Below are 55949 nucleotides of genomic sequence, written 5' to 3' on the forward strand. Positions count from 1 at the left end.
CCAATGAATATAAGACGTCGCAAAGCAGTATCAATACCTATCTTGTTTTGGTTGATATGCCTGACGGTCTGATAACCAACTATGGTGATAAACTGGATTTCAAATATGAAATCGGCGGTCAGGCTGATATTATCGTTAAAGACCGCAGGCTAATTGAAAGACTGTTTGACAATCTAAAGTTTAATATAAAATGATTATCTTTTATTGGATGGAGCATGTGATGTACGCCAAAATGTATTTTTAACTTCTCGGGCTACATTTTTCCAATTGGGCATACGTTTTAAAGAACGGCGTATCGGAAAGTCGTAGAGTAATAACAGCAGAAAGAGGAAAATACATGCATAGGCCACCCAGCCGTAAATTTGCTTGATACTTACTTCCATCATTTGACTAATAAACTCTTCCATATAATGACTAAGATGGAATGGATTGCTGCTGAAAGATACATGATCGATTGCCGATCCGTAACGTCCCAGATTGTCGGGTACGTAGTAAGCCAATCCTTGTGAATAGATTGCACAGCCCAGTACTCCGCCGACTACCATATGGAGCATATTGAATACACTTAATCCCTGAAAGAAATGTTGGAAGGTCATAATCTCTTCCAGACATACCATGAAAGTGGCACTTAATACTGCATAAGCAAAGCCCCGACAAATCGTTGGCAGATAGAGTTGGGAGATATGAATGTCAGTCGAAAGAGTCAGGTAATATCCGATTAAGTAACCTATTAGTCCAACAAATCCGACAATGATAAGACGTACATAATTATATTGTTTGACGTGCATCCACCAGTAAGAAAACAGGCAACCACCAATAATACCGATGATAGCAAACCAATCTAATTGTACACTGACCATTTCTTCATATTTCATCACCTCTTCATAAAAGACTTCTTCTAATACGTGTTCTGTTGCCAGAAATGCTTCTACTATCGTAATCAGTCCTAGTAACGGCCAATAAAACCGGTAAGTCCACATCTTAGGTTCAAGAAACGGATGACGGATGGTCATCATACGCCAAATGCAAAATACTAGGGTGATGATGATTGCTACCGATAATTGCCGGATAACAGGACTGTTCCACCAATCGTACCAATCACCATAATTAAATAGGAAAGTGATTTCGGCTAATAAAGCTGCCCATAAAGCTGCGCCTAGCCAATCAATGCCGAATAGTGGGAACTTACGCATGAAACGGAGATGTTTAACGCAAGTAAACTGTATAAATAAGACTATTAACATTAATCCTACAATAAAGAGGTGCATATAGGTCCAGTTGTAGTGGTACATTAAATAGGTCGTTATCAAGTCTGACAACTGAATGCTGCCTAAAATAACAATATGAAGCCATGGAAAGAATACGGTGAAATCTCGTGTCGGCGTCATCCACAACTGGATATTGGACATGCACTCAAAAGTTCCCTGAATTTTACACATACCTTCAATGAAACATACCAACCACAAAAGTGGAAGAAAGCTGATGGATGGCGCTACTAGATTGCAAAGCAAAACTCCCAATGCTGCCGATGTAAGCAAAGTTTTATTGGTAAAGCGGAACTTCATTCGGAATAATAGCGGAAAGTAGATTGCCATTCCCGCCAGATTGGCATACATACACATGAGAATATCTTCACGCATCAGTACTTTGCCACCGATCATCTGATTTAATGCTCCCAAATAAACTCCCCCCGATAATTGGAAGGTAACAGCAATGAATAGATAAATCCATGGCTGTATTTTTCGTGGCACAAAGCTACGGAACATCGGCATCGTGAAAGGACCGTTTAAAACAGGTGCTCCCATATGTTAATATTTTACTTCACATTCTACATTGAACCCTGCTCGTAAACGCTTTAAGTCTTCGGGCTTGTTTCCTTTCAGACGGATGCGGACGGGGATACGTTGCTCTACTTTTACGAAATTTCCCGTGGCATTATCTTGTGGAATCATAGAGAAAGCTGCTCCTGTTGCATCCGAAATGGATTCTACAGTTCCTTTGAAAATTATATTCGGCACTGCGTCTGCAGTCATTTCTACTTCGGCTCCTTCTTTAATATTAGGTAATTGGGTTTCGCGATAGTTGGCTATGATCCACAGGTCACTATTATCTACAATATCAACCATTGTTTGTCCCGGTTGTACCAGTTGTCCTTCCTGTATTTCTTTTCGCCCCGTAGTTCCATCGCATGGAGCAATGATAACTGTATAAGAAAGGTTCAAGCGTGTAAGTTCAAGTGCAGCTTCTGCCAGGCGGACTCCTGCTTCATTTTGTCCTAAACGGTGGGTCTGTTCACTTTTAACTAACGATGTAGACTGCTTGGCACGTGATACTTGTTCGTAGCGTGCTTTTGCTGCTTCGTATGCTGTATGTACATTATCATATTGTTGTTTGGTAACTGCATCGTCTTTCAATAGTTTTTCAAAACGATCCAATTCACGTTTGGCATTTTCCATTTGTACGCGAACTTCCTCTATACTTGCATCGTTTACACTCAAATTGTTTTGAGTGGTGGCAATACCGATGGTGGTAGCTTGCCTTCCTGCCATAGCGTTTGCCAAATCTGCTTCTGCCTGAGCAACGCGAAGTCGAAATTCCGCATCTTCGATGATAAGCAACGTATCGCCTTTGTGTACCGGCTGATATTCTTCGAAACAGATTCTTTTTATAAATCCCGGTACGCGGGTATTGATCGGAGTAATGTGTTGTTTTACTTGTGCGTTATCAGTATATTCTATACTTCCCAAATGAAGAAAACGGGAACAAACATAGGCTACACCGCCGATGAGGAAACAAAGAATCAGAATATTATATATAATCTTTTGAGTTTTTCTGGCAATCATAATCTATTGTATTTTAAAGGGTATGTGTGATATATTTCATTTTGTAGTAACTGTAGATCACGTTGATACGTGCATTAACCAGAGCAAGATCAGCGCTTAGCTTCATGTAACTGGCGTCAAGCATATCGGTAAGTAATGCCAGATCGTTTTTGTAACGGTTACTGGTTACACTGTAGTTTTGATTAGCCAGTTCCACACTTTTCTCTTGTGTGCGTAAGTCGGTGAAAAAGGTAAGGAAATTGGCATAATTGGCTTGAACACTATTCTCAACTTGTTCTTGTGCAAGAACATATTCTTCCTGTGTTTTTCGTATGTTCAATTTTGCCTGACGGACTTTTTTATTGTTTTTGAACAATGAGGAAAGATTGTATTTGACTCCTACTCCTATATACCAATAATTAAAATTGTTGTTCAATACCGGAACTTCAATGGTGATGGGACCATCCAAATGTTCTCCTGCAACAAGAGCTATTTGGGGGAGGAGTTCCGAACGTTCCAGTTTGGCTTTCTGTTCGTTCATTTGTACAGCCAAATGTGCTTGTTGCAAACCTACATTGCTTTGAGTAGCCAATTGCTGCCAGTCATTTTCTGCCAGTGCTTTCACTTCTTTTTCTAGTAAGGTTGAATCAGGAATGATTTCTGTTCCGGCAGGTAGGTGAAGAGTAGTCACTAATTGATGGTTCATGATTTTGCAAGCATCTTGAACCTTGGCAAGCTGTAACTTCAAAGTCTCTTTTTGTAATTCATAGCGGATGATATCATTTTTCAAAGCCGTTCCTTGTGTGCGTCGTACTTTCATGTTACGTATTACTTGTTCTGTCAAATCTAGATTTTTCTGTAACACTTGCATCTGATTGCTCAGTTTATACAGATCCAAATAATAACCGGTCAGAAGAAAGCGTATTTCCTGACGATTCTTCTGCCAATCTAATTCACTCATCTTTTGTCCGAGTTCAGCTAGAGCGATTCCGCTATTGATTGCTCCACCTGCATAGATTACTTGCTGTGCTTCCAAAGCGAAATTATTGCTGAAATGAGGCATCGGAATGTTTTGGCCATTTTTGAAATCACGATCCAATAAGTATCCATCACCAAGATAACTGAACGATAGTGAAGCGCCTATATTTGGCAACCGTTCTGATTTAGCGGCTTTTAAAGCTTCATTAGCTACTTCTTTTCCGGTATTGTACGTTCGAATACTCTGACTATTCTCGTCTGCCAGACGAAAGATTTCATTAATGCCCAACACCTGTTTTGATGACGTCTGGGCAAATAAACCCTGACTGCATAGTGCCACACATAGCGGTACTATGAGCCTTCTTTTTTTGCTCATAAAGTAAAATAAATAATTAATGTGATTAAAATATACGCTTTTATATCACGCTTTCTTTAAGGTTAGCGTTTTGCGTCGTGATGAGTCGTTAAAATGAGAATTATCAAATTTGTGCAGCTACTCCCCAACTGTGGAAATCGTGCATTTTGTTTTTATAGCGAATGGAAATTTGATAATACTTAAGTTTCATATTGATACTTGTTTTCTATTTTGATTTGCAAAATTATAAAAAATAATAGGTAAGTTGTGACTTTATATATCTACAAATATAATGTTTTTTAACGAATACTCTTTCTCTTTTTTATTCTTGGATGATGCTTAACCAAGTTATTTAATTTGTGGTTTTATTAAGTAAGTAGTAATGTTACGGTATCTGTCATTAGCTTCGTTCAAAACATCTTTTAGCTTTTATATTACGGTATATTCATACTACCGTAGGGAGAAAGAATCTCTTCTTTGTATATGCCGAAGAGGAGATTCTTCACTTCCTTATGAATGAAAGAGATACTATCGAGAATCATTCTTATATTGCAGAAAAAAATGAAAGAATACTTATAATACTAAAACGAATTAAATTAAGAATTGGCTGAGCTATCTGTAACAAAGTGATTCTTCACTCTAAAATTGTTCTGAAAAGTACTAATTTTGTTCTTGTTTTGACGTTCTCATATAGATAGAAAGCCCATACCTTTACACTCAAATTTAAAAGATAGATTATGAATGCAATAAAAGAAGAAAATTCAAAGGTCTTTCTGTTGTTATTGTTAGGAATGTTGACAGCATTCGGACCTTTTGTTACGGATATGTATTTACCCAGCCTGCCCTCGATGATAGACTATTTTTCCACAAGTTCTTCTATGGTACAGTTAGGACTTACTACAAGTATGATAGGCTTGGCGTTGGGACAAATCTTTTTTGGACCTCTTAGTGATAAATATGGCAGACGTCCGCTATTATTGGTGTCGATAGTGTTATTTATGATTTCTACTATGTTATGTTTGTTTGTGCCGGATATTTATTCGTTTGTTACATTAAGATTAATACAAGGTATAGCTGGAGCAGGAGGAATAGTAATTTCCCGTTCGATATCAACAGATAAGTTTTCGGGAAAAGAATTAGCTAAAATGCTGGCAATGATTGGTGCAATAAATGGAGTTGCTCCCGTTGCGGCTCCGGTTATCGGAGGATTGCTGACAGGCACAGTGGGTTGGAAAGGTATTTTCGTGATCCTGTTGCTTTTGGGAATATTGTTGTGGATTGGCTGTATTCGTTTTAAAGAATCACTGCCTATAGAAAAACGTTCGAAGACAGGAGTTGTTGCTACATTTCGTAGTTTCGGTACAATTGTCCGTAACGGTCGTTTTATGCTTTATGTCTTGCAATTAGCATTTGCACAAGGCATTTTATTTGCCTATATTGCTTCTTCTCCTTTTATAATCCAACAGCATTACGGATTTTCTCCTTTAGCTTTCAGTATTTGTTTTGCTGTCAATGCAATAGCTATTGGGACAGCTGCCGCTATTTCGGTAAAATTCCGTAAGACTGAGTACGGAACACTGACTGGGTGTGTTGGTATGTTGGTTTTGTCTATTCTTATGATGGTTGCTTTATACAGTCAATGCAACTTTTGGACCTATGAATTGCTGATGTTTACGTTATTATTTATGATGGGATTGACTTTTACAACTTCCACTACTTTGGCGATGGACTGTGAACGTCAGTATTCCGGTGCCGCCTCCGCTTTGCTGGGTGCACTGTGTTTTGCGGCCGGTGGAATAGTTTCTCCATTAGTCGGTTTAGGCGATATACTTATATCTACTGGGATAACATTCATAATTTGTGCTATTTGTTCATTACTATGTGCGTTAGGAGCAGTCAGACGAACCATAGTCAAGGTAGTAAAAGTAAGCCGGATTTAGTCCGGCTTACATCGAATATTTACTTTGATATTCTCTGGGTGACATTCCTTCGTGCCGTTTGAAATATCTTCCTAGATACGATTGGTCCGGGAAACCGAGTCGGTGGGCTATCTCTTGTATGGTCAGTCCGGTGGATTGGAGTAACACTTTTATCTCCAGAATAGCAAAGTCGTCAATAATCTTTTTAGCAGAATCACCGGTTACACTTCTACAGATACCCGTTAGATATTTGGTAGAGATACAGAGTTTACTGGCATAAAAATTTACTTCCCGTTGAGAAATACAGTTTTCGTGAACTAAAGCGACGAAATGCTTAAAGATTTCATCCTGTCGGCTTCCACCTTCAATTTCACGTCGGTCGAAATAACGGTAACACTTATCATAAATGTTCAGCATGAAGGATTGAAGATGATTTTTGGCTATTTGGTTTCGAAAACGATTTTCACGATCTTTATAGATTGCTGTTGTCGCACGTATTAATCCATTAATGGTTTCGGTATTTTCTTCGGAAAGGGTGTAACAAGGATTCTCTTTAAGGAACTGGAAGAAAAATGGTTCGAATCGGAGACAAGCCTCCCGGAACATATCTTGTGGAAATCCGAAAAAAGAAGCGGTAAAATCGCTACTGCTGCCATTGATGCGTATGATAGTTCCCGGTAACAATACTATTTGGGTATTTTCAATAACTTCATAATCTTTCAGGTCGATCGTTACATGTGCCCACCCACTTTGGCAGAAATAGATGGCACCACCTTCCAGTTTCCACAGGTGGTGCATGATTGGTGACAAATTTTCATCTGTGCCAGCCACAAAGGGTTCACGAAGTACAGCAAGTATAGATTTTCTTTCTTTCATATACAGTTCTTTTTTAGGAAGGCAAAAATAAGATTTTTTTGCTAAATATTAGCTTTTATGTTCCGAAAATGAACAAAACTGAAAACACTATGAATAGTTTTCTATCATAGAATCCATTTACCTTTGCCGCAGTAATTTTTTTAACTAGGTAACAACAAAATGAGTAAAAAGGTATGTAAAATGAAGCAGGCATTAATGTTGCTTTGCTCTTTAGCTGCTGTAGGATGTAAACAAGCACCACCGGCACAAATAGAAACAGGATACGAAGTGATGACCCTTTCTCCGGCAGACCGGATGATATCAAGCACCTATTCGGCGACTATTCGCGGACGTCAGGATATTGATATTTATCCTCAGGTAAGTGGTACACTGACTAAAGTAAGTGTGACTGAAGGTCAGCGTGTGAAGAAGGGACAAACATTGTTCATCATCGATCAAGTACCTTATGAGGCTGCGTTACAGACTGCATTGGCTAATGTGGAATCTGCTAAAGCGTCTCAGGCTACGGCAAAACTGACTTACGAAAGCAAAGAGGAACTACATAAAGAGAATGTAGTTTCCGATTTTGACTTGAGCACAGCAAGAAACTCTCTTTTGGCAGCCAATGCGCAACTGGCACAGGCAAAAGCTCAGGAAGTAAGTGCTCGTAATAACCTTTCTTATACGGTGGTGAAAAGTCCGGCAGATGGAGTGATCGGTACATTGCCTTATCGTGTAGGTGCTTTGGTTAGTTCTAATCTTGCCGAACCTTTGACTACAGTTTCTGATAACTCGGATATGTATGTTTACTTTTCGATGACAGAAAAGCAACTGTTAAACTTGATTCGTCAATATGGTTCTAAGGAAGAAGCATTGAAGAATATGCCGGCGATTGATTTGCTGTTGAATGATAAGTCTGCTTATCCACAACAGGGACAGATCGAGACTATCAGCGGAGTGATCGACCGTTCGACGGGAACCGTTAGCTTGCGTGCTGTATTTCCTAATAAGGATGGTCTGTTGCATAGTGGTGGTACAGGTAATGTGGTTATTCCGGTGCATAGAACAGAAGCACTGGTTATTCCGCAAGCAGCTACATTTGAAATTCAGGATAAGAGATATGCATATAAGGTAGTAGACGGCAAAGCGCAATCAAGCCAGATACAGGTAACCCGGGTGAATGGAGGTAAGGAATTTATCGTGGATGAAGGCCTGGCTTCGGGAGACGTAATCGTGAAGGAAGGTGTAGGATTACTTCGTGAAGGTACTCCTATTAAGGCGAAGACGGCACAACCTACAATGACAACTACTGAAAATCAAACAACAAAGGAGGATTAATCCATGAATTTAAGAACCTTTATTGAACGCCCTGTATTATCGGCAGTCATTTCTATTACGATTGTCGTTGTGGGTATCATCGGGTTGTTCAGTCTACCCGTAGAGCAGTATCCGGATATTGCTCCCCCTACTATTATGGTGAGTACCACCTATTATGGTGCCAGTGCAGAAACTTTGCAGAAAAGTGTAGTTGCTCCTTTGGAAGAAGCGATCAATGGTGTGGAGGATATGACATACATGACTTCTTCGGCTACTAATTCCGGTTCAGTGAGTATTACCGTTTACTTTAAACAGGGAACAGATCCGGATATGGCGGCTGTCAATGTGCAGAATCGTGTATCAAGAGCTACGGGACAGCTTCCGGCAGAAGTAACCCAGGTGGGTGTAACTACTTCCAAACGTCAAACTAGTATTTTGCAGATGTTCTCATTATACAGCCCGGACGATAGCTATGACGAAAACTTCCTTTCCAACTATATTAGTATTAACCTGAAACCGCAGATACTGCGTATTTCCGGTGTAGGTGACTTGATGATTATGGGAGGTGAGTATAGTATGCGTGTGTGGATGAAGCCTGATATAATGGCACAGTATAAACTGATCCCATCGGATATCACTGCAGTACTTTCCGAACAGAATATTGAATCTGCAACTGGTTCGTTTGGTGAGAATTCTAACGAAACCTATCAGTATACAATGAAGTATAAAGGACGTCTGATTACTCCGGAAGAATTTGGAGAGATTGTCATTCGTTCTACAGACAATGGCGAGGTTTTGAAACTGAAAGACATTGCCGAAATACAGCTTGGTCAGGATAGTTATGCGTATCATGGTGGTATGGACGGTCATCCGGGTATTTCGTGTATGGTTTTCCAGACGGCAGGTTCTAATGCTACCCAAGTAAACCAGCAGATTGATGACTTACTTGAAGAAGTAAGTAAAGATCTTCCGCGTGGTGTGGAACTGACACAGATGATGAGTTCGAATGACTTCCTGTTCGCTTCCATCCATGAAGTAGTGAAGACGTTGATTGAAGCTATCATTCTGGTGATTCTTGTGGTATATGTCTTCTTGCAAGATTTCCGTTCTACGTTAATTCCTTTGGTGGGAATTGTTGTTTCATTGGTCGGTACATTCGCATTTATGGCTTTGGCAGGATTCAGTATCAATTTGCTTACTTTGTTTGCGTTGGTGCTTGTGATTGGTACGGTGGTGGATGATGCCATTATTGTCGTCGAGGCGGTGCAGGCGAGGTTTGATGTGGGATATAGATCATCGTATATGGCAAGTATCGATGCGATGAAAGGAATCAGTAATGCTGTCATTACTTCTTCACTTGTGTTTATGGCAGTATTTATTCCGGTATCATTTATGGGAGGTACTTCCGGTACGTTCTATACTCAGTTTGGTCTGACAATGGCGGTGGCTGTCGGTATATCAGCTGTCAATGCATTAACATTAAGTCCGGCATTGTGTGCTTTGTTACTGAAGCCTTATATTAATGAAGACGGGACACAGAAGAATAATTTTGCGGCGCGATTCCGTAAGGCATTCAATTCGGCTTTTGATATAATGGTTGAAAAATATAAGAATATCGTATTGTTCTTTATCAAGCGTAAGTGGCTGACTTGGTCGTTGCTGGCATGTTCTATAGTACTATTGGTTTTTCTGATGAACACTACTAAGACCAGTCTGGTTCCTGACGAAGATCAGGGTGTGATATTCGTCAATGTAAGTACAGCGTCAGGCAGTTCATTGACGACGACTGACGAAGTGATGGAACGTGTTGAAAAGCGTATGATGGAAATTCCTCAGATTGCTCACGTACAGAAAGTTTCCGGTTACGGATTATTGGCAGGACAGGGAAGTTCGTTTGGTATGTTGATTCTGAAGTTGAAACCCTGGGGTGAACGTCCGAATGATGAAGATAATGTACAGGCTGTAATTGGTCAGGTGTACGTTCGTACGGCTGATATTAAAGATGCTAGTGTCTTTGCTATATCTCCAGGTATGATTCCGGGTTATGGTATGGGTAATGCATTGGAACTTCATATGCAGGATAAGATGGGTGGTGATATCAATGAATTCTTTACGACTACCCAGCAATATTTGGGAGCATTGAATCAGCGTCCTGAGATTTCGATGGCATATTCTACGTTTGACGTTCGTTATCCACAATGGACCGTAGATGTGGACGCTGCTAAATGTAAACGTGCCGGTATTACTCCTGATGCAGTGTTGAGTACCCTTTCCGGTTATTATGGAGGTCAGTATGTATCCAACTTCAATCGTTTCTCTAAAGTGTATAGAGTAATGATTCAGGCAGATCCGTTATTCCGCTTGGATGAGACCTCTCTTGATAATGCTTTTGTACGTATGTCGAATGGTGAGATGGCTCCGTTAAGCCAGTTTGTTACATTAACACGTAGCTATGGTGCAGAATCATTGAGTCGTTTTAATATGTATAACTCTATTGCGGTAAATGCAATGCCGGCAGATGGTTACAGTACCGGAGATGCAATCAAAGCAGTGCAGGAAACTGCGGAACAAGCTCTTCCCAAAGGATATGGTTATGATTACGGAGGTATTACTCGTGAGGAAAATCAGCAAAGTGGTACGACGATTATCATTTTCGGTATATGCTTCCTGATGATTTACTTGATTCTGAGTGCATTATACGAGAGTTTTCTCATTCCGTTTGCTGTTCTTTTGAGCGTACCTAGCGGATTGATGGGAAGTTTCCTTTTTGCCAGGATGTTCGGATTAGAGAACAATATCTATCTGCAAACGGGATTGATCATGTTGATTGGTTTGCTGGCGAAGACGGCTATCTTGCTGACAGAGTATGCTGCCGAACGTCGTAAGGCAGGAATGGGACTGGTTGCTTCTGCGGTAAGTGCTGCTAAAGCTCGTCTTCGTCCGATTCTGATGACAGCATTGACGATGATCTTCGGTCTGTTCCCTTTGATGTTGTCTAGTGGGGTAGGTGCGAATGGTAACCGTTCATTGGGTACAGGTGTAGTCGGTGGTATGACTATCGGTACGTTAGCTTTACTTTTCATTGTTCCGACTTTGTTCATTGCTTTCCAATGGTTGCAGGAGCGTTTGCGCCCTATGCAAAGTGTACCTACAGAGGACTGGCAGATCGAAGAAGAAATTAAGATAAGTAACGAAGAAAAGTCTGAGGCAGGAAAGAAATGATTCACTATAAGAGTGACACAGAGTTTTCAATTATAAAAAAGAAATATGAGAAAAATAATACTATTATCCGCAGTGACAGTCATGTTGAGTAGTTGCGGTATTTATAATAAATACAAGTCGGTTTCGGAAGTTCCCGAGGGACTTTATGGCAGCGAGTCAGTCGCTGCCACCGATACGACGAATTTTGGGAATCTTTCTTGGCGGGAAGTATTTACCGATCCACATCTACAGGTACTGATAGATTCGGTTCTGGTGAAGAATACGGATATGCAGACAGCTCATTTGCGTGTGAAAGAAGCGGAAGCTTCTTTGATGACGGCGAAGTTATCCTATTTGCCTTCTTTGTTTCTTTCACCGGAAGGAACAGCCAGTAGTTTTGATAAGGGAAAGGCTACACAAACCTATTCATTGCCTGTGACTGCTTCTTGGGAACTGGATATTTTTGGCCGTACCACGAATACGAAACGTAGTGCAAAAGCAGCTTACCAACAAAGTAAGGAATATGAGCAAGCTGTAAAAACGCAATTAGTATCTGCCGTAGCCAACAATTATTATACTTTGTTGATGCTCGATGCTCAATACGATATTGCCGTAGCTACGGAAAAAGCATGGCAGGAAACAGTAAGAGCTTCACGTGCCATGAAGAAAGCAGGTATGATGAATGAAGCCGGATTGGCTCAGACAGAGGCTAACTATTATACAATTCGTACGACAGTACTCGATTTGAAAGAGCAAATCAATCAGGTAGAAAACTCCATGAGTCTATTGCTGGCGGAAGTTCCTCATACTGTTCAGCGTGGTAAATTGAATAATCAACAGTTGCCGGAAAACTTCTCCATAGGAGTTCCTTTGCAAATGCTTTCCAATCGTCCGGATGTACGTAGTGCCGAATATTCTTTGGCACAGGCTTTCTATTCGACAAACTCTGCGCGTGCTTCTTTCTATCCTTCTATTACTTTGAGTGGTAGTGCCGGCTGGACGAATAATGCCGGAAGTATGATTCTAAATCCGGGTAAGTTTCTTGCTTCAGCAGTAGCTTCTCTGACGCAACCTCTATTTAATAAAGGTACAAATATCGCCCGATTGAAAATAGCGAAAGCTCAACAGGAAGAAGCCCGCCTCAATTTTGAACAGACATTATTGAATGCAGGTGTGGAGGTAAACGAAGCATTGGTACAGTATCAGACAGCTCGCGAGAAAGCTGCTTTCTATGAGAAACAGGTTGCTTCCTTGCAGACAGCTGTCAAGAGTACCAATCTTTTAATGAAACATAGCGATATAACTTATCTGGAAGTCCTGACCGCACAGCAAACGTTGCTGAATGCTCAGCTTTCTCAAGTGGCAAACCGCTTTACTGAAATCCAGGGAATGATTACTCTATATCAGTCGCTGGGTGGTGGTAGGATGTAGGAGGATAGTATGAATCCTGAAACGCTACGGAGTCAGATACTCGATTACACGAAACGGGAAATGTCTCTGCATGGAACTAACGGACTGACTATGGATGACATAGCTAAGGGGATGAAGATGTCGAAGCGTACGCTCTATAAACTTTTTCCCAGCAAGGTTTGTCTGTTTCGTGTTTGCCTTTCTGATTTTGCTAATAAGATCAGAGGCAGTGTACAGCAGAAGCAAATACGGATGGATAGTTCGTGCATGGGGCATCTTTTTATAACTGTAAACGGGTATCTCACTCTGTTACATTCGATGGGGAAGACTTTACTGTTGGATATTGCCGAAGATGATGAGTACCGTTCTTCTTTTGAACGGGAAAATACGTTCTGGCTACAACAGTTCATTGATATACTGACACATTGTAAAATTTGTGGCTTTCTACTTCCTGAAGTCGATACGGATCGTTTTGCAGCGGAATTGCGGGAAGCAATTTATCAGAGTTGTCTGCAAGGCACTCCGTATATAGTGCAACGGATGTTGAATTATATGCTTTTACGAGGACTTTTTAAGATGGATGGGATTCGTTATATTGATGAACATCTGGCATTCGATAAGTTAAATGTTTGTGTTTGAAGAGAGAAAGCGTATCTGAGTAAAAACGGATACGCTTTTTCATTTGTAATGAGCCTTCTATTTCAGGATTCAGGTATTCTTTTAGCAAGTAAAGATTGTCTGTTTCAGTTTATAATCTGTATATTTGCGGATAATAAAAATGAATTTTATATTATAAAATATGAAAAAGTTACTTCTAATTTTATTCGTTATTGGGGGATTAGTATCGGGATGTAGTAAAGATGATGATAAACCTGTTATTCCGCAGGAAGCAGAAGTCACCTTATTTGATAAGAATATAAAACCTATCGCTTATATAAATTATGTGGATGATGATTTGACTATTTATATGTGGGACGGCATTCCGGTGGCTTATTTGGAGGAATCTGGACTGATTTATCATTTCAACGGGCAATTTCTGGGGTGGTATATGAACGGTGTGATATATGATAAAGAAGGCTATGCAGTTGCCGCTAAAAAAGGTGTTGTAAGAGGAGAAATAAAAATGAATGAAACGTATGCGGAATCAGTGATAAAAGGAGTGAAGCACGTTAAACCTATTCCTCATGTTCACTCATTAAAACCGAAAACCCCGTCTTTTCGGGATAAATGGAGTGAAACTTCTTTGACTGACTTTTTTCTTCCCCAATAAAAAAAGGAAAAATCAGCATCTCAAATTGAGTGCTGATTAGAGGTGAGGTGATTGTTTATTAATGATTCTCTATGATAATTCTTTAAATTGAATGCTGAATAAAAGCTAGTTATAAACTGTTTTTTTACTTGTCTATCACTTTCAAGCTCATATTTCTTACACTGATGGCTGCATCAAATGTGCCGGGTACTTCCCATCCGAAATTCATCCCGCAGATTTCCATATCCTCCCAAGTCGTATCCTTAAAAAAGCCCTTTGATTTCATTTTCTCAATAGCTTCTTTAATCAGAGGCAGCACATCTACTTTAGCCTGATGCCATTGTTTATCGTGAAAAGTGATATTGCCCCATACGGGTAATTGGGGAACATTATAAATATAAGTGGAAGTATCTAAATCCCAAGAAATAGTTTCCTTGTCAGTCATCTGTTGATGCCGGTAATCATAAGAAGGAATACCCAGCCAAATGAAGGTGTTAAAGTCCGGAGCCTCACTATTGATATTTCTCAAAACGAAGTAAAAGGGAGTTTGAGCTGTATGTAATTTCGGATTATACTCACTGTCGGACATCTTCCTCTCACATTTCTCCAATTTTATCTCCATCGAAAAATTCAATTGTTTCACTTTGCCTATATTGGGCTGACTTTTGAAGTTCTGCTCAATCAAAAGATGAGGCCATGGCTCATTCTCTTCCCGTGGCTTATCATACTCTTGGCTTGTATTGATTTCCAACCATAAGCTGCCATCTTGATTCCAGATAACTTTTTTCCCTTGATTAGCATAAGTGATAGAGCCATCCTGATTCCTTATCGGTAGTGTATTTCCTAAATCGTGTTTACTGTTCCATTGAGCTATTTTCCAAATAGGCTTTTGGGCCTGTTTCTCAAAATAGAGCGTATCTACGCAGGCTTTTTCCCATCCACCTTTCTCTTCCACTATCTTAGTATTCAGAGGACTGAGTGCGAATCCATCTTCAAATGCAATGTCTCCGAAAGCTTCCCATTCGTCTACAGGCGAGGCAAAGCTGAAACAAATACATAGATTTAACAGTAGACTACTCCACACCGACAACTTTATAATACTTCTTTTTTTCATATCTTTGATACTTTTAAGAGTCTGTTTAAGATTAGTTGAAATTAAGATTCTAAGTAAGTTTCCGTTTCAGCTGAAGTATCAATTTATTGGGAGTGCATAGACTTTTCCTAAAAATGTATTAGACTGGTTTAACGAAAACCGATCTCCAAATATAAAGTAAAGCGCTCGGACTTGCAAGAAAGAAACTGAAAATATGATTTATATATGTTCGGTAATGCCGTTTTTATTCAATTAAACTTTGTTGCTAATTCTCGTCCTTAGTATTATTCATAAACATTAGAATATGAAAGAATGTATTAATGGCATAAATAAGAATTTATTTCATACCTTTGTAATGCGTAAATTACTTTTGATCGGAAGGAAATTTGTTCTTTCAAGAAATAAAGTATACTTTTGTAAGAAAGAAACTATAACCGCAAGTTCTGATTATGAAACCGGAACTTTTGATTATGTAATCAAAAGTTTCAGTTATATAACCGGAGCTTGCGGTTATAGTTTTATATTAAGGAAAAGAATGTTTTCTATTAATACAGAGCAAGTTATCTCTTAATCGAGAATAAGTTTTCTATTAATGGCCAACAGTATATCTAATAATGAAATAAAAACAAGAACTATGGCAAGGTACATCATGGAAGAAATGCCCGACATACAAGGAACGGGCGAACGGATACTTTATCCAAAACTGGCAAGGATCGAACAAGTTTCTACCGAAGATCTGATATACGAAATAACATCCTGTAGCGGATTTAATAGGGGAGTTGTAGAAGGAGTACTTGCGGAAGTAGCTATCGAAATGGCATATTTGATGGCAAATGGTAAATCTGTGAAGTTGGATGGTATCGGAACGTTTACACCATCTCTCACGTTATGCAGTGACAAGGAGCGCGAGAAACCGGGTGAAGGAGAAACTCACCGGAACGCGCGAAGCATTATGGTAGGGAATGTGAATTTTCGTGTGGAAAAGACGATGATAAGACGTATCAATGAACGGTGTGATTTGGAAAGGGCTCCCTGGAAACCACGACGTTCTTCGAAAAAATATTCATCTGAACAACGGCTGGCTTTGGCAGTGAAGTATCTGGAGCATCATCCTTATCTGACAGTTCGTGAATATCAGAAAATGACAGGATTATTGCGTACGACAGCTACCGAAGAGTTACGCCAATGGGCAAAACAACCCGATTCGGGTATCGGAATTGACGGGTGGGGAACACATCGGATTTATATAAAGAAAGTGGTTACTTCTCTCTAAAAACTGTTGTTTCTTATAAATATGTGAAGCGAGTCAGAGAGCTATATTTTTCCCGATAGAGGTAATCTATTTCTGTACATAATTGTGTATATTTGCGGATAATAGATACTTCTGCTATACTATTATATTATGAATTAATTGTGAATACATGCTTTAAGAAGAATTAATCTAAGTACCAGATATATGAAAACAAAAACTTTATTAGGCTTTTTATTTTTGCTTGCCACTGTGTTATCTCTTACTTCTTGCCAAGACAATACTGAAATTATTTTGTTTAGTGGTTCGGAACTGAACAATGAAACAGGAACTTGTACTAATACAGTTTCTAATGCTACGCTATACTTGAATGGAAGTTTGAGCATGGATATTGGAATTGCCAATGGAAAAGGAGGTTATTCGGCTCATAGTTCTGATGAAACGATAGTGACAGCAATTGTAAAAAATGATCGTCTATTACTGAATGCGCATGATAAAAAAGGAAAAACTAAGGTGACTATTAGTGATAAAGATGGGAATTCTGCAAAACTGCCCGTAGAAGTTTCTTATGGAGTTGCATCATTGTATGGTAGAACCGAACAGATTTCGGTGATTGTGGATAATGTATATTGGAAAGACGAAGAATTGCAAGAGGCAGTAAGAGAAGAACTGAGGTCTTACTCTTTTTTAAAACAAGGGAACGAATGTATTTTGCAGCCTGAAGATGTAAATACATATCTGAAAGAGAATTCTAAAGGTAAGTTTACTCTTGAAACAGGTAATGAAGAAGGAAAAAGAGAGGGGATTTATCAAATAAAAATAGATGATACCTTGACTGGAGATTTCGGGTATACCTTTGAGTTTACGTATAATGATAACAATGAAAAGCATACTTTCTTCTTAAATCCGAAGTTGAAAAGCGCTTCTGTGAAGAGCGTAGCACCTGCTCCTATTCTTTTTGTAGAAGATATAACTGATATTCAACCAGTGACATCAGTCCAATTACCCGAAAATAGTAGGGTGATTTATGTCTTTTATTCGAATCTTATGCAATTAAGACCGTTATAAATTCAATAAATCATAGTTTTGTTGAAGGTGGCAAGCAAGGCTTCAAATAAATATTTCGTTAAAATAGTTGGATCATATTTATTTTCCAACTATTTTTGTCTCCGTACTTTAAAAGCACTATATGTTCTAATGAAACATAACCGTTTACTAAAACAAATTTCAAAGAATTACAATGAAACGATGACTGCGAGGCTCATGGAGGAGTTTTGTATGCATTAACGTTGTGTTCTTTGACAGATTGGACACCCATCCGGCATTTTGTAGTTGATTAAAAATGAGAGGTCCGGAATATCTGCAAAATCGCTAGTTTCTTATTCTCTTTTATTATTTGTAGATGTTTTTAGCCTGTATGCGTCTTTCTCGATTCGTACAGATTACTCTCGTATTGCCCTTTGTCAAGGGTGATTTAGCTTACCGTTTTTTATTATTCCATTTTTATATTAAAACTTATAGTGCTATGACAAAAAAGAAAGATACAACTATTGATGAGAAATTAAATGATTTGGACGAACAAATCAAAGCTTTTTTAGATGATATAGAGGATTGGAAAACTAACTCTGATACTACTGCATGCGAAGAAACAGGTATATCGGGATTAGATGATAATTTCGGATATGTAAGAGAAAGCCGCTACGTGGATAAAGGAGTGACATATTTCATTCCGGTCAATCCCAAACCGGAGGGTGAATATAAATTGGAAGAATTAGTTGTCTTTGCCAATGAGGAAGATACTTATCATGAAAGGAGAAAAAATAAACTTTATTTTAAATCGGATACGAAGAAGGTACTTCGAATAACGATGTGGATACGGAAGGTTACAGGAAATGATCCATCGAATGGTGTTCTGTTTTCGCTGTATCGGGAGGGATGTCGAGTTCCGGTTTTTAAACGATTAGAGCAAATTGATCCGGATGGATTCGAATATTCTTTTACGTATGAAGATACAGGCAAACTATTGCCGGGACGTTACTTCTTATTGATTGGTAATATGGAAAATGATTTGGAAGCAAAGTCACCGTTGGAAATAATGGGGACGCAATTATGTTACCGATTTCGGATACTGACTGAGGGAACATATTTACCTAAGCCAAAAGTGAGAAGAGTGTCTGTGTCTCGTCCTGATGTGCAGGAAACTGTTTGCGGAACTTCCGGTAAATTGGATATAAAAGTTGCTTTGAAAGGATACATCGAAGATACATATGACTTTTGTGCTTATTGTTATAATACTGACCATCAGCTGATAGGAAAAGTGGAGACCGACGCGAAACTTATATCGAAAGGATCGAATACATGGTTAAAGTTTTCATTGGATTCATCGTACATTTGGGTAGCAGGAGATTATTCATTGGTATTTGTATATAATGAAGAGCCAGCTTACGTATTCTCTTTTCATCTTTCATCACAAGCTTTCGTACAATGTGAGGTCCGGGAACTTCAACCGGATTCTTTTCATTATTTAATGGTTAAGTATTGTGAGAAGAAAGTGGTATGGCAAGGGAGAATTTGTAAGCTACCGGGGATGCGAAATATTCGGGAACGGTTTGTTTCTTTGATAGAAGAGACTGTGTTTGATGAACTGTGTCGACGGAAAGGAGTGGAGATTACCAAGAGAAATAAACATTTTGTGATGATAGGAGCAGAATCTTCGATCCAACCAAAAGTGGCGACTTGTCTTTCTTCAATGTTCTCATTGGGTAATATTCAGATGGATGAAGTGGATGCCACATCGTTGATTACTTCCAAAAACTCATTGAATCCTTATGAGGAAGTAAATACATTGATGAGTAACCGTTTGGATAGTACAATTTTCCTGAAGCAGTTCTCTGCATTACTTTCTCCCAATGGGTTACCGGTGTTACGCAAAATCACGAATGCTTTAAATGATCAAGAACATTCTTGGTCGTTAGTACTTTGTGGAACAGAAAGTGAAGTTGAACAGCTTTTTGAAGCGGTTCCTGAATGGAGGGCTTACTTCCCTGAGGAATATTGGTTGGAATTTGGAAATTATTCGTTCTCTGATGTATTGTATAGGTTGATATATCAGTTAGAGAAACGTAAATATAAGCTTTCTCCGGATGCAGAGCTACGTTTGTATCATGCGACTAAACAGTCGTGGGATAATGGGAAATTGATGCATTGGGGTGAGAAAGAAATTGTCGATTTTGTTGAGAGTACCTTATTGCCCGTTGTTAGAAAACGCATGATGAAGAGGGTATTAAAATCTGCTTCACAGGATATACAAGCATTACAAACTTTGTATGCGGATGATCTGGAGCTATCGTTTGACGGTAACCGGATGAATAGTTTTGAAGAAAACATGAAACCTCTTCTTGCAATGGTCGGGCTAAAGGAAGTGAAAGAACGGCTGACTGAGCATTTCAACTTGTCCTGTTTACAAAAGATGCGGCAACAAGTCGGTCTTCCGGTGGGCGATATAGGTCCGTATCACATGATATTTACAGGCAATCCGGGTACAGGTAAAACGACGGTGGCAAAATTGATTGGCAAAATCTATCATTCTTTAGGAATACTTTCGAAGGGAGATGTAGTAGTGACAGATCGTTCGCATATCGTGGGACAATATCTCGGAGATACGGAAAAGAATATGCTCGATATTCTGGAAAAATCTCGTGGTAATGTGCTATTCATTGACGAAGCTTATACGCTGTATTGCAGAAAAGATGATCGGAGTGACTACGGATTACGTGCTATCGAGGTGTTACTTCCTGTATTGGCACAGAAAAATCCGGATATGCTTGTCATTATGGCCGGATATGAGAAAGAGATGGAATTGATGATGAGTGGGAATCAAGGGTTGGCAGGACGTTTCCCTCATAAACTTCATTTTAGCGATTATACAGTAGATGAACTATTCCAGATCGGGCAGAATTTATTAGATAAAGGCGAATATTGGTTACCGGAAGCAACAGAGGATATTTTCAGAAGACTTATTGCTGAAGCTGTAGCGAATAAAAATGCTTTATTCAGTAATGCACGTTGGGTGGAGCAAGTAATTACTACCGGAATTCTCCCTGCCATGGCAAAGAGATTAATGCGTAATTGTGATACGCTTTCTAAAGAAATGCTTCGGACAATAGAACCGAGTGATGTAGAGGAAGGAATGCCTCGTTTTATCAATGTATTGGCGGATAAACCTCAAAGAAACCCTATCGGATTCAGAGCGTAGATAAATGAAGAAGAATGAAGAACTTCCCTTGCGCTTACTACGCCGGAAGCTAATTCTTCATTCTTCATTTTTAGTTCTTCATTACCCAAGTGCTTGTTCTATGTCAGCGATGATGTCGTCAGCATTCTCAATACCTACTGACAGACGGATTAAGTCAGGGCGTACACCTGCTTCGAGCAATTGTTCGTCAGTTAGCTGACGGTGTGTATGACTTGCCGGATGAAGTACACAGCTACGTGCATCGGCAACGTGAGTGACGATAGCGATTACTTCCAGAGAATCCATGAATTTAATGGAAACATCACGCCCGCCTTTCAGACCGAAGGAGATAACACCGCATGAACCGTTCGGCATGTATTTCTGTGCAAGTGCATAATACTTGTTATCCGGAAGTCCACAGTAATTTACCCAGGCCACTTTATCATTTTTTGATAAGTATTCGGCAACCTTCTGTGCGTTGCGGCAATGTTGCGGCATACGGAGGTGCAGAGTCTCCAAGCCTAAGTTCAGCAAGAAAGAGTTTTGAGGGCTTTGGATACTTCCAAGATCACGCATCAGCTGAGCTGTTGCTTTGGTGATATAGGCTCCCTTACCAAAAGCTTTGGTATAAGTCAGTCCATGATAAGATTCGTCCGGAGTGCAAAGTCCGGGGAATTTGTCAGCGTAAGCATCCCAATCGAAGTTGCCACTGTCTACGATACATCCACCTACACTGGTAGCATGACCATCCATGTATTTAGTGGTAGAATGAACTACGATATCTGCTCCCCATTCAAACGGACGACAGTTGATCGGAGTTGGGAAAGTATTGTCTACAATCAAAGGAACGCCATGACTGTGAGCAACGCGGGCAAACTTTTCAATATCTAGCACTTCAAGAGAAGGATTGGAGATCGTTTCTCCAAACAATGCTTTAGTGTTCGGTTGGAAAACAGCGGAAATTTCTTCTTCGCTCGCATCCGGGCTGACAAAGGTAACGTCAATACCGAGTTTCTTCATTGTTACGCCGAACAGATTGAATGTTCCGCCGTAAATGGCTGAAGAGCAAACAAAATGATCTCCTGCCTGACAGATATTGAATATGGCATAGAAATTGGCTGCCTGACCGCTGGAAGTCAGCATAGCGGCAACTCCACCTTCAAGAGCAGCAATCTTGGCAGCTACTGCATCATTTGTCGGGTTTTGCAGACGGGTATAAAAATAGCCACTTTCTTCAAGATCAAAGAGACGTGCCATTTGTTCACTGGTCTCATACTTGAAAGTTGTACTTTGATAAATGGGCAGCACACGCGGCTCGCCCTTTTTAGGAGTCCATCCTGCTTGTACACACAGGGTTTCGGGCTTGAATTGTTTTGCCATAATGTTATCGGATTTATTGTTTTATTGCCAAAAAAAGTTTTTATGGCGCAAAAGTAAGGAAAATAATTGTATTTTTGTCCCCTTCATAAGTATTTAGTTTACTATTGAGAATAGGGAATTATCACGTTATTCTCAGTAGAATATGCCAGAGGAAATAATTGATTGTGATGACATACTAAGTCCGTATTGAAATGAAAAAGAGATTCTATATTCTTTTGTTATTTACTTGTTTTTTTTCAGTACCTACTCTTTGGGCGCAACAGAAGGCAACTCCGAAAGCAGGTGAAGGCATTTCTACTTTTTTGTTGCGTCATAACCGTTCTCCCAAAAAGTACTACGATGATTTTGTTGAGCTGAATCAGAAGAAGTTGGGAAAAAATAAAGTGTTGAAGATGGGAGTTAGTTATATTATTCCTCCGGTGAAGAAATCTACAGCTTCTTCTACGTCTGTGAAAGCGACATCCGAAAATAATACTTCCTCAAACAATACAAATAGCGATACTGCACTACAATCGGCTAAAGCCGCAAAAATAGGAGTTATTAAAAATGAACCCTTGTTTGGCAAAGCGCTAGCAAATGTAAAAGTTACTTCTAACAGGCTCGCAGGTGCATGTTTCTATGTAGTCAGTGGTCATGGAGGTCCCGATCCCGGAGCTATCGGAAGAGTTGGAAGACATGAACTCCACGAGGACGAATATGCGTATGATATTGCTCTTCGTTTAGCACGAAATTTGATGGAGGAAGGAGCAGAGGTGCGTATTATTATTCAAGACGCTAAAGATGGTATTCGGGATGATCCTTATCTTTCGAATAGTAAACGCGAAACTTGCATGGGGGCACCGATTCCGTTGAATCAAGTGCAACGTCTACAACAGCGTTGTAGTAAGATTAATACGCTCTATCAAAAAGACCGTAAGAACTATAAATACTGTCGTGCTATCTTTATCCATGTGGACAGCCGTAGCAAGGGTAAACAAACGGATGTCTTTTTCTATCATACTCTTCAAAAACCGGAAAGTAAACGTTTGGCAAATAATATGAAAGACATGTTTGAAGCTAAGTATGATAAGCACCAGCCTAACCGGGGATTTTCGGGGACAGTTGGTGGGCGTAATTTATATGTACTCTCGCATACGACTCCTGCTTCTGTTTTTGTAGAGTTAGGAAATATCCAGAACACTTTCGACCAACGTAGATTGGTGATGAGCTCTAATCGACAGGCACTCTCTAAGTGGCTGATGGAAGGCTTTTTAAAAGATTATAAAGCAAAAAAATAAACTTTTTACTCTTTTTCTTTGAACAAAAGAAAGAGCAAGGATGTTATATATGTGCAAATCGCCTGATACACTACTTGTAGGTATGTGAATATATATGAGTCAGCAATATGCCTCCCTGGCATAACAGGAAGATTGCATAGTAGTTTTGTCGTGTTTTATTTTGTGTTTGTGTTGTGACGGTGCTGCGATGTGAATCGGGGTACCGTTTTTTTATCATAATTTTTTTTCGATTACTTGTGAACAAAAAGAAAACAGTGTTGTTATATATAGTGCAAATCGCCTGGTATACTACTTGTAGGTATGCGAATATATATCAGTCAGTAATATGCCTCCCCGGCATAGCAGGAAGATTGCATAGTAGTTTTGTCGTGTTTTATTTTGTGTTTGTGTTGTGACGGTGCTGCGATGTGAATCGAGGTACCGTTTTTTTGTGATTACTTAATAGTTTAATCTTTGTATATTATTGATTAACGACTAAACCTTCTCTCTCTATCTATTGTTGGATTTATAATTATGAACTAAAATATCAATGAGTATGAAAGAGAAGAAGATTGCCCGAGAGGCGAGAAACAAAGAAAAGTTAGCTAATGACGATTGGGTAATGGCAGAATTTTACGCAACATGGTGTCCTCATTGCAGACGTATGCAACCTGTGGTTGAAGAATTTAAAAAATTGATGGAAGGTACACTTGAGGTAGTGCAAATTGATGTGGACCAAGAAGATGCTCTTGCTGATTTCTATACTATTGAAGGGACTCCTACATTTATTCTTTTTAGAAAAGGAGAACAGTTATGGAGACAGTCAGGTGAATTAAGTCTTGAAAGACTTGAGAGAGCCGTCAAAGAGTTTAAGTCTTGAAAAAATATTAATAAAAGAGTATGTTTTCTACTGTAAGTTTTAAATCGTGTTATAAAACATACTTTTTTATTTGGATAATTTGCAGATATGTCAAAAGTCCGTATCTTTGCAATGTGTTTTTCATAGTATTAGATTTAAGGTTAACAAAGGTTGGAGCAAGGCGTTGCTCCTTTTTTTATGTCCATACTTTTAATATTCGTAATTTATTGTGTTCAATTAGTCTTTTCTGATCTGTTTGTTTTTAATTTTCTCCCATATAAAAATGAGGTGGTTTCTTTTATATATTGATCATTTACTTAATCTTAGTTCGTACAGACAGGCTTTTACTTCCTCCGGATTACCTGAATGTTTTCCCTCGTCATCCGATAGTTTGATACATTCTCTCCATTCCTGATTGACATTCATCTTACATTGAGTTAGTTTCATCACAATATTGGAAGGCTCGAAACCTGTATCATTGGTGAGATTCGTACCAATTCCGAAAGAACAACGGATTTTATTCTGGCAATATTCCTGAATTTCTAATGCTTTGGTAAAGTCGAGGGCATTGCTGAAGACGATCACTTTAGTTGTTGCATCAATACCTAGCTCTTTGTAGCGGGCAATTAGTTTGTCGATGAATTTGAATTCATTGCCAGAATCACACCGTACTCCATCAAATAACTTTGCTTGCTTACGGCTTATGTTGCTGAGAAAAATATCGGAAGTGTATGTGTCGGACAGAGCGATTCCTAAATCTCCATCGTATACATTGACCCAATTTTCAAGTGCCATGTAATTTGCATGTTTATATCCGAATTGTGCACCATGAAACATAAACCATTCATGAGGATGGGTGCCCATCATTTTCATATCGTATTTCATTGCAAAATAACAGTTGGAAGTGCCTGTGCAATATCGGGCTGTTTCATTCAGTTTTTTGATAACGGCTTCTTGTACATCTGTCGAGAATCTCCTGCGTGTACCAAACTCAGAAAAACGAAGTTGATTACGATTGGATAATTCTACTTTTTCTGACAGTTTACAAAGGATATCACTCATATCCGCTATATTACCTGAGAACTTGTTTTTTATTTCGGATACAATTGCTAGTAAAGGAACTTCGTACAAAGTGACTTTATAAAGAAAATCACTTACTTCAATGTGTAGATGGTGTTCTTCGTCCAGATGAATTCTAATTTTGTCTGGATCGAAGCGGAAAGAGGATAACCATTCCCAATAGACTCTTGGAAGGAAGCGGCAATTGCGAGTCATATATTCCAGTTCTTCTTTCGTAAGTCTCAATTGGCTTAGATTATTGATTTCTTTTTTCAGTGTTTCCAGAAACTCTTCGGTATATTCAGTCTCGTTTCTGTCATTGAAACTGAAGGTTCCCATAGCAGATGGAAACAGTTTGATATAAGCGTACGAGGTGGTAAACTTATAAAGATCTGTATCTAGTAGCGTTTTGACAATCATTTTTTAGCTCTTTTATGATAGAAAACGCTGCAGAGTTAGTTTTTGTTGGCCAGACTTGGTGTCTAATTGCCAATAATTACTTCACTTACTTTTTTTCTAGGCGAATAAGGCATTGGTTGAGCATATCCTACTTGTAAAAGTAAGATGTGAATTTCTTCTATATTTTCTTTTAAAACTTTTTTGTATTTGTTCTGGAAGGGAAGCGATCTCGCAAGGTTGATTCATAAATGCAGTTGCTTTACCATGCTTCTTATGCTGATTTAGGGTATGCTTCATTCTTTGATCGCTACAGCATCGATACCTAACCCTTCAAAGCCGCTTTCCTCGATAATGTCATTAACGGCTTTGATCAAAGTTAGTTCTGTTGCCTGTCTGTTTTTGATAATCTCTTTTTCCATTGATTTATATATATTACTGATTGGTCACGAAAAAATGTTTCCTATTGGTAACATCAAAAGAAAAAGAGATTTATTTTATGATAATTCGACAGTAGGATTATGAATTGTCAATCCACCGTCTACAACAATCGTTTGTCCTGTGATGTAACGAGCATCGTTTGAAGCTAAAAAAGCAATAGTAGCTGCAATATCTTCGGGTTCTCCAAGATAAGGAGTGGCACATTGTCCCAGAAAGATATTTCTGACCTCTTCATTTAGATTGTTTAAAGCAGCAGGGGTGAGAATTAATCCTGGTGCCACAGCATTGCAACGAATATTTTTCTTTCCTATTTGAGTTGCGATATATTTGGTAAGGTTTATGACTCCGGCTTTGCTGGCACCATATAACGTTCCGTTAGTATCGGCTGTAATTCCACTGACAGAAGCAATATTTACAATGTTTCCTCCATTATGAGCAGTCATGATGGGGATAATTTGTTGAGAGAGATACATGGTACAACAAAGATTCAAGTGAAAAGCCTCGTCGAAGTAATCAATATCCAGTTTCTCGATATTTAGGTCTTGTTTAGGATTGGTTCCCCCTACATTATTAACTAAAATGTCTATTTGACCATATTCCTTCTTTGCAAACTCAATCAATTGCTTGCAACTATATAATTCTGTGGCAGAAAAATAGATAGAGCGTACATCGGCTCCTGACTGAGTAAGTTCGGTAGCAAGTTTATCTGCTTTTTCTATGGAATGGTCGGCAATAACTACTTTGCCACCTTCCGATACAAGCCGGCGTGTGGTTGCTTCGCCAATACCACTGGCCGCTCCGGTGATGATGGCTACTTTATTTTCAAATCTCTTCATTATGATGATTTTTAGATGGTTACCTTTCATCAATAACATATAGTCCTATAATTTGTTATCCCTAGTAAACCCTCTTTAATAAGATTCATTAGTTGGTTCGTAAACTTTAGCATCTCTTTTCGTCTGGAAGCTTTATATATTTAAGAAAACTACAAAATGTTAATGACAGCCCGATTATTTGTTAATGTGATTACGATTCTATTAAACCATGTTATAAAACATTGCGTTTTTCCGTAATAATTTGGAGATAAGTCAGAAACCCGTATTTTTGCAATGTGTTTTTCATAGTATTAGATTTAAGGTTAACAAAGATTGGCTGTCTGGGATAGATAGCCTTTTTTTATGCCCCTAAAAAAGTGAGAACTGATCATTTCGTAAACTAAGTATTTTCCTTTCTTTTATTATATCATTTTCTGATGGGTGTCCTATAAGTAGAGGCGAGTTTTTATCATGTTTCTGCATATTATATTCTATATGATTGTATTTACCTTTAATTGCGTAACAATAGATACATCCGTTTTGGCAACTTTCATAAGTCCCTATGTCGATACTCTCAATGCAATTACAGACTGACCTTTGATTCTTGTCTTTTTGTGCGAAAATGGGATAACCTGTTATTCGTTCGATAAGAATTTTATCGATACACAAGCCACTTGTAATACCTAGATGTCTTAAATCCACTTTGGTAGTACAGGTTTCTAATTGAATGGAAGGATAGTTATTAATCGTATTTTTGAATGAAATAGCCATATTTTCGATTTTATCTTTCCTTAAAGGTTGGATGTTGAATTGTCTCGTTGCATTAAGAATATGTGGATAATGGTCAATAAAGCCAAGCATGCATTTTTCTGTATGATCTTTAAGTTCGTCAGCGATCATTGCGAATCTTTCTTGATGAAAAGTTACATTAAATTCGCCGTTTGTTAATATGGGATCATATCGCCAGATTACTTTTTCTCTACCTACTTTATCCGAAAGTCGTTTAAAAGTATCTAGCCGTTTTTCAATCGATGGTAGGTTAATTTCTAGCTTATTTCCATATGGATTAAGGGTGAATTGAAAATAGTATTTATAATCCTGTAGTTGATTTAAGTTATTCAACATAGGTTCTGGATTTTTGGTCCAGAATACAATACAGTCTATTACAATCGGACTCAATGAGATTTTACTGAGCATTTTAGGATTAAAAGGATTAGGAACTAATACGTATCCTTCTTTTATCCGATTGAAAAACCACTCTGAGAAGAAAGCCGGAATGTCTGTCCGGCGGCTGGCACTAATTATCATAATTCAAAAGTACTAAAAATAACTAGTACAACAATGTTTTGGATTTTATTAATGATGAGCCGAAACAAAGTAATTTGTAGATGATCAATAGTAATGTGATAAATGAATGTAAGTAGAATTGTGAATGAATGTGTTAATTGTTAATTCAAAAAGTGTGAAATGTTAATGCTCTGTCGAGAACTTTAAACCATGTTATAATATGGCCGAATCAAACCTTGAAATTTGCTATTAATCTTGAAATAGGTATCTTTGTACAGTGTTTTTTTCATAAGTATTAGATTTAAGGTTAACAAAAGATTGGTTGCTCGTGATGAGTAGCCATTTTTTGTTTTTATACTACTGAGGTTGTTTATTCCTTAATCATCGTTAATAACATTTTAAATTTTTCGATAGCTGTTACAGCATGTGGAATGTTTGCCGGAAGTATAATACTTTCGCCTGCTTTTACCATGAAAGGTGTTCCATTGATAATGATGTTCGCTGATCCTTCCAGTATTTGTATGAATGCATCGAAGGGAGCCCGATGTTCGCTTAATTCTTCTCCTTTATCAAAAGAGAACAGAGTGATATTTCCCGAGGGACTTTTGGTTAATTGTTTGCTGATGATACCTCCATCTGAATATTCGATGAGAGATGTTAAGTGGAGTATTGTTCCTTTTTGAAATGATTGTTCCATATCGATTTTATTTTTAATTGAATATATGGACGATAACATTTGTGAAACCGGCATTGTTTACTAATCGTTCAAGAATAGATGATTGACATTTTTTTAAAGATAGAACTTTTATTTTGTGTTTTATAAATTATTAATCAGCAAAAATCAATTTCTATTGTTATAGTAAAAAGTAAGTTATTTCTATGGCTTGCTATAAACGAATCATTCTATCTACAATTTAGTAAAGAGAAAACATTATGAGAAAGAGTTTTTTATTTTTTGGAACACTATTAGGTGTTTTACTATTGGTTTCTTGTTCGGGAGGAAGCAAGAAGCAGGCTACTGTTGAAGTGAATACGGAAGAATTGGATAATGCAAGTAAAGTGATAAATTACTATCACACATCACTTAGCGTATTAAAACATGTAGCTAACCCGAAGGATATTAATGCTGTGCTTGGCTATATGGAGCAAACTGGTAAAGTTCCCGAGGTTTCTCCGATTGTCCCTCCGGAACTTTCTGCACAAGATACTGCGGAACTGATGCATCCGGGAAATTATTTTAGTGAAGAAATCCGTCAGCATTTGGAACAAACTTATAGTGGACTGTTTGGGGCACGAAATCAATTTTATGAGAATTTTAATAAGTTCTTGACTTACAAAAAAGCAAAGGATACAGCAAAAATCAGCCAACTTTTGGATGAGAATTATCGATTAAGTATAGAATTGTCTGAATATAAACAATTGATTTTTGATACATTGGCTCCTTTTGTGGAACAATCAGAGAAAGAATTGTTCGCTGACGAACCGTTGAAAGATCAGATAATGGCTATGCGAAAGATGTCTTCTACAGCACAAAGTATTCTAAACTTATATAGTCGTAAACACATAATGGATGGTGCTCGAATTGACTTAAAAATGGCAGAGTTGAGGAAACAGCTAGAAGCTGCTAAAAAACTTCCGAGTGTTGCTGGTTATGATAAAGAGATGAAAACTTATCAGGATTTTCTGTCTACTGTAGAATCTTTTATGAAGAATATGCAGAAAGCCAGAGATAAGGGAAAATATTCTGATGAGGAGTATAGTTCTATGATGGATGCCTATGAATATGGACTTTCTGTCATTTAAAAACGTAGTCTCCTGCTGTTTAATAATAAGTTTCATGAGGGAAGAAACTATTTGTTAATAATCTTTATATTAATAAAGTATTAGTTGTTTTCTTGAATTTGATCAAGGTTTTTGTATTGGCTTTCTTTTATTTTTGCCATCACAAAAAACTAAATGATCTATATAAAATAACTAATACCTTATGTAATTATGAAGAATCTAATTTTGACGGGATTAGGCATTCTGTTCTTTTCCATATTGATATATGGATGTTATGACAGTTTTGAATATGATGATTCGGGGGAAAAAGGTAGTTCTTATGAATCCGATCTTAATGTATTAAAAAAATTCGTGGATATTAATGAATCAACTCAGGAATATTACATTAATCCGAACAAGAAAAGTACAGTAATATCTTATATTACAAATTCAGATTTGGAGGAACTGAATGCTGTTAATCCCCAAAATGTATTGCAATACAAGGACAATTTGAGTATGCTTAATACAGAAATATTGCAGGCTATATCATCTCATACTGTAGATTATGTTGTAATGAGTACCAATCATCAGGTCATCATAAAGAAGGTTAATGAGGATGTTCCGGTGGAATTGAGTCATGTCGCTTTTTCTGCTTCGACAAATAATCAGGTGAGATCTTTGTTGGACATATCAGATCAAGGATTATCGAAGGATATCTATTCCAGAAATCTTGTAGAGACGGGAATAGAACTGAATCCATCTTTGTACACTAGGGATAATTGGTCTTTTAGGATACGTTGTGAGATTGGTGATTCCGGTAATAAACAAATTGTACGAGTGCTTTTTTGTGGAATGGGATATTTTAGTGTAGCTACTTTCAATTGGCTACTATTGAATGCCTATGATGGTAAAGTTCTATGGAATTTTACTTGTGAACAGGTAATGAATGAAGATTTGCCGTCCGTTGCACAGATGGTTTTCTTTAAATAAGTTATTGGAAATTGGGGATAATAAAATTGCGATGAGAATTGTTATTCATATAACAAATTCTCATCGCAATTTATTATAGTGTTGTCTTTGGGAAGATGACATTTTACGAGTTATTATGTGATTGTTTAGAGTACACTCGTTAAAATGACTTTGATGACAATGACGGACTCTTGCAATTTATTCTTTTATTCTACAGGAATATAAATTTCAGTCAGTAAGTCTTCAGGAGCAGTACAGCATGGGTTGTTCAAATATCGTTCTGCACTTGCTTCATCACGTATTGTGCACTCCATCTCCGGTAGATATTTTCCATAAATGGTATCGTATACAGCTTGTAGGTGCTCATAAGATCCTTTATAGATAAACGTTGCATAGCGACCGGCAGGAATTTGCTTAAATCCGATATCTCCTTTAGGAGCAACATTTTCAGGTATCACCATACATACATCGGTACGTAATTTATCTACTGGTGTCACTTTGGGGTCATCGTGGTAAATACAAAGAGGAGCTGCTTCTCCCATTGGTAGTTTTTGTTCAAAAATGAACTGACACAATCTTCCCCAAGTACCTCCATAGTCGTTAAGTTTGTAGTCTCCTGACAAACGGATATAAATAACATTTCGTTCAGGGATATTTCTGATTTCCTTTTTCAGTTCGAGATCAGGTCTGATAATCGCTGGTTTCATAATTACAAAATTTTTATTGTTTCTATATTCTAAAGGTGAAATACCATAAAACTGTTTAAACACTTTCGACAATGAAGAAGGTGATGAATATCCGATGCGATAGGCAATATCTGCAATCGGGATATCTGAGTATCGTAGTAGACGGGCTGCTGTTTCTGTTCGCGTCCGAACAATAAATGTGCCGATAGGCTCACCGAGGAAAGCTTTCATGATCCGGTGAAAGTAGAAAGGTGAAAAATTTGATATCTTGGCCAGCGATTTCAAATCAATCTCTTCTCCTAAATGTTGGTTAATGTATTCTACTACTACGTTTACACATTTCTGATACTCTTCTTTCGTTGTTTTCTTTGGTTGCATAGTTTTATTGTTATTTCCTGATGCAAAAATACAGGTAAAAAAAGGAAAGAACTTTTCCAATGTTGCTAAAATGTCTCTTTTTAGTTCTATTTTCTTCTGTTTTTCTCCGTACAGAAAGTAACAAAAGATGCTGGCAAAAGGAAAAAATAGCTTTTTATACCTTTGCCAGCATTCATATTTATTCTTGGGAAATTGCTTATAAGTTATACGATAATCCGTATTGTAAAATAACAAATTAAATCTCACACTATTTGTAACGCCAAACAGCATTGGGATTATTGAGAATAATCATTTGAATGATATGAATAGCCAAAAGGTTCATATAAAATAACATTCTCTTTGAACAAATTTTGTTTTATGCCCTCTCCAATACACATAATAAGCCTGTGACTATTGTACTTGATTATAGTGTTCGTGATAACGGATATACCTATAATGACTTTTGTGATTTCTATAAGTATAGTGAGGCGACATTGATGCGTATTTGGGATGGACATAAAAGAAATCAGCGAATCAGTGAACTGTTGGGTAAAGTATTACAAGAGAGTATTGGAACTGTTTCTATTATAGGTAAAAATGGTAAATGATGATCTGTCGTTTTGTTAGGCGTAGATTTGGATAAACTTTAAGAAATATCTTAAATTTAGAGGCAGGTGTTATAATAACCTGTCCCTAAATGTTTTTTGCTTAATTACTGGTTGTTATTCTTTTCAAAATGGTATATTTTTACCAAAACAGGAAATTTTATTAGGTATTGCTTATCTGTTTAAAATACTGTATATCTCTTAAAATTAATTTATTATAGTCATATTCTTTGATTTCTAAAAATGATCCTTATGATAAGTATGATGCCAAAACCATATCATTTTTGAGAAGAATATCTATTTTTGTACTTCCAATAATTGATGTTGTCTCAAAATGACTGAAGATATAAAGAATAAACTCCTGATGTGTGCGGATGTATACCACTGTGCTGAATTTATAGAAAATGATCCAGTACAGTTTCCCCGTCGTTACAAAGTGAAACAAGACATTGAGATCAGTGGTTTGCTGACGGCTATTATGAGTTTTGGTAACCGTAAACAGATATTGAAAAAAGCAAATAAGTTACATGATTTGCTGGGGGACTCACCGTATCAATATGTTATTTCTCGACAATGGGAAAAGGATTTTCCTGTGGAGGTGACTCATAGCTTTTACAGAATGCTGTCCTATGCTGACTTCTATGGATATTTTCAACGATTATATAAAGCATATTCGAGATATGAAAGTTTGGAGGATGCTTTGAGCAGACATGCTGGAATTCCTATGGAGAGGTTATGTTCATTTCTTGAAGTGTCTCCAAAAAGTCCGCAGAAGAAGTTGAACATGTTTTTGCGTTGGATGATTCGACGAGATTCAGAAGTTGATTTAGGCATTTGGGAGAGTTTTGACCAGAGAGATTTGATTGTACCTTTGGATACACATGTCTGTCGTGTTGCCTTTTTCTTCAAACTGACAGATACTGATACTTTTTCGTTAAAGAATGCACGCAATATCACTGCTGCATTGGCAGAGGTCTTCCCTAATGATCCATGTTTGGGAGATTTCGCTTTGTTTGGTTTAGGAGTCAATGGAGAAATATAAGATCTAAAGTCTAATGAAATAATTGTTCGGATGAAAAGATTCGATTTTAGGCGGAATTTGGATAATCTTTTATCTATTTGAATAATGATCTGGCTATAAAAAAAATGGATAGTGTATTTATACAATTCATATGAACATTTCTACATTTCAATAGATTAATAGTATAGCAGTATACTTAGAGTTTATACTTTTGCACTGGAATACCAAGATAGTTTGCTGGGACCATTATTTCTCACTATATGATTGACTGGAAAAAGAAATTTATTATAATATGGACAGGACAGTTGTTCTCTATATTAAGTAGTTCGATAGCACAATTCGCTGTTGTTCTATGGATTAGTTTGGAAACAGGTTCTGCGGAAGTATTATCTTATGCAACTATAGCGGCATTGTTGCCTCAGGCATTGTTGGGACCATTTGCAGGAGTCTTTGTTGATCGTTGGAGTCGTAAGTGGACAATGATAGGTGCAGATAGCTTTGTTGCCCTCTGTTCGGGAATCATTGCTTTACTGTTTTATCTTGATGTGGTAGAATTGTGGCAAATTTATATATTGCTTATGTTTCGTTCTATTGGAGGTGCTTTTCATGCTCCGGCTATGAAATCGTCCATACCTCTGTTAGCTCCCGAGAGCGAGTTGATGCGTATTGCTGCTGTGAATCAAGCTATTCAATCTGTTTGTAGTATAGGAGGACCTGCTTTGGGTGCAATATTATTATTATCCTTTGATATGAGTATGGTGATGTTGCTTGATGTTGCCGGGGCTTTTATTGCTTGTACATCTTTGCTATTTGTCTTTATCCCTAATCCTAAAAAAGAGCTTTTGTCAGCAAAAGGAGTGATGAACGATATGGCTGAAGGTTTTAAAGTCATACTGGAAAATAGAGGAATCAGTTGGGTAATGGCTACAGAAGTATTGATTACATTCTTTGTTCTGCCAATTGTTGCCTTAATGCCACTGATGACTTTACAAAACTTTTCAGGTACAGCCTATCAGGTAAGCCTTATCGAAGTTTTATTTGGAATAGGTATGTTGATTGGAGGAATATTATTGGGAATATGGAATCCTAAGATACGGAAAATATTTTTAATTGTTTCTTCTTATTTTTTTCTGGGATTTACATTAGCATTAAGTGGATTGCTTCCTTCTGATGGCTACATGATATTTGCAATTCTAACAGTAGTACAGGGGATTGTTATTCCTTTTTATTCGGGTCCATTCACTTCCTTGTTGCAAACACAATTTAAACCAAACTATTTAGGTCGTGTATTTGCGTTATTTGATAGTGTAAGTCTTTTCCCTTCTATTATCGGATTGCTTGTTACCAGCTTTATGGCTGATTCATTGGGTATTGCTAATATCTTTTTATATTGTGGTATTGCTATTGTTCTGACAACTGTTCTGATGTTGTGTATTCCTTCAGTCAGAAATCTTGGGAAAGATGGTTTTTAAGTAATTATATGTATATGAACAGTGATACAGGACTTTTCATATAAAGCTTTTGTCGGTTTATCATTGTTGCGCTTAAAATGAATACGCTCATTTAAAGGCATATCAAAACTGCTCGCTTTTTTTATACTCTCTTATGATTGCAAGTGAGATAACTTTCATAACGTATTTATTTGAAGTAAAGATCATTTGTGTACAGCTTTTATAGTTGTACAGATAATATTCTCTATGATCTAGTTTTTTTATATTAACCTGATTGATTATCTGGCAATAACCAATAATATGTAAGACAGCAATATGAACATACAAGAAATCTGAATGTTTAAAAATTCATAGAAGCATAAATGCCCCAATGCTTATTACCAAAAACTGCCGGAGATATCGTCAGATTATGTTTCTTGGCGAACGGACGAGTGAATATATAACTACTTCCGACACCTATGGCAGCTCCGGCAAGTATGTCCCAGCAGTCATGTCTTTTTGCATATACACGTCCCCATGCTACATATCCGGATACAAGATAAGCAGGAATTCCGTATTTCCATCCATATCTGCGTTGGATAAAAGAAGCTCCCTGAAATGACATGGCTGTGTGGTTGGATGGGAATGCATGATTGTCACTGCCATCGGGACGCTGTTTTTTTATACTGTATTTTAAAATGTAAGAGGTTGCCAAACTGGTTGCACCTCCTAAAACCAATTGTTCGGTACCTTTATAGTCTTTCATAATAAGGGTAGTTATTAAACCGGCTACCGGAGTTGCAAACATTAAAACATCTGTTGATTTTTTCACGTTTTCACGAGGCTGTGCTTGGATGGAGTTCAGAAAGCAAGAAAAGAGTAGCCAAGTACAGATAACTATTTGGCTCCATATATTTTTTGAAATTTGATCCATTTGGTTTTGTCTGATTGTTAAAGTAGTGTTTATATACATTCAAAGTCTTTGTTTCTACAACATTTTGAGTTGTATGAGTTAATTTTGCGTCAAAGGTATTATTTTTATTTGGATTTTATGTTAATCTCTTGACTCGTACCTTAGGGGAGGCCTTATCTTTGTGGCATAAAACAACTGCGCAGAAGTTTATGAAGAATAAAATTAAGTTTAAAATCGGAGAATTTTCCAAGCTTTGTCAAGTGACTGTCAAGACACTTCGTTATTATGAAGAGGTAGGATTATTAGTGCCTGTTGAGGTGGATGAGTGGACTGGTTATCGCTATTACGATATCAGCCAACTTCGAAGAATGAATCGGATTGTCTATTTAAAGCAATTAGGATTTAGCCTTGAAGAGATAGGTGAATTGCTTGAGGATGGTAGGTCTTATCCTAATCCTGATCAATTGAAGAGAAAGGTCGAAAGTTGTAAACAGGAGATAGAACATTTGATGTGGCGACAGACTGAACTCTTAAGGCTTGAAAATATGCTCCATAAACAAGAAAAAATCATGGAAAAAGTAGTTAAAAAATCGCTTCCGGCAAGAATATTTGCTACACATCGTCGTAAGATAGATTCTTATCAGGAATTGTTTAATCTTTGTCCGAATATTATCGGACCGGAGATGCAACGTTTAGGTTGTCAGTGTCCTGCACCTGAATATTGTTTTACGGTGGAATATAATGAAGAATATGGTGTGGATATTGACATTGAGTTTTTTGAGGCAGTAGCAGAACGTGGCAAGGATTCAGATTTGATTAAGTTCAAGGAACTTCCTGAAGTACCCGTTGCTCTTTGTGTCAATCATTATGGAGCATACGAGAAAATGCCGGAAACTTTTGCTGAGTTATATGCTTATGCCGAAACGAATGGTTACGAAGTAAGTGAACAACCTCGTTTTTGTCATATAGATGGTATCTGGAATAAAGAATCTGTGGATGAATGGCTGACTGAAATTCAGTTGCCTGTAAAACGATAATTACTATATCCTGAAACGGAATCTCACAAATTACTCCATGAGTAAATTTCGTGAAATTCCGTTTTACTAATTTACATACTCTCACCCAGTTTGGCATTAATCATCTACTTACACCGAATTTATCAGTAAGCATTCCAAAATATTCTCCCCAAAACATTTTATTTATTTATGTAAAAAAATCTGCTGTCGGGAAGTGCAGCGAACAGTTTATCAACTTCTGCCTTATTGTCTATGTTTATGGAAAGACTAATATTATTTCCTACAACAAACTTAGGTCCGCAATCTCCCCTTGTATCACGCCCATTAGTACTGCTTTTCCAACTTGTAGTGAAACATGTATGATTCTTTTCTTAAATTCTTCGGACATAGATGGTATACTTTATTGTGTGGAGATTTTGTCAAAATGACTGATCTACATAAACTCTTCGCCGAATACCGATTTGTAAAAGTTGAAGGCTTCTTCACAATACAATTACCATCAAAATTGAGATAAGGATTAATTTTCATCATAATGGTTGGTTTTTAAGTTTATCGATGGTTATTATAACTATCGGTAAACAACTGAAGAACTGTGAATTTGTCGGGGTAGTTATAGTTCTCGTAGTTTCATTATGATTGTTTGTTCGAATAGATATATCATATCCGAACATACCATTTTGCATATAATATTAAAATTATGCAATTCATATTATTCTATTCGCATAATCTGAATTAAATAATTATATTTGCAAAAATACTAATGATATGGCAAAAGTGATAAATCCTTTTATAGTAACCGGAAAGATTGAACCGGAATATTTCTGTGACCGTGTGGAAGAGTCGGCACGACTTATCAAATCTATAACGAATGGTAATAATCTGGTTATTATTTCACCTCGACGTATGGGGAAAACCGGACTGATTCAATTTTGTTATGATAAGCCGGACATCAGAAAGGAATATTATACATTTTTATAGATATACTTCATACATCTAGTCTTCGGGAGTTTACCTATCTATTAGGGCGAGAAATTTATGAAACACTTTTGCCACGTAGTCGTAAAATGATCAAACTGTTTATACAGACTATGAAATCTATTAGTGGAAAGTTCGGATTTGATCCTGTCACCAATTTACCGACTTTTAATGTCGAACTTGGAGATATAGAACAACCGGAATATACACTGGAAGAGGTCTTTCGATATTTGGCTGCTGCTGATAGGCCCTGTATTGTGGCAATTGATGAGTTTCAGCAAATAGCAAAGTATCCGGAGCGGAATATTGAAGCATTACTTCGTACACATATTCAGAAGATTGGTAACAGTAATTTTATTTTTGCAGGTAGCGAACGTCATATGATGCAGGAAATATTCTTGTCTGCTGCACGTCCGTTTTATCATAGTGCGGATATGCTAGAACTTAAAGCCATTCCGGAGGAAATGTATGTTCCTTTTATTGTTAAACATTTTAGAGATCGTAATCGTCATATTGAAACTGAAAATGTAAAGAAGGTCTATCACTTTTTCAAAGGTCATACCTACTACATCCAGAAGGCTTTTAATGAATCATTTGCAGATACGTCTGAAGAAGCGGAATGTACATTAAATACGATTCAGATAGCGATCAATAATATGATTGCTTCAAATGATACCATTTTTCGCGAAATATTGTCGAATATACCTGAAAAACAAAAGGAGTTACTTTATGCGATTGCTAAAGAAGGTGAGGCAGAGCGGATTACTTCTGCACAATTCATTAAACGTCATGGTTTGTCTTCTTCCAGTTCTGTACAATCGGCCATGAATAAACTATTAGAAAAGGATATTATTACGGAAATTAATAAAGTCTTTTCTGTGACGGATAAACTTTTTGCGTTGTGGATAAATAAAATATATGGTGGAATATATCTGGTTACTTAAAATTAATATAGTTCATGTAAATTCTGAATATTGAATGACCCACTTCTTGGAGGTAAGGAGAACATCATTGTATAAAAACGAGTAATTCATATCCTAATAGATCGATAAAATTAGAGGAAGCATAAAAATAATTGCACTAATACACATCCACAACAATACTACTTACCAATCAATTTCTTTGATTCCTTTACTTTGTAAGAAAGTATTAGCTTTGCTGAAATGCTTACATCCTAAAAAGCCATATTCGGCAGACCGGGAGATGGATGTACTGTTGTTAAGACAAGGTGTTTATTTGTGTCTATTAAAGCTATTTTTTCTTTTGCATAACTTCCCCATAACATGAATACTAAATGTTCCCGTTCATCACTTAACTTTTTAATGACTGCATCTGTAAATGTTTCCCAACCCATATTCCGATGTGATCCTGTTTCATAAGCACGTACAGTGAGGACAGAATTCATTGGAAATACTCCTTGTTCTACCCAACGATTCAAATTTCCGGAAGTGGGTATTGGTTTTCCCAAATCCTGATGTATTTCTTTAAAAATATTAATTAATGATCCGGGAATTGCTACTCCGTCAGGCACAGAAAAACAAATTCCATAATATTGTCCGGGATTAGGGTAAGGATCTTGCCCGAGAATGACAACTTTTACTTTCTCGAAAGGACACGAGTTGAATACATGGAATATCTGATGTCCGGGTGGAAGAACTTGTGTTCGTCCATATTCACTCTTGATAAATGTTACCAATTTCTCAAAATATGGTTTGTCAAATTCTTCTTGGAGACGTTTACGCCAACTTTCCTCTATTTTCACATTCATAGGTTACTTCTGTATTCTGTTGTAACATTTTTGATACCAAAGATGCCTTTGTTTTTTTCATCTAAAAGGATTCTTTTCCAATTGAAAAAATATATATCACAGTATTCCAACAGATATGACTCTTCGTTAAATATTCGTAACATAGTAAGAATAAAAAGAGGATATAAGATTATAGCATCCTTCATACATGTAAAGAATTGTAATATATTAATAGTTAGTATACAAAGATACGACTACTCAATGTGCTACACCTTACAATAACTCTTTTTTATATTTCTTTAATAGTTTTGGAAATTGTATTTGTAATACAGTTAAAATTAATCTCTTTGTGCTAGTTGAGATTAAGATAAATTCTTTTTTTGACATAGTTAGAATAAGACGTTATTTATGTTAGAACTAGAAATAATACAATCTTTGATTTATGGCGGAGAGGGCTACAATGTAGAGTTTAAAGTTCGGATACCTTTTACCGTTGTATTGTGCGAAGTTATTTAAAGTTTTGGGGTAGTCAGGGATATATGAATTGAAAAAAGATCGAAATTTACTTGTAGTTTATATAGGAGTATCTAAAAAACATAAGGGACTTTGTTGCAAAACATCTCAATGTTTGTTTTCAATCATTGGGAAGTTTTTTTTAATCTTCTCAGTGTTTTTCACCCTTTCAAAATGACAAAATGACATATATGACCTTTTTCTAAGTGTATTTTATTCTGTTGTTTATATAATTATCTGATTATTAATAATATATGCCCTGTTTGTAACTTTTTTAAGGTATTTGTAGGAAGTGTTGATTACGCGGGCCTAAAAAGATGTTTTGATACATAATATTATACTGATTGGTTGTGTTAATTTGTTTTTATGTTGATATTGTTTGATAAAAATGATACTATATCTTATTTTGACTCTATTTTATGGTGTGATTTTTGAATGTTTTTTAATTAAGTAATTATATTGTATAGTATTAGGGTGTATATGAAATTAATGTTAGGAATATTCTTATAATTATATCTTGTTTTTATCTTTTATGTTGTTTTTTAAAGTATCATATGTCATTTTTGTCATTTTGTCGTTTTGAACAAGAGTGGCAATGACACAGATTATAGTATGACTAAATTTATAATAAGCATATAATCAGATGGTTATTGAAGTGTTTAAACTTTAAATTTCTTTTTTTTAGGTTTATAATATGCTTCAAGTCTGCGTAATTTATGCTTTTAGGAATGATAGTAAATATCGCTTTTTGTCATTTTTTCAATGAAGTGAATGTAGTTATAAATGAATGTTTGAAATTGAAATAATGTGTTACAATGGTTGTTGTGTAAATATAGTGACGCTATCTTATCGTCATAGCGTTAGTATAGTTGTAGTTTAGTGTTGCTATAACCTGTGTATAACGACACCCTTTTGAATGCTTTCAATTATATGGATAAGGGAGCTAGGCTATTGGATGTACTCGAGTGTACATTGGGAAACATCAAAGGTTCTGGTAGAGATAACTGTAGTCTCTCTGTTCCAAGTAATTGTACATATAAATACTGCGTTGAGAAGAATAGTGAAGTAATGAAGAATCAAAATGCGGTTCACATACTATCTAAAATAGGTACGTTTTCGCAACGACATTTACTCTGTCATAAGTAATTCTGACATCAAGATTCGGACATTGATTAAAGGCGTATGAAAGTACTATCCATTTCATTGACAAGCAAAAGTAAGTGCACTTCAATAGTCTGACAAGCCTGTCATTCTGCCATTTTTCACTTCATTACTAATGACGAAATGATTGTCACTGTTATTCAGCCGACTGAAAGGAGGAAGAATCTTTTCTTTATTAGTACAAGAAGAGAGCCTTCGACAAGCTCAGGATGACCGGATACTTCTATTCGTCATTATCGAATAGTATTACTTTTCCTAAGCGATACAGATTCAGAATGCCAAAGCGAAATGATAGAAGATTTTAGTATTGATACACTTTTAAGGGGTATTTTCTAATTTAAAGAATTATCTTTTTGTTTATTGCTGTCTCTGTATTCTTTAGGTGTTTGGTTATATCTTTTGGCAAACTCCTTATAAAAATGCGAACGATTGAGAAAAGCAGTTTTATACATAATCTCTTGAATGGTTAATTGGGTAGTCAGCAACAGTTTGGCCGCGTGGCTAATCCTCTGTTCTTTAATAAAATCTTTCGGAGGTAGCTGATCCAAAGCTTTGAATTTGCGATATAAATTTCGGCTACTGGTTTGTAAAGCTGTTGCCAATTCATCCGGACCAAACGAAGCATCATCTATGTTTTTTTCGATCATCTGAATAGCTGTTTGTAGAAACTCCTTATCCTCTTTCTGAATCAATTGTCCACCACTGAACTCAAAGATGCTAGCGGATGAGTTGTAGTATTCTTCCATTTCTTTTTGCTTTTTTATTAAATGGCGGACTACTGTCTTCAGGTATTGAGAATTGAATGGTTTAGGGATATAAGCATCAGCACCACATTCTATTCCTTCTATTTTTTCATCTGTTGTGTTCTTGGCAGATAGAATTACTAAAGGAATATGTAGTGTGTGTTTATTTCCTTTCAGTAGTTTGGTTAAGGTGATACCGTCCACTTTGGGCATCATAATATCTGTGATGATTAACTCCGGTGTTTGTTGTTTTAGTAAGTTTAGTCCCTCTTCACCATTTGCGGCTGTTAATACCCTATATTCATCAGAAAGAATATCCTTCAACATCCACAATAGTTCTTTATTGTCCTCAATAACTAAAATAGTGGCTGAAGTTGAAGAAGACTTATTATCTTCAGAAAGAGTCATTGGTTGCTTTGACTTTTTTAATGAATAAGATTGTATGTGATCAGCCTCGATGTTATTTTTTTCTTCTTCCTTTTCAGAAGTAGAAGGACTTACTTCTAAAAGAGGCAATGTTACAATAAATTCTGCATATTTGTCTACCTCACTTTCAATATGAATTTCTCCTTGCAATAGCTTCACCATACTTTGACAGATAGCCAGTCCAAGGCCATTTCGTGATGAAAGGCCTTTGATACTGTTTTCTTTAATGTTATCGAGTACAATATAACGGTTAAATATAAGAGGAATGCTTTCTTGACAAATACCTTTTCCTGTATTATATACTTTGATTTGCAGATTTGAATCGATTTGCCTTACAGAGATGCGAATTACCCCTTTTTTAGGTGTATATTTAAAAGCATTGGAAATCAGATTGTTTAATACTTTACTAAAACAATTATTGTCACTATTCCAAATCAGCTCGCGTTCAACTTCTGTTTGAAGAAAAATATTGTTTTGTTCCGCTAACTCGCTGAATGAATCGATAATTTCGTTAGAAAGTACACTTATGTCTAATTTCTGAATATGGCATATCTGATTACCTGTTTCCATACGTCGGAAATCAATCACTTCCTGGATAAGGCTATTTAGTCGTTCAGAGTTTGACTTTATAATTTGTATATATTTGTTAATAAACGAATCGGTGTGCTTATAGTTCAGAATCCGTTCGCATGGACCATAAATAAGAGTTAATGGGGTACAAAACTCATGAGTGATATTGGTAAAGAAACGAAGTTTCTCTTCATACATCTCTTCCTTATATTTGGCATCAAGTTTCTGGGTGATCTTATTTTTTCGTTGTTCATATTTCCACCTAATATATCGGATGATACCTAAAATACAGCCGATAATGATCAATGAATAAAAAATATAAGCATAGATCGTTTGATACCAGGGAGGACGTACAAAAATATGGATACTTTTGGCTAGTTGATGGCTATTGTTGATACCATCATTGTATTTTACTTTTAGAATATAATGCCCGGGAGGAATATTAGTAAATTGTGCTTCATGTGACCGGGTATCCATCCATACATTATTGAAGTTCTCCAGCTTATATGAATATTGGCTGTTTTCTCCATTAATATAATCGACTGCCACAAATGAGACGGCAAAGAAGTTTTGATGGTGATTAAGAACAATTGTTTTTTCATCTTTTCTCTCCTCAACAAATTCGGAAATGTTATATTCCTGATTGAATATTCGTAGTTGAGTAAAATAAATCTCCGGTAAGAATCTTTTTTTCTCTTTAGGATTGTTTTTAATCCAAACAAGTCCGTCTACTCCCCCGAAAAAACATCTTTTTTTAGTAGGATCCCAATAATAAGCATTATCGCTAAATTCAATTGTTTTCAGTCCTGTTTTATGATTTAAATTCTGAAAGGTGTTTTGGTATGGATTAAAAAGAATAATGCCGGTATTGCTACTAAGCCATAAATTGCCTAAATCATCCTCTAAAATTCCATGTATGGTATTATTAGGTAGCCCTTCATTTTCACTATAATTTTTATATTCGATTTCTCCATCGGGTAGTATAGTAATCTTTGTCAGTCCATAACTGGTACCTAGCCAGAATTGATGGTTTCTATCTTGATGGATACATAGAATATCGTTCATAGGAACAATTCCGTCTTTTTCGGTAAAATTGATGAGGCGATAGTTCTCTGTAATTGTGTTCAGCCTGATGAGGCCATTACCACGCATACCTATCCATAGGATTGAATCATTCTCGGCACATATGGAATATATCTGGTTGTATTGCACCTTATTGGGGATATGGAAATGATAAGGACGGATATTTTTTATACTAACATCATTATTGTGAGATTGAATGGCAATTTTTAACAAACTACTTCCTGATCCTACCCATAGCAAAGAGTCTCCCTTTTCAAGAATGGAGTGTACTCCCTGAATTCGTACACGAGTAGGATTTTTTAATGTGTGTATTCTGTCATCTTTATAGGAATAATAATTTAGTTCAGGGCCATCGGAACCGATCCATAAGATTGGTGAGGAACTTCCGGGAGTAAAGGCGAATATTGCATTATTGGTTAATCCATCTTTAGTTGTGAGGTGCTTGACATTAGTTGCTGTATAGTTAATTGCAGTTTGATCATAGTCTTTAATCTTGATAATACCGTTTTCCTTAGTACCCAACCATAATGTATTTTGCGAATCAGTATAGATAGCACGAATCGGACGTTTTTTGGAAACAGGTAACTGGTTAAGAGTGATATTGTTATAAGTGTATTCATCTTTAGTCCAGGCATATACTCCTTGCCCGTCAGTTCCAATCCACACAATATCCTGTTGAGTATCTTTGTATAAAGAGAATACGCCGCAATCAATTTCCAGCCATTCTACTTTGTAATTGCATGAAGCATTGAGGCGTATCAGACCATTTGTCTTGAATCCTATCAGAAGGTCTTTGTTATCAAATATAATAGAACCTATTTTCCCGTTTTCATTGATTAATGTGCCTGGATTCGTTATGAAGTGAGTCCCGGTGGAGTCAATATAAGAAATGTTACCTCTGTTATCAACAATGATAATTTTTTCTTCACTATAAAATGAAGTACGGATAGAATAAGGATAATTAAAGTCCTTGTGCCGGATTAGCTGAGGTACTTCTTTCTGATTGAAAGATAGGGTATATTTCTCCAATTTTCCTTGATTATGAATCCAGATCGTGTCATGTGAATCGATAATAAGGTTAGAAACATTGTCATGTACCATTCCGGGATGAGTAGGCAGATTGATAAATTTCTTTTGTGTTTTGGAGTAGAAAGACAAAACGTCCGGTTTACCGGAAATATAAAAATTATCATGACTGTCTTTTGCCATATGAGAATTTTCGCCGAATTCATCGTATGTTTCTTCAATCTTGTTGGTTAGTTGGGAAAGCTTGTTGAGTCCCCATTTGGTATTAATCCAGAGATAAATGCTATCTGTTTCTATAATGTCTTTTATGATATTACTCGATAGAGTATTCTGGTTCTTAATGTCAGGTTTATAAATATGTATTTTGCGGCTATTATACATATTCAGTCCGTCATAAGTCCCTATCCACAGAAAGCGTTTATCATCTTGAAATAGACAAGTTACAGAGCTGTTGGATAATCCGTCTCTACTGCTGATTTGCCTGAGATTATATGCATAAGTAGTTATCGTGCAAAAAATATAGATTATACATATGATAGTCTTTTTCATTGTTAGTGTTGCTTAAAATATAAACTTCACAAATATATAAATGAATCGTTTGATCTTTGCAAAACAGATGTATTCAATTTCGCCAAAAGTGTATTTTTCCGCATTATTAGTTTATTTTCATATATAATTGGCGAGATTCGGCATATCTTATTCTCTTGCTTCCTTCTATATTTGTCGAGGATGCAACACGATGAAAGTTTTCAATAGGTATATTATCATATAAGAGAAAACAATTACTATTATTATCTAATATTAAATTAAAAGTTATGCAAGAAAGACACATTTTACATGGTAGGAGGATGCCTTGGATAAGTTGGCTGCAAAGTATGTCAGCTTTTCCTAAGAAATCAATTCTTATGGTTGTGGTGCTATTGTTAGCATCTATTGTGACAACAAACACTTATGGACAAAATGCAAGTACAACGAAATCCATAACCGTTCAGGGGCAGGTTATGGATGCAGAGGGTGTTCCAATTCCCGGTGTTAATATCAGGCTTAAAGGACAGAATACAGGTACTATTAGTGACATGAATGGTAACTATAAACTGTCGGATGTAACAGAAGATGCAGTGATTGAATTTTCTTTTATAGGTTTTGCTACGCTTGAAAAGAAAGTGAAAGGAGAAACATTGAATGCTATCCTTCTGGAAGATACTAAATCACTGGATGAAGTTGAGATTGTTGCATTCGGTACACAAAAGAAGGAAAGTGTTATCGGTTCGATTTCAACATTGAAACCTGCGGAGTTGAAAGTTCCTACCAGTAATCTGACAAATGCTTTGGCAGGACGTGTCGCAGGTGTTATTGCCTATCAGCGTACCGGTGAACCGGGAGTTGATGACTCAAATTTCTTTATTCGTGGTGTGACTTCGTTTGGTTATGCAAAATCTCCGTTGATATTGATTGATAATATTGAAGTAGACACGAAAGACTTGTCTCGTCTGCAACCGGATGATATTGAAAGCTTTTCTATCATGAAAGATGCTACTGCTACTGCTTTATATGGTTCGCGTGGTGCAAATGGTGTTATTTTGGTGAAAACCAAAGAAGGACAAACCGGAACTATGAAATTAAATCTTCGGGTAGAGAATTCAATTTCTACTCCTACGAAAATGTTGGAATTGGCTGATCCTATTACTTATATGAAATTGCATAATGAGGCCATTTTAACTCGTGATCCGTTGCATGCGTTGATGTACTCGGAAGATAAAATAGATAATACTGTACCGGGACATTCGAGCGTGATTTATCCTGTAACGGATTGGCGTAATGAACTGTTGAAAGATTATACGATGAATCAACGTGTTAATCTGAATATTAGCGGCGGTGGTAGTATGGTGAATTATTATGTAGCCGGTTCTTTTATGCAGGATAATGGTATATTGAATGTTGATAAAGCAAATAATTTCAATAATAATATTAAGAATCGCAATTATTCAGTAAGGTCGAACATCAATATAAAACTGTCAAAGACGACTAAATTGATGGTGCGTATGAATGGTGCTTTTGAGGATTACAATGGTCCTTTAAGTGGTGGTTCTGATCTTTATTACAAAATAATGCAAAGTAATCCGGTATTGTTTCCGGCTACTTATCCGAAAGACGAAGAACATGCTTATGTGAAACATATTATGTTTGGTAATTCAGGAGATGGAAAATATATTAATCCGTATGCTGAAATGGTAAAAGGATACAAAGAAACAGGACGTGCCAAATTGGAGTCGCAGTTTGAATTGAATCAGGATCTGGACTTTATAACCAAAGGATTGAAAGTTCGTGCGTTGTTTAATACCTCTCGTTTGTCTTATTATTCGACTTCTCGTCAGTATAAACCTTTCTACTATGCATTGGGTGAATATAATTATATGAATAACACATATGCTGTTGATATTATAAATCCTAACGACGGTACGGAATATCTGGACTATAATGAAGGAGATAAGACAATTACGGCCAACACTTATTTGGAAGCGGCAGTGAATTATGATCGCGAGTTTGGCAAACATGGTGTTGGTGGGTTGTTGGTAATGCAATTACGTAACAATCATCAGCCGAATGCCAGTTCTTTGCAGACATCTTTGCCGAAACGTAATGTCGGTTTATCGGGACGTTTTACATACGCTTATGATAGTCGTTACTTTGTAGAAGGGAACTTTGGATATAATGGTTCGGAACGTTTTGATAAAGATCATAGATGGGGCTTTTTCCCGTCGGCAGGTTTGGCATACATGGTTTCGAATGAAAAGTATTTTAAGAATCTTCTTCCTTATGTGCAAAAGTTGAAATTGCGTGCTTCTTATGGTTTGGTAGGTAATGACAATATTGGTGATTCCAACGCCCGTTTTCTATATTTATCGGAAATCAATATGAATAATGGAGGAACCGGAGCTAGCTTTGGATATAATGAAGGTGCTTATAAGAAAAATGGTATAGGTATTAATCGTTATGCGGATCCCTCTATCGGTTGGGAAGTGGCTAAGAAAATGAACTTTGCCGTTGAAATGACATTTTTGGATGCTTTGAATGTTACAGCTGAATATTATAAAGAAAGTCGTGACCACATCTTGCAGTCGAGAGCGGACATTCCGAACACAATGATTATGGAAAACTCCTAATGCAAACTTAGGTAAAGCGAAATCTCATGGTGTCGATTTGTCTTTGGATTATAATAAGTATTTTACGAATGATACGTGGTTGCAATTACGTGGTAATTTTACCTATGCTGCCAATCAATATGTGGAATATGAAGAAGTGGAATATCCGGGAGCACCTTGGAAAAGCCGGGTCGGCAATCCGATTGCTCAAGAATATGGATATATTGCCGAAGGTTTGTTTGTAGATGATGAAGAAGTGAGAAACTCTCCTGTACAATTTGGAGAATATGGAGCCGGTGACATTAAATATCGTGATGTAAATCGTGACGGTGTTATTTCAGAGTTGGACATGGTACCTATCGGTTATTCGAAAGATCCTGAAATCGTATATGGCTTTGGTGCTTCTTACGGATTTAAGAATTTTGATGTTTCCGTATTCTTTCAAGGGTTGGCAAGAGAGTCATTCTGGATAGATTATGGCAGAGTTTCACCTTTCTTTGATAATTCTGGTACGGATGCTCGTGAAAATAACCAGTTAGCTAAGTTTATTGCAGATAATCATTGGTCGGAAACGAACCGTAATATTTATGCGGTATGGCCTCGTTTGAGTGATTCTTCTATTGAAAATAATGCCAAGAAGAGTACATGGTTTATGCGTGACGGTTCTTTCTTACGTCTGAAACAATTGGAAATAGGTTACACATTGCCACAACGGCTTATTCAGAAAGCTGGGTTGAAAAATCTCCGCGTATATTTCACTGGTAATAATTTATTCTGTTTTAGTAAGTTCAAAGAATGGGATGTAGAGCAGGCAGGTGACGGTTTGAAATATCCGTTGCAGAGAATTTATAATATTGGTTTGAATTTAACTTTCTAATTAGAGAAGAGCGATGAAAAAAATACATATACTTTTATTAGCAGCATCTTTATCATTGGGTTCTTGCAACAATTATCTGGATATCATACCTGATAATATTGCTACAATTGATAATGCATTTACGATGCGTACTGAAGCAGAGAAATTTCTTTTTACCTGTTATTCTTACAGACCGGCAATCGGTACGAAAGAAGACCCGGCCATGTTTGGTGGTGACGAAATTGTTGTTACTAATTATTTTCGTGAAAGTGCTTCTTATCAGTCTGGCTGGTATGTAAGTCGTGGTATGCAGCGTTCCAGTGATCCTTATTTCAATTATTGGAATGGACAACAGCAGGCCAAAGATATGTATCAGGCATTGCGGGATTGCAATATCTTTCTGGAAAATATTCAAAAAGTCCCTGATATGACTCATGTGGAAAAGGATAGATGGACGGCAGAAGTCAAGTTCTTAAAAGCTTATTATCATTATTGGTTGGTACGTCTGTATGGTCCGATTCCGCTAGTCAAGGAAAATCTTCCCATTGAATCAGGTTCTTCGGAAGCCAGAGTTTACAGAAATACGTTGGATGAATGTTTTGATTATATTGTTGAGTTACTCGATGAGGCAATTACTAGTGAGGGCTTACCTGACAGAATCGAAAATGAAACAGAAGAATTAGGGCGGGTTTCTAAAGCTGTTGCTTATGCTTTAAAAGCAGAAGTTATGGTAACTGCGGCTAGTCCGTTATTCAATGGTAATATGGATTATGCCGGGCTCACTGATAACAGAGGCATTGAGATTTTTAATCCACAGAAATCTGAAACAGAAAAGTTGAAGAGGTGGGAAGATGCCGCTGAAGCGTGCCGTTTGGCAATTGAATTTTGTGTAGGAGTGCACTATGACTTGTATAAACCGGAATATTTTGATTATACCAATATGACAGATGGTTCAAAACAAGTTATGGCCTTACGTAAGATTATGGCGGAAAGATGGAATAATGAAATAATCTGGGCAAATTCAAATGCTTGGTTCGCTAATTATCAGGGGCATTGTATTCCTCGTGGGTGGACCTCAGAAACTGTTAATAATACCAGTGGTACTAGTGGTAATTATGCAGTACCTTTGAGGATTGCGGAACTCTTTTATACGAAAAATGGAGTTCCTATGGAAGAAGATAAAGAGTGGAAATATGAAGAACGTTATGGAGCCGCGAAAGTGGGTGCTGACAATGCTGCTTTTATGGCAAAAGATCAGTGGACAGCTAAATTTAATTTGAATCGTGAAGCTCGTTATTATGCTTCTTTGGGATTTGATCGTGGTATTTGGATGGGACAGGGAACGAAGGATGTGAGCAAATCTAATTATTTGAAGGCACGAGCTGGAGAATCAGCTGCTAATTCGTTTGAACCAAGTTGGAATCTTACGGGATTTTGGCCTAAGAAATTAACTCATGATGGAACGGTGGTTACAAAGAATAGTGTAACTTATGAAAAATATCCATTCCCAGTGATTCGTATGGCAAGCCTCTACCTTCTTTATGCAGAAGCTTTGAATGAGATAAACACTTCTTATGAAAATGTATTGCCTTGGATTGATAAGGTACGTAACCGGCAGGTTTGAAAGGAGTCGAAGAATCATGGACCAATTATTCTAGTGATCCGATGAAATTTAAAGACCAAAAAGGTTTACGTGAGATTATCCATAATGAACGATTAATAGAATTGACATTGGAGAGCCAGCGCTTTTGGGATCTCCGTCGCTGGAAAGAAGCTTTGAGAGTATTTAATCAACCGATTACCGGATGGAATTTATTATATAATTCTGCTGATGATTATTATAAAGAAACGTTCGTTTTCAGTAGGGCATTCAATGTGCGTGATTATTTTTGGCCGATACAGGATGCTGAATTGTGGCGGAATAAAAACTTGAAGCAAAATTATGGTTGGTAATTGAATAAACGATATAAAATGAAATAATTATGAGAACGAAAATATATACTTATTTATTGGGCTTGCTGGTTATTTGCACTTCTTTTCTGACAAGTTGCGGAGAAGCTGATTTGAACGAAGCTTCCGGAAAGAAAGTTGCTCCTCAGCAAGTGACAGTCAGGGAGGTTAAGAACCTGAATGGTGGGGCAATTATATACTATACACTTCCCGATGATCCGAACTTGAAATATGTACGTGCTGTCTATGATGTCAAGCCCGGAGTTGAGTCAGATGCCAGAGCCTCTTACTATGTAGATTCCCTTGTTGTGGAAGGTATGCAAGAAGGAGGAAAACATGAGGTGAAGTTGTATTCTGTAAGTTATGGGGAAGTTGCCTCAAAACCTGTTATAGTAGAAATCGACGCAAAAACTCCGGCTTATCAAGAGATTTGTCATACACTGAAATATGATAAAACCTTCTCCGGAGTAAAGGTTGAATTTGAGAACGAGACAAAAGCTAAAGTTGCTATTGGTATTGTTAAAAAGAATACTGAAGGAAAGTGGGAACAACTTTATATGCATTATACTGAAGCTGTCAGTGGCAACTTCTCTGTTCATGGTCAGGAGGCTGTTGAAACGGAATTTGGCTTCTATGTGCGTGACCGATGGGGAAATCTTTCTGATACGATTTCATTTGTTACTGTTCCTATTATGGAAATAGAATGTGATAAATCCCTGTTCAAGAATGCTAAACTGCCGGGTGATGAGTGGGAATGTCATGCTTGGGCTTCGATGAAACTGAATGCAATAGAGTGTATTTGGGATGGTCGCACAGTAGGACTGCCGATGTATCACTCAAAGAATGTAACGATGCCGCGGCATATTACCATTGATTTAGGTAAGAAATATCAATTTAGTCGTTTCGTATATTATGGACGTTGTGATACACAGAATAATCCGGAGGCTTATCAGAAAGGACACATCCATTTATTTGAAATGTATGGTAGTAATAATCCGAATCCGGATGGGTCATTTGATGAAAGCTGGACACTAATCAATAATTATGAAACAGTGAAAGTATCAGGAGGAGGTCCGAATGATCCGGTAACAGAGGATGACCGTAAGAAAGTCATGGCAGGTGAAGAATTTGAAGTACCGGAGACAACGGCTGCTTACCGTTACATTCGTTTGCGTGTATTGGAAACATGGGGTGTATATGGTTCATGGGGCGAATATGAGGCTAGTAGCTTTATCTATATAAATGAGCTGACTTTCTATGGAACGGAAGCCGAATAAACGGAATTCATTGAAACTTATAAAAAGAACAGATATGAGAAAAAATTATATATATACGATATTTGCAGCAATCGTAACACTTCTGTGTAGTTGCGACGGGATGGATGCCCCATATGCTGATTTTATAAAAGACGGCCCAATTGTTTATATTGGTAAAGCTGATTCGTTGAAGGCTTTTTCGGGGAAAGAACGGGTGAAACTAGCATGGCAAATGCGGAATGATCCTCGGGGAATAAAAGCTAAAATATTCTGGAGAGATCGTACTGAATCGGAAGAGATTACTTTAGACCGTTCTAAGAAGGAGTTTGAATACATTATTAATGATCTGGACGAATCAACTTATGTATTTGAGGTGGTTATTTATGATAAGTATGGAAATTCTTCTTTGGCAGCAGAGGTCACAGCGGAAGTATACGGAGAAGTCTATGAGAGTTATCTTTATCCGCGTAGTTGCTACAAGTATAGTGGTAAACAGGTTTATATCGACAAAACTCTGAATAAGTGGGTGGTGACGTTGAATGCTATCCGGGATAATACAATGATAAATACGGAGGTTGTTTATGTGGATAAGAATGGAAACGAACAGACTGTTTCATGGAGTGAGAAATCACAAAAATCTCTTGTGCTGGAAGATTATGTAGAAGGTAATATGGTGAAATACAGAAGTTGCTTTAGTCCGCAGGAAAATGCGATTGATGATTTCTGGACAGATTACACCTACTTTGTGAAACCTGCGGAGAATTAATAAAATAGTATTGATATAGTAAGAGAGGAAAAACTCCTTCTGTGTAGGATCCCTTTTTCCTCTCTTATCGAAAGATGTAATGATTGATAATGAAGAAGCTAATAAGTTTATTTTTTGCACTCTTGTTCGTCTCATTTCCTATATGGGGGAATAGTATTCGTAATGATGCTAGGGATGGGAACAGAATCTGGCTGGATTCGAAGGAATTTCATCAAGGAGAATTTTGTTGGAAAATGATAAAGGCCGGTGATGTTAAATCGACCGCTGACGAGATTTCGTCATTGGGGTATGATACTCATGACTGGATAACAGCTATTGTGCCTGGAACCGTATTGAATTCCTTAGTTTATAACAAAGTGTATCCGGAGCCTTATTATGGAGTGAACAATAAGATTGAGTCCGGTAAAATTCCGGATATATCAAAAGTGGGTCATGAGTTTTATACTTATTGGTTTCGTACTGAGTTTGATGTACCGGAGTCTTTTGCAAAAAGAACGATTTGGCTTCAGCCGGAAGGGATAAATTATAGAGCAGAGATTTGGGTAAACGGAAATTTATTGAGCACAATAAAAGGTATGTTTACGAATGACTATATCAATGTGACAGATTTCGTAAAGGTGGGACAAAAGAATGTTTTAGCTATTAAAGTATACCCTGTGGATATGCCTGGATCTGCCAAACCAAAGAACTGGGGAGCAGTAGGTGAGTTTCATAATGGGGGGAATGGAAATATCGGCCTTAATACTACGATGTTGATGACAGTAGGGTGGGACTTTACTTTCATGGATGGCATTCGTGACCGTAATACGGGTATCTGGAAAAGTATTTCCTTATATACTACGGGTAAATTGGCTATAAGACATCCGTTTATAAAGTCTGAACTAAGTAAACCGGGATACGATGTGTCTCGTGAATCCATATCGGTAGAGGTTGTCAATCCGACCAACTCTATGGACACTGTAAAATGTGTGGTTAGAGGAGAAATTGTTGGAGAAAATATTGTAGTGGAAAAACCGTTGCGTATTTTACGTGGAGAAGAGAAAACAGTTACGTTCTCTCCCGAGGAATTTCCACAGTTGATTATGTCCAACCCCCGTTTATGGTGGCCTGTCAATAAAGGACCGCAGAACTTATATCAATTAAAAATGACCGTTTCGGTGAAAGGAGTTGTATGTGATTCTGTCACAACACGATTTGGTATTCGTGAAATTACTTCCGATACAAATACACCGGATAAGTCACGCATATTTTATATTAACGGAAAAAGGATTTTTATTCGTGGAACAAACTGGATTCCTGAGGCAATGCTACGCACGTCAGATGAACGTACTTATGCGGAATTGAGATATACCCGTCAGTCAGGAATTAATTTAATTCGTTTCTGGGGTGGAGGTATTGCTGAATCTGACTATTTCTATCAGTTATGTGATGAACTGGGCTTATTGGTTTGGCAAGAGTTCTGGATGACAGGAGACACCAAACATCCTCAGGATAAAAAGACATATTTGAATAATGTAGAATCGACAGTGAAGCGTATTCGGAATCATCCGTCTATTGCTTATTATGTATGTTCGAACGAAAGTTCTGAAGTAACGGGAATCTATGAATCGCTTATGGAACTTGACGGAACACGTGGATATCAAATGCAATCGGAATGTAATGGGGTACACGACGGTAGTCCGTATAAACAAGTTAATCCGATGCAACATTATGAAAATACAGCTTCTGACAGGGGAAGTCGGGTGGATGGTTTTAATCCGGAATATGGTGTGCCTACATTACCTACAGTGGAGGTATTGCGTGAAATGATGGATGAGAAAGATTTATGGCCGATCAATAAAGAGGTCTGGGATTATTTGGATGGAAATGGCTTTCATCTGATGTCTACCATGTATACTGATCTGGTAAATAATTATGGAACTTCATCGTCTATCGAAGAATTTGCAGAAAAGGGACAGTTTGTCGGAGCGATTAATTCAAAGAGCATTTGGGAAGTGTGGAATTATAATAAATTGGATTATGGAGATCGTTTCTGCTCAGGATTATTGTTTTGGTATCATAATTGTTCGATGCGGCAGGTAAGTGCCCGTATGTGGGATTGGTCTTTGGAACCCACTGCCTCGCTTTATCACACCGCTAATGCTTTACAACCGCTTCACGCACAGTTTGATTATTTAAAGAATACAGTTTCAGTAGTAAATGACTATTATGAGAGTTTTAAGGGGTATACTGTCACAACACAAATCTACAATATACAGAGTAAAAAGGTATGGGAGAAATCAGTTACGATTGATATTCCTGCGGATGGAGTGGTAAACGACGCATTGGTAATTGATTTTCCTATGGACATTTCTCAGGTGCATTTTATTAAGTTGAGGCTATTAGATAACAAAGGAAAAGAAGTATCGTCTAATTTTTATTGGCGGTCAAATGATGAATATAAAGGTAAAAAGACATTGACAGGACCTGCAACTTCGGGTTTTGAGGAACTGAAAAATCTGAAACAGGCAAAACTACAAACATCTTATAAAATAAGGAAGGATGCTGACAATTATTATGTCGATATAAAGATGAAGAATGTATCCGGTTCAATCGCTTTTTTCAATCAACTTCAATTGCTTGACAAGCAACAGAAACCTGTCCGTCCTTCGTTTTATACGGATAACTTCTTTTCTTTATTGCCGGGAGAAAGTAAAAGTATTACCATTGAGACATCAAAAGATCATGTTGTAGAAGATCCGGTTTTGGTAGTTAGAGGCTGGAACATCGTTAGAAAAGAGTTTATGTTGAAATGATAAACT

The 55949-nt window shown here is 37.1% G+C and carries 33 protein-coding genes and 6 pseudogenes; 24 read left to right on the forward strand and 15 right to left on the reverse strand.

Features of this window, described 5'->3' with window-relative positions:
- A pseudogene (locus tag JCM17102_RS24055) lies at positions 1 to 194 on the forward strand (hemolysin D); the annotation flags it as partial.
- Here JCM17102_RS24055 and JCM17102_RS14390 read toward each other — a convergent pair.
- The 3 genes from JCM17102_RS14390 to JCM17102_RS14400 are packed head-to-tail and all read right to left on the reverse strand — an operon-like array spanning position 195 to position 4176.
- A complete protein-coding gene (locus tag JCM17102_RS14390) occupies positions 195 to 1805 on the reverse strand; it encodes a hypothetical protein (RefSeq protein WP_025075650.1) in 1611 nt (536 codons plus the stop codon).
- Between the two features lie 3 nt (positions 1806 to 1808).
- Positions 1809 to 2843 carry an HlyD family secretion protein gene (locus JCM17102_RS14395; protein ID WP_025075651.1) on the reverse strand — a complete coding sequence of 345 codons (1035 nt, stop codon included), beginning with the start codon at positions 2841 to 2843 and terminating at the stop codon, positions 1809 to 1811.
- A gap of 13 nt (positions 2844 to 2856) precedes the next feature.
- The gene (locus JCM17102_RS14400; RefSeq protein WP_025075652.1) at positions 2857 to 4176 is read right to left on the reverse strand and encodes a TolC family protein; all 1320 of its coding nucleotides are present in this window, start codon (positions 4174 to 4176) and stop codon (positions 2857 to 2859) included.
- A gap of 716 nt (positions 4177 to 4892) precedes the next feature.
- Here JCM17102_RS14400 and JCM17102_RS14410 point away from each other — a divergent pair.
- On the forward strand, positions 4893 to 6095 hold the full coding sequence (locus tag JCM17102_RS14410) for a multidrug effflux MFS transporter (protein ID WP_025075653.1): 1203 nt from the start codon (positions 4893 to 4895) through the stop codon (positions 6093 to 6095).
- A 6-nt stretch (positions 6096 to 6101) separates the two neighbouring features.
- On the opposite strand, the gene JCM17102_RS14415 is transcribed toward JCM17102_RS14410, so the two are convergent.
- Complete coding sequence (locus JCM17102_RS14415; RefSeq protein WP_025075654.1) at positions 6102 to 6950, reverse strand: helix-turn-helix domain-containing protein; 849 nt, start codon at positions 6948 to 6950, stop codon at positions 6102 to 6104.
- 159 nt (positions 6951 to 7109) lie between these two features.
- Between JCM17102_RS14415 and JCM17102_RS14420 the strand changes: the two genes are divergently transcribed.
- From JCM17102_RS14420 to JCM17102_RS29075, 5 genes are all read left to right on the forward strand, one after another.
- Complete coding sequence (locus JCM17102_RS14420; RefSeq protein ID WP_025075655.1) at positions 7110 to 8267, forward strand: efflux RND transporter periplasmic adaptor subunit; 1158 nt, start codon at positions 7110 to 7112, stop codon at positions 8265 to 8267.
- Between the two features lie 3 nt (positions 8268 to 8270).
- Positions 8271 to 11468, forward strand: coding sequence for an efflux RND transporter permease subunit (locus tag JCM17102_RS14425; protein ID WP_025075656.1), 3198 nt, complete (start codon positions 8271 to 8273; stop codon positions 11466 to 11468).
- A 45-nt stretch (positions 11469 to 11513) separates the two neighbouring features.
- On the forward strand, positions 11514 to 12878 hold the full coding sequence (locus JCM17102_RS14430) for a TolC family protein (protein ID WP_025075657.1): 1365 nt from the start codon (positions 11514 to 11516) through the stop codon (positions 12876 to 12878).
- Positions 12879 to 12887: 9 nt separating this feature from the next.
- Positions 12888 to 13496, forward strand: coding sequence for a TetR/AcrR family transcriptional regulator (locus tag JCM17102_RS14435; protein ID WP_025075658.1), 609 nt, complete (start codon positions 12888 to 12890; stop codon positions 13494 to 13496).
- A 160-nt stretch (positions 13497 to 13656) separates the two neighbouring features.
- The gene (locus JCM17102_RS29075) at positions 13657 to 14127 is read left to right on the forward strand and encodes a 4-fold beta flower protein (protein WP_025075659.1); all 471 of its coding nucleotides are present in this window, start codon (positions 13657 to 13659) and stop codon (positions 14125 to 14127) included.
- A gap of 124 nt (positions 14128 to 14251) precedes the next feature.
- Here the strand turns inward: JCM17102_RS29075 and JCM17102_RS14445 are convergent, their stop codons facing one another.
- A complete protein-coding gene (locus JCM17102_RS14445) occupies positions 14252 to 15220 on the reverse strand; it encodes a hypothetical protein (RefSeq protein WP_025075660.1) in 969 nt (322 codons plus the stop codon).
- Between the two features lie 613 nt (positions 15221 to 15833).
- On the opposite strand from JCM17102_RS14445, the gene JCM17102_RS14455 reads away from it, so the two are divergent.
- From JCM17102_RS14455 to JCM17102_RS24065, 3 genes are all read left to right on the forward strand, one after another.
- Positions 15834 to 16472 carry an HU family DNA-binding protein gene (locus JCM17102_RS14455; RefSeq protein ID WP_025075662.1) on the forward strand — a complete coding sequence of 213 codons (639 nt, stop codon included), beginning with the start codon at positions 15834 to 15836 and terminating at the stop codon, positions 16470 to 16472.
- Between the two features lie 183 nt (positions 16473 to 16655).
- Entirely contained in the window at positions 16656 to 17516 is an 861-nt protein-coding gene (locus tag JCM17102_RS14460) for a hypothetical protein (RefSeq protein WP_025075663.1), read from the forward strand.
- A 457-nt stretch (positions 17517 to 17973) separates the two neighbouring features.
- A complete protein-coding gene (locus JCM17102_RS24065; RefSeq protein WP_159106338.1) occupies positions 17974 to 20703 on the forward strand; it encodes an AAA family ATPase in 2730 nt (909 codons plus the stop codon).
- An 81-nt stretch (positions 20704 to 20784) separates the two neighbouring features.
- Here JCM17102_RS24065 and JCM17102_RS14470 read toward each other — a convergent pair whose 3' ends face one another.
- Positions 20785 to 22062: an O-acetylhomoserine aminocarboxypropyltransferase/cysteine synthase family protein gene (locus JCM17102_RS14470; protein WP_025075665.1), complete on the reverse strand. Its 1278-nt coding sequence runs from the start codon at positions 22060 to 22062 to the stop codon at positions 20785 to 20787.
- 191 nt (positions 22063 to 22253) lie between these two features.
- Here JCM17102_RS14470 and JCM17102_RS14475 point away from each other — a divergent pair, with 191 nt between their 5' ends.
- Positions 22254 to 23339 carry an N-acetylmuramoyl-L-alanine amidase family protein gene (locus JCM17102_RS14475; RefSeq protein WP_025075666.1) on the forward strand — a complete coding sequence of 362 codons (1086 nt, stop codon included), beginning with the start codon at positions 22254 to 22256 and terminating at the stop codon, positions 23337 to 23339.
- A 535-nt stretch (positions 23340 to 23874) separates the two neighbouring features.
- Complete coding sequence (locus tag JCM17102_RS14480; protein ID WP_025075667.1) at positions 23875 to 24198, forward strand: thioredoxin family protein; 324 nt, start codon at positions 23875 to 23877, stop codon at positions 24196 to 24198.
- 288 nt (positions 24199 to 24486) lie between these two features.
- Here JCM17102_RS14480 and pncB read toward each other — a convergent pair whose 3' ends face one another.
- The 5 genes and pseudogenes from pncB to JCM17102_RS14510 all read right to left on the reverse strand — a co-directional run bounded on the left by pncB (position 24487) and on the right by JCM17102_RS14510 (position 28872).
- Positions 24487 to 25656: a nicotinate phosphoribosyltransferase gene (pncB, locus tag JCM17102_RS14485; RefSeq protein ID WP_025075668.1), complete on the reverse strand. Its 1170-nt coding sequence runs from the start codon at positions 25654 to 25656 to the stop codon at positions 24487 to 24489.
- Positions 25657 to 25934: 278 nt separating this feature from the next.
- Positions 25935 to 26054, reverse strand: a pseudogene (locus JCM17102_RS29820) (TetR/AcrR family transcriptional regulator); the annotation flags it as partial.
- 75 nt (positions 26055 to 26129) lie between these two features.
- Complete coding sequence (gene hdhA / locus JCM17102_RS14500) at positions 26130 to 26909, reverse strand: 7alpha-hydroxysteroid dehydrogenase (RefSeq protein WP_025075670.1); 780 nt, start codon at positions 26907 to 26909, stop codon at positions 26130 to 26132.
- A gap of 348 nt (positions 26910 to 27257) precedes the next feature.
- Positions 27258 to 28196, reverse strand: a complete 939-nt coding sequence (locus JCM17102_RS14505; protein ID WP_025075671.1) for a DUF1848 domain-containing protein — start codon at positions 28194 to 28196, stop codon at positions 27258 to 27260.
- Positions 28197 to 28545: 349 nt separating this feature from the next.
- A complete protein-coding gene (locus JCM17102_RS14510; protein WP_025075672.1) occupies positions 28546 to 28872 on the reverse strand; it encodes a cupin domain-containing protein in 327 nt (108 codons plus the stop codon).
- 236 nt (positions 28873 to 29108) lie between these two features.
- Between JCM17102_RS14510 and JCM17102_RS14515 the strand changes: the two genes are divergently transcribed.
- Both JCM17102_RS14515 and JCM17102_RS14520 read left to right on the forward strand, forming a co-directional pair.
- Positions 29109 to 29978: a DUF6845 domain-containing protein gene (locus JCM17102_RS14515; protein ID WP_025075673.1), complete on the forward strand. Its 870-nt coding sequence runs from the start codon at positions 29109 to 29111 to the stop codon at positions 29976 to 29978.
- Positions 29979 to 30167: 189 nt separating this feature from the next.
- On the forward strand, positions 30168 to 30926 hold the full coding sequence (locus tag JCM17102_RS14520; protein ID WP_025075674.1) for a hypothetical protein: 759 nt from the start codon (positions 30168 to 30170) through the stop codon (positions 30924 to 30926).
- Between the two features lie 185 nt (positions 30927 to 31111).
- On the opposite strand, the gene JCM17102_RS14525 is transcribed toward JCM17102_RS14520, so the two are convergent.
- Positions 31112 to 31969, reverse strand: a complete 858-nt coding sequence (locus JCM17102_RS14525) for an AraC family transcriptional regulator (RefSeq protein ID WP_025075675.1) — start codon at positions 31967 to 31969, stop codon at positions 31112 to 31114.
- Between the two features lie 350 nt (positions 31970 to 32319).
- Here JCM17102_RS14525 and JCM17102_RS14530 point away from each other — a divergent pair, with 350 nt between their 5' ends.
- From JCM17102_RS14530 to JCM17102_RS14540, 3 genes are all read left to right on the forward strand, one after another.
- Complete coding sequence (locus tag JCM17102_RS14530) at positions 32320 to 32556, forward strand: hypothetical protein (protein ID WP_033886909.1); 237 nt, start codon at positions 32320 to 32322, stop codon at positions 32554 to 32556.
- 331 nt (positions 32557 to 32887) lie between these two features.
- On the forward strand, positions 32888 to 33595 hold the full coding sequence (locus JCM17102_RS14535) for a TIGR02757 family protein (protein ID WP_025075677.1): 708 nt from the start codon (positions 32888 to 32890) through the stop codon (positions 33593 to 33595).
- 239 nt (positions 33596 to 33834) lie between these two features.
- Entirely contained in the window at positions 33835 to 35046 is a 1212-nt protein-coding gene (locus tag JCM17102_RS14540; RefSeq protein WP_025075678.1) for an MFS transporter, read from the forward strand.
- Between the two features lie 319 nt (positions 35047 to 35365).
- Here the strand turns inward: JCM17102_RS14540 and JCM17102_RS14545 are convergent, their stop codons facing one another.
- On the reverse strand, positions 35366 to 35938 hold the full coding sequence (locus tag JCM17102_RS14545) for a phosphatase PAP2 family protein (RefSeq protein WP_033886917.1): 573 nt from the start codon (positions 35936 to 35938) through the stop codon (positions 35366 to 35368).
- A gap of 188 nt (positions 35939 to 36126) precedes the next feature.
- On the opposite strand from JCM17102_RS14545, the gene JCM17102_RS14550 reads away from it, so the two are divergent.
- Positions 36127 to 36954: a MerR family transcriptional regulator gene (locus JCM17102_RS14550; RefSeq protein ID WP_033886911.1), complete on the forward strand. Its 828-nt coding sequence runs from the start codon at positions 36127 to 36129 to the stop codon at positions 36952 to 36954.
- 744 nt (positions 36955 to 37698) lie between these two features.
- Positions 37699 to 38852: pseudogene (locus tag JCM17102_RS27790) on the forward strand (AAA family ATPase).
- A gap of 162 nt (positions 38853 to 39014) precedes the next feature.
- Here JCM17102_RS27790 and ung read toward each other — a convergent pair.
- Together ung and JCM17102_RS14575 are read right to left on the reverse strand one after the other, a co-directional pair.
- Positions 39015 to 39676 (reverse strand): annotated as a pseudogene (ung, locus tag JCM17102_RS27795) (uracil-DNA glycosylase).
- 1985 nt (positions 39677 to 41661) lie between these two features.
- A complete protein-coding gene (locus tag JCM17102_RS14575; RefSeq protein WP_025075682.1) occupies positions 41662 to 45726 on the reverse strand; it encodes a hybrid sensor histidine kinase/response regulator transcription factor in 4065 nt (1354 codons plus the stop codon).
- 326 nt (positions 45727 to 46052) lie between these two features.
- Between JCM17102_RS14575 and JCM17102_RS27800 the strand changes: the two are divergent.
- From JCM17102_RS27800 to JCM17102_RS14600, 5 genes and pseudogenes are all read left to right on the forward strand, one after another.
- A pseudogene (locus JCM17102_RS27800) lies at positions 46053 to 49197 on the forward strand (SusC/RagA family TonB-linked outer membrane protein).
- 286 nt (positions 49198 to 49483) lie between these two features.
- Positions 49484 to 51129 (forward strand): annotated as a pseudogene (locus JCM17102_RS27805) (RagB/SusD family nutrient uptake outer membrane protein).
- Between the two features lie 29 nt (positions 51130 to 51158).
- On the forward strand, positions 51159 to 52403 hold the full coding sequence (locus JCM17102_RS14590) for a DUF5000 domain-containing lipoprotein (RefSeq protein WP_025075683.1): 1245 nt from the start codon (positions 51159 to 51161) through the stop codon (positions 52401 to 52403).
- 34 nt (positions 52404 to 52437) lie between these two features.
- On the forward strand, positions 52438 to 53148 hold the full coding sequence (locus tag JCM17102_RS14595; RefSeq protein ID WP_025075684.1) for a DUF4998 domain-containing protein: 711 nt from the start codon (positions 52438 to 52440) through the stop codon (positions 53146 to 53148).
- Between the two features lie 89 nt (positions 53149 to 53237).
- Positions 53238 to 55943, forward strand: coding sequence for a glycoside hydrolase family 2 (locus tag JCM17102_RS14600; protein WP_025075685.1), 2706 nt, complete (start codon positions 53238 to 53240; stop codon positions 55941 to 55943).
- The last annotated feature ends 6 nt before the right edge of the window (positions 55944 to 55949 follow it).

This window comes from Bacteroides faecichinchillae JCM 17102 (genome assembly GCF_000614145.1).
Lineage (GTDB): Bacteria > Bacteroidota > Bacteroidia > Bacteroidales > Bacteroidaceae > Bacteroides > Bacteroides faecichinchillae.

Coding starts and splice junctions, on each gene's coding strand:
- JCM17102_RS14390 (WP_025075650.1), bottom strand. CDS start 1,805: ATGGGAGCACCTGTTTTAAACGGTCCTTTCACGATGCCGATGTTCCGT.
- JCM17102_RS14395 (WP_025075651.1), bottom strand. CDS start 2,843: ATGATTGCCAGAAAAACTCAAAAGATTATATATAATATTCTGATTCTT.
- JCM17102_RS14400 (WP_025075652.1), bottom strand. CDS start 4,176: ATGAGCAAAAAAAGAAGGCTCATAGTACCGCTATGTGTGGCACTATGC.
- JCM17102_RS14410 (WP_025075653.1), top strand. CDS start 4,893: ATGAATGCAATAAAAGAAGAAAATTCAAAGGTCTTTCTGTTGTTATTG.
- JCM17102_RS14415 (WP_025075654.1), bottom strand. CDS start 6,950: ATGAAAGAAAGAAAATCTATACTTGCTGTACTTCGTGAACCCTTTGTG.
- JCM17102_RS14420 (WP_025075655.1), top strand. CDS start 7,110: ATGAGTAAAAAGGTATGTAAAATGAAGCAGGCATTAATGTTGCTTTGC.
- JCM17102_RS14425 (WP_025075656.1), top strand. CDS start 8,271: ATGAATTTAAGAACCTTTATTGAACGCCCTGTATTATCGGCAGTCATT.
- JCM17102_RS14430 (WP_025075657.1), top strand. CDS start 11,514: ATGAGAAAAATAATACTATTATCCGCAGTGACAGTCATGTTGAGTAGT.
- JCM17102_RS14435 (WP_025075658.1), top strand. CDS start 12,888: ATGAATCCTGAAACGCTACGGAGTCAGATACTCGATTACACGAAACGG.
- JCM17102_RS29075 (WP_025075659.1), top strand. CDS start 13,657: ATGAAAAAGTTACTTCTAATTTTATTCGTTATTGGGGGATTAGTATCG.
- JCM17102_RS14445 (WP_025075660.1), bottom strand. CDS start 15,220: ATGAAAAAAAGAAGTATTATAAAGTTGTCGGTGTGGAGTAGTCTACTG.
- JCM17102_RS14455 (WP_025075662.1), top strand. CDS start 15,834: ATGGCAAGGTACATCATGGAAGAAATGCCCGACATACAAGGAACGGGC.
- JCM17102_RS14460 (WP_025075663.1), top strand. CDS start 16,656: ATGAAAACAAAAACTTTATTAGGCTTTTTATTTTTGCTTGCCACTGTG.
- JCM17102_RS24065 (WP_159106338.1), top strand. CDS start 17,974: ATGACAAAAAAGAAAGATACAACTATTGATGAGAAATTAAATGATTTG.
- JCM17102_RS14470 (WP_025075665.1), bottom strand. CDS start 22,062: ATGGCAAAACAATTCAAGCCCGAAACCCTGTGTGTACAAGCAGGATGG.
- JCM17102_RS14475 (WP_025075666.1), top strand. CDS start 22,254: ATGAAAAAGAGATTCTATATTCTTTTGTTATTTACTTGTTTTTTTTCA.
- JCM17102_RS14480 (WP_025075667.1), top strand. CDS start 23,875: ATGAAAGAGAAGAAGATTGCCCGAGAGGCGAGAAACAAAGAAAAGTTA.
- pncB (WP_025075668.1), bottom strand. CDS start 25,656: ATGATTGTCAAAACGCTACTAGATACAGATCTTTATAAGTTTACCACC.
- hdhA (WP_025075670.1), bottom strand. CDS start 26,909: ATGAAGAGATTTGAAAATAAAGTAGCCATCATCACCGGAGCGGCCAGT.
- JCM17102_RS14505 (WP_025075671.1), bottom strand. CDS start 28,196: ATGATAATTAGTGCCAGCCGCCGGACAGACATTCCGGCTTTCTTCTCA.
- JCM17102_RS14510 (WP_025075672.1), bottom strand. CDS start 28,872: ATGGAACAATCATTTCAAAAAGGAACAATACTCCACTTAACATCTCTC.
- JCM17102_RS14515 (WP_025075673.1), top strand. CDS start 29,109: ATGAGAAAGAGTTTTTTATTTTTTGGAACACTATTAGGTGTTTTACTA.
- JCM17102_RS14520 (WP_025075674.1), top strand. CDS start 30,168: ATGAAGAATCTAATTTTGACGGGATTAGGCATTCTGTTCTTTTCCATA.
- JCM17102_RS14525 (WP_025075675.1), bottom strand. CDS start 31,969: ATGCAACCAAAGAAAACAACGAAAGAAGAGTATCAGAAATGTGTAAAC.
- JCM17102_RS14535 (WP_025075677.1), top strand. CDS start 32,888: ATGACTGAAGATATAAAGAATAAACTCCTGATGTGTGCGGATGTATAC.
- JCM17102_RS14540 (WP_025075678.1), top strand. CDS start 33,835: ATGATTGACTGGAAAAAGAAATTTATTATAATATGGACAGGACAGTTG.
- JCM17102_RS14545 (WP_033886917.1), bottom strand. CDS start 35,938: ATGGATCAAATTTCAAAAAATATATGGAGCCAAATAGTTATCTGTACT.
- JCM17102_RS14550 (WP_033886911.1), top strand. CDS start 36,127: ATGAAGAATAAAATTAAGTTTAAAATCGGAGAATTTTCCAAGCTTTGT.
- JCM17102_RS14575 (WP_025075682.1), bottom strand. CDS start 45,726: ATGAAAAAGACTATCATATGTATAATCTATATTTTTTGCACGATAACT.
- JCM17102_RS14590 (WP_025075683.1), top strand. CDS start 51,159: ATGAGAACGAAAATATATACTTATTTATTGGGCTTGCTGGTTATTTGC.
- JCM17102_RS14595 (WP_025075684.1), top strand. CDS start 52,438: ATGAGAAAAAATTATATATATACGATATTTGCAGCAATCGTAACACTT.
- JCM17102_RS14600 (WP_025075685.1), top strand. CDS start 53,238: ATGAAGAAGCTAATAAGTTTATTTTTTGCACTCTTGTTCGTCTCATTT.